A 56,336-nucleotide genomic window follows, 5' to 3' on the forward strand; every position below is an offset into this window, starting at 1 on the left:
CAACGTTTTGTCGCTGCGGGAGTGGCATTCTACTCAACCGCCTTCTCGAGTCAAGCCTTATTTTCAGAGGCTTTATCGAGGCACCGACCGGCTTGTTTGCGTTGCCGCTTGCCCTGTCGATGTGGCGTATTATAGAGACATTGGTCACATTGGCAAGGCTTCGATGCAATAAAATTGCAAAAATCGGCGATTTCTTAGTTATTCATATCCAACCACAGCTTTTGTACAAACTTATCCACAGAACCCCGTCAAAACGGGCCCTGAGCGGGGCTTGATATCCTCTTTATCCCCCCAAGCGGCCATGACCAGAAACCGGATACCTATATAAAGGAGAGCAAGCAGGGATAGATGGCGGCATCAAATCAAACCAATCCAGCCTCGGCCACCCAGATTGCGATCAGCTCGGCCGCAGGCAGGTCGAGGCAACCCGTTACATTCTGGCCCGCCCAGAGCGGTGAGAAGTCATGGCTCCCGCTCTTTTCTGCCGCACCACGCAAAGGAGCCAATGCCGCACTGGCATGGGGGAAGGCGGGCGCCGAGGCAGAGAGCGGGCCCAGCTCCCGCATCAGGCGGTTGACGATGCCTCTGGCGGGGCGGCCGCTGAACAGGTTGGTCAGGGCCGTATGCTGGCCTTGCGCCGAGTGAATGGCCGCACGGTGCATGCGCGAGGTCGTCGCCTCATGACTACAGAGAAAGGCCGTCCCCATCTGCACAGCGCTCGCCCCCAGCGCCAGGGCGGCACGGATCCCCTTGCCATCGACTATGCCCCCCGCCGCTATGACCGGCAGCCCGACCGCCTGCACGATCTGCGGCAGCAGGGTGAAGGTGCCCTGTTGCAGGCTGAGGTCCTCATCGAGGAAGTGGCCGCGATGGCCCCCCGCCTCCAGCCCCTGCGCGATGATGGCGTCGGCGCCATGTTGCGTCAGCCAGACAGCCTCCGCGACCGTGGTCGCGCTGGCCAACACCCGGGCGCCCCAGGCTTTCACGCTGGCAAGCAGCGCGGGCGCGGGCAGACCAAAGTGAAAGCTGACCACGGCGGGCTGGAACTCGGCCAGGATGGCGGCCTGCTCCGCACTGAAGGGGGCTCGGCCAGGCACACTGAGGACGGCATCGGCAGCCAGCCCGAACTCGGCATAATAAGGCGCGAGCGCCTGTCGCCAACGGCGTGCCTCTACCGGGTCTGGCTCGGCCTGACGGTGACAGAAGAAGTTGATGTTGAACGGTTGGCCACGCTCCTTGAGTACCCTCAATGCCTGGCGCAGCTCGGTCGGGCTGAGCATGGCGGCTGGCAGGGAGCCGAGCCCCCCGGCGGCGGCAACCGCCAGTGGCAGGGCACAGTCCTGTACCCCCGCCATGGGGGCCTGAATGATGGGATAGCGGATCCCGAGTTGGGAGAGCAGCGTCATGCCTCTGTCTCCTGTCGTCCTGCCTGGTCCGGTTCGGCTTGCAGCTGAGCTCGGGCCAGGGCGATGGCTCCCTCGATGGCGCCGCGCGCCTGCGGGCTGTTCTGCCAGCAGGTCGAGCCCAGCAGGCTGGCCACCAGCTTGACGATATGGGTCGCGTCAGCCCCTGCCAATTCGTGCAGGCTATGGTAGCCCAGCTGCTCGAGCCGCCCGATGACGGTGGGGCCCACCCCTTTCACCCCGAGCAGCAAGCTTCGCTCCGGCGTAGAGAACTGTTTCATGGTGGTCATGGCTCAAACTCCTTTCCGATGGCGGTATTTGAACATCAGGCCCGCAAGGGGCCTGATGAAGATAAAGAGGGATCAACGCACGCTGCGTAGCAAGAAATCCGGCTGACCACAGGAGCGCAGCTCACGCTTTTGCATCTCGTCCGAGCAGGGGACGGCATCAGTCCCTTCCTTATTGACGCAAACGTAGACCTCCCTCAGGAACCGGCCGCCATCGGCGCAGGCGATGGTGATGCTGTCCGGCGCCAGCCACTCATTGGCATCGGCCAGATCGGCCTTGAGCTGGAAACGGCTCTTGCGCAGCGGCTCCTCAGGGGCCTGATAGGCGGCAGGCAGCTTCACCTTCTGGCGCAGCTCGCTGGCCAGCTGATGGAATTGCGGCTGGCTGAGGCCGGAGCAGGTGCCATGCTTCTGCCACTCATGGCGATAGAGGAAGCGACTGGGATAGAGCCCGGCAAACTCGCGCTCCATCTCGGGATCCAGCGGTTCAGCGCTGCAATCGCTCGGATAGCCACGCTGATACTGGGGCCAGAGGCCGTGCAGCACGAAGCCCAGCTGGCGGCTGCACTGCTCCCGATCGCCCGGCTTGACGGCGCAGTGCTCCGGCGACCAGGAGAGTGCCAGGGCGTAATAGTCGAAGTCGCCCGCCCTCCCCTTGCCTTGTACGGCCGAGGCACAGAGCAAGACTCCCACCAGCAACAGCATCATCTTCTTCATTTCTCAGCCTCCATCATCGCAACCCGGCCCATTTTTGCGAGGAACACAACCCGCCTGCCGAGCCACATGCTCCCATACCAGGGAGTCAAAGAACAACCATCTGAAATGTCCCTACTAAAGGAGGGTCAGACCAGTAAAGGGTTTCCCCCTCCAAAACAGAGGCGTAAGCTGACTCTCCGGCGAGCCTCTGCGTCCCGCCATTTTCCCCGATTTCATCAGCAACAGGACATGACATGATCCGCAAGAATCCCTCCGGTCACCTGCCCGTTATCGACGAATCCGCCTATATCGACAAGACCGCCATCATCTGCGGCAAGGTGATCATCAAGGAGAACGTGTTTGTCGGCCCCTACGCCGTGATCCGCGCCGACGAAGTGGATGCCAGCGGTGACATGGAGCCCATCGTCATCGGTGCCAACTCCAACATTCAGGACGGGGTGGTGATCCATTCCAAGTCCGGTGCGGCCGTCACCATCGGCGAGTACAGCTCCATCGCCCACCGCAGCATAGTGCACGGGCCCTGCGAAGTCGGTAACCGGGTGTTCATCGGCTTCAACAGCGTACTGTTCAACTGCCACATCGGCGAAGGCTCCGTGGTGCGCCACAACTCGGTGATCGATGGCTGCGATCTGCCCCCCGGCTTCTACGTGCCTTCCACCACCCGCATCAACCAGCAGAGCGATCTGGCTCAGATCCCGCGCGTCACCGTGGATGCCACCGAGTTCTCCGAAGACGTGGCCCACACCAATATCGATCTGGTCAAGGGATACAAGGCACTCTCCAACGAGTTCTGATCCCATTGTCCTTTTCTGAAAACACAACGGGCGCCTCGGCGCCCGTTGTCATCTCACGCAACCATCACTAGCACTTCTTCAGGCTGATATGCCAGTTGGCGCCTGACTGTACCTGATGCCTGGCGGCGAAGCTGTCCATGTTGAGCGCTACCGACACCTGCAACAGGCTGTTGAGGTAGACCAGCGGCTGCCCCTCAGGCACATCGCCGAAGCTGCTGACGTAGGGGGCCTTGCCCTCATATTTCAGCGCTTCTCCCTCGCTTATCCGGAAGCAGGCCTGATCCCCCTTGCCGATCCCCGCCTTGGTGAGCAGGGTCTCGTCGATGTTGGTCCAGACGTTGCCGTACTGCACATCCAGGATCGGAATGGTGCCCTTGAGGGAACCATCGGCCGCGGCCACCGCCGGCTGATAGGGGATCCGCACCACCTCGGCGGGCAACAGCGGCCCCACCTGCTCGTAGCTGATGGCGCCGGAGGCGAGTCGCGCGCCGGTGTAGGCGTAGACGTCGCGACCGTGGAAGGTGTAGGACTTCTCGGAGCCCTTGAGGCGATTGCGTTTCTCGTCGATCTGGCGCACCGCCTCGATACCGAAGTGCTCGGCCACCAGGGTCAGGGTGCCGTTGTCCGGCGAGACGATGTAGTGGCCGCTCTTGGTCTTGAGCACCACCGAGTGGCGCGCCGTGCCCACCCCCGGATCCACCACACTCACGAATACCGTGCCCTTGGGCCAGTAGTTGATGGTCTGATAGAGGCGGTAGGAGGCCTCCCAGATGTTGTAGGCCGGGATCTCGTGGGTCAGATCATAGAGCGGCAGGGTGCGGTCCACCCCGAAGGCGACCCCCTTCATGGCCGACACTGCGCCGTCTTTCAGGCCAAAATCGGTCTGGATCACCAGCGCCTCATTGGCGAAGGCGCAGCTTCCCGCCAGCAGAAGGGAGAGCGCAATGATGCGGGGAGCGGTACGAATATCCATATCAGAACTCCTGAAGCCTAGGGATTTAATAGCCATTTAGACATCCAGAATGCCATGGTGAATCCACTTTGCAAGCCGGCCACACCAGATGGGGGGAGAAAGCGCTCGCCCAGGCGCACGAGCGGGTGTATGAATCGTCTTATCCAAGGGATCGCAGAGGGATCGACATGAGGGAGACAGGGAGCCCCAGGCTGTCACTGAGCCTGGGTGAGCAGAGCAGCGGGGTGCAGATCACCCGGGCCGACGGCACCACCATCACGCACCGGCTGGCCTTCGGTCTCGAGGCCATGACGCCGGGGCCCTTTCGCCAGGATCCGCCGACGGCCCTCGAGCTGGAGCAGGCCATCATGGTGGTGGAGGATGCACTGATGCCGCTGGCAGCCGGGATCCCACCTCACCCCGTGCTGATCCTGCACAGCCCGCTCCCGCTCGCCAGCATGCTCGGCAACCAGGAGCTGAGCCGGGAGAGCATCGAGCAGCTGTTCGGCCAGTTTGTCGCCATGGTTGAGGGAGATCCGCTGGCGGCGGCGCAACTGCCCAAGGATCGTCGCTTTGCCGCCGCGCTGCTGATCCTGCGGGAGTGGATGCACCACCTGGATGCAGGGCGGGTGCTGCTGGCCGATTAGGCCGCCGCGTGCGAAACGGGGGCGCGACACAGTCCAGCCCTCGTGAAGGAGAATGGCCTGCATGACGCCGCTGAGCAGGGGCCAAACTCCATCGACGAAATGCGGCCATGATAGCGCCTGGCGTCAGCCTCCTTCGCAAGACGCCGGGCAGACAGGTGCGCCTCGTTCGCCATACCAATAGCCTGACTCGCTATCTCCTTGATATTTATCGTCGCGTCAGTTAACAAAGGCATCATTGGCGGATGCTCTGCGCTACAACTTGTTTATACTGGGGCGAATCAGTTGATGAGCGGCTCCATATAGCCCCCTAGGAAACCCATAGGCATGTCTGTATCGAGAATGCGCGACATACCCCGCAAATGGCTGCTTCGGCTGACCCTGCTGTGCCTGGTCCTGTCGGGTCTGGCGCTGGTGCTCTACTACACCTACCTCAGCATCCGGCATGACATGCAGCTCATCACCGCCAAGCAGCAGAATGTGTTCGAGGTCTACTATCAACGGGCCCGCATTCTGGAGCCGGAACATCTGGCCCAGTTCGTCGACGGCAGCAGCATCAAAGCCCCCATCTTCAGCGAGAACCAGGATGCGACCGTCTATGTCTATGGCTATGACGTCAAGTTCCGCGATCGCATCGCTGTCATCCCCATACTGCCGCCCACCAGCGAGATGCTCATCGCCTACCAATATGCCCTCTCCTATCCCGATGTCATCAATCTCTATGCCTTCTACGATGACTATCGCCTGCTTGGCATGGTGGCCGACAAGCAGATCCTGCCGAGGCGACTGCTGCCCAGCAACACCAGGCTGGATGACCTCAAGCCCTGGCGTCACTACTTCGGCTGCGCCGCCTTCGCCTCCACCCACGTTCCCTGCAGTGCGGACGAGGCCCAGGTATCCGAGATCTATACCGACGCCTTCACCCAGTTGCAGACCATCACCATGTACTTCCCCTTCGTCTTCTACGACCAGGCGAAAAGGGACTATCGCTATGGCCTGTCGGGGATAGACATCGACATCCATGAGGCCTTCAAGGCCGTATTTCGCCCCTTCGAGACCCTCAACCCGAGCCGTACCGTCATCTCCTTCGATGCCGCCGAACCCTGCCGTTCCTGGCACCTCTGCCTGAGCACCCGCCTCATGCAGACCAAGGCCGGCGCGGATCTCTATCTGAAGTGGTCCTACGGCTACGGCGATTTCGTGCGGGTGGCGCTCTATGGCCCCGCCTTCAAGCTCTACCTGATCGCCCTGCTGCTACTGATGCTGACCGGGCGGCGGGCCTATGCCCGGTTGCGGACCCTGGCCTACACCGATCATCTGACCCGGCTGCCAAGACGGGACATCCTGGACAATGCCCTGCTGCAGGAGCATGACTACCTGATGATCCTGGACATCGACAATTTCAAGTCGGTCAACGACATCCATGGCCACGCGGTGGGGGACATCGCCCTCGCCGCCTTCGCCCGCCATCTGCAGGAGAACATCCGCAAGGGGGACTGCGCCATCCGCTGGGGGGGCGAGGAGTTTATCGCGCTCTACAAGGGGCTGGAGGATGAGGCGGCGATGCGGCACGCGGTCGCCCGCCTGCTGGAGCAGGAGCTCCGGCTCCCCCAGTTGCCCGGCCCCATCACCTTCTCGGCGGGCATCATCCGCATCCGCGATTATCTGACGGTGTCCGACGCCATCACCCTGGCCGACGAGTTGCTCTACCACGTCAAGCAGCACGGCAAACACAACATCGCCCACTACCAAGGGCAGCACATCGAGCTCATCAGGACTCCCGAGCTCCCGATCGGCTGATCCCACGATTCAGACGCTCCTTGCCGGCTCCCTGCGCGTCGGCAGGGGCAATCGCCTTCTGCTGTGGGGGGCGCTTCTGCTACCATCGCGGTCACTATCCTGTTTCCGTCACGGTCCCGGCCGCGACGACCCCATACTGGTGCCCCTATGTCCCTTGCCTCCTTCACCGAATTGTCCCTCTCCCCTCGCCTGCTGCAGACCCTGACCGAGCTGGGGTATGAGACGCCGACCCCCATTCAGGCCAGCGCCATCCCGGTCATTCTGGCCGGGCGCGATCTGATGGCCGGCGCCCAGACCGGCACTGGCAAGACCGCCGCCTTCGTGCTGCCCATCCTGCAGCAGTTGCTGACCATGCCGAGGGAGGCCGATGAGGGCAGACCGATCCGCGCCCTGGTGCTGGTGCCGACCCGCGAGCTGGCGGTGCAGGTGCAGGGCAGCGTGGAGCGCTATGGAAAGGACACAGGTCTCACCAGCGCCCTGGTCTACGGCGGCGTCAGCATTGCGGCCCAGGTGGAGGCGCTAAAGAACGGGGTCGATCTGCTGATCGCCACCCCGGGCAGGCTGCTCGATCATCTGCGCCAGGGGGCTCTGAGCCTGTCCCGGCTCGGCCATCTGGTGTTCGACGAGGCGGACAGGATGCTCGACATGGGCTTTATGGACGAGATAAAGGCTCTGCTGCGCCAGATCCCCGCCGATCGCCAGACCCTGCTGTTCTCCGCCACCTGCGATGACAACCTGTTTGCCCTGAGCCGTGTGCTGCTGCGCGACCCCGAGTTGATCGAGGTGGCAACCCGCAACACCACGGCGGCGGAGGTGGAGCAGCGGATCTATGCGGTGGACGGCGATCGCAAGCTGGCACTGGTGGAGCACCTGCTCAAGGTGAAGGGCTGGGCGCCGGCGCTGATCTTCAGCCGCACCCGCCAGGGGGCGGACCAGCTGGCCCAGCGGCTCGGCAAGGCTGGCATCAACGCCCTCGCCTTCCATGGGGATCTCTCCCAGGGGGCGCGGGAGAAGGTGTTGCAGGAGTTCAAGGCCGGCAGCCTGCAGGCGCTGGTCGCCACCGACGTGGCCGCCCGCGGGCTGGATATCCAGGAGCTGAACTATGTGATCAACCTGGAATTCCCACATCAGCCGGAGGATTACGTGCACCGCATCGGCCGCACCGGTCGCGCAGGCAACAAGGGGCTCGCCATCACCTTGTTCAGCTCTGAGGATGCGCCACTCTTGGAGAAGGTTGAGGCCGTGCTCGACACCCGATTGCCCCAGCAGTGGTTCCCCGGCTTCGAGCCGGATCTCACCCGCTCAGAGCCCGAGCCGCGCCGCAACAGCAAGGCGGCCCAGAAGCAGCGCGCCAGAAAACAGGCCCTGGGCACCAAGAGTGGCAAGGGCAAGCGTTAAGCCCCACATCTGGTTTCAAGCCCACCCATCCCGGCCAAAGACGGCCTCCCCCCCCATAGAACCGCCCCTCTGCTCCCACACGGGAGCAGAGGGGCGCCCATCACCGCAGAAGCGTAACGCCCTCAGCCCTCAGCCCAATCCTTTCCCGTTGCTGAATGGCGGGTAAGGTTGTCGCGATCTTACTGATCTTTTTGTCAAAAACCACTGGTGAGTTCCCGGATTGCACTGGTCACACCTCCTATAGTGGGCTGGCAGAACGGCTCCAGCCGTCTCCCATTGATATTCAGAACGAGGGCTTCCCCATGAAAAGACCCACACTACCCCAGCTGGCGGCATTCTGTATCGTGCTGCTGGCGACGCTCTGCTGGTCACTGCCTACCCCGGCAGGACTCGCACCGGCGGCCTACCACACCGCCATCCTGTTTATCGCCACCATCCTTGTCATCGTCACCAACATCGCCCCCACCGGTTATATCGCTATCGTCTCCCTCGCCCTCTATGCCGTGCTCCATGCGGGTGGAGAAGTCACACCCAAGGCGGCCATCGAGGGCGCGCTGGTCGATTTCAATCACCCGCTGATCTGGCTCATCGTCATCGCCTTCATGATTGCCAGCGCCTTTGCCAAGACCGGGCTCGGCAAGCGGATCGCGCTGTTGCTGCTGAGCCGCTTCGGGCAATCCACCCTGCGCTCGGCCTACTGCCTGGCCGTCGCTGACTTTATCCTGGCCCCCGCCACGCCGAGCAACACGGCGCGGGCCGCCATAGTGGCGCCCATTGCCGACTCCCTGGCCAAAACCATCAACCAACAGGATCGCAAGCTGGGTCAGTTCCTGCTCTCCAGCGTCAGCGCCATGAACGATGCCTCCGCCGTCGCCTTCAGCACCGGCTTTGCGGGCAACCTGGCGCTGGTCGGCATCGCCGCCAGCGTGGCGGGTCTTGCCGTCGGCTTTCGCGAATGGGCACTCTATCTGCTGCCACCGGCCATAGGTCTGCTGCTGATCATTCCGCTGGTGCTCTATCTGGTGATCCGGCCAGAGACCAGAAAGACCCCAGACGTTCCCCGCTTCGCCCGAACCGAGCTGGCCAAGATGGGCCCCCTGTCACGGCATGAGAAGAGCCTGCTGGGGGTGTTTGTCGGTCTGGTGGTGCTCTGGATCGGCGGTAACAACCTGGGGCTGGATGCCACCACGGTCGCCTTTCTCGGCCTAGCCGCCCTGCTGCTGCTCGGCGTGCTGACCTGGAACGACGTCAAGGGCAACGGCGCAGCCTTTGATACCCTGATCTGGTTCAGCGTGTTGATGGGGATGGCCGACAACCTCAAGCAGGTCGGCTTCACAGACTGGCTGGGGAACGCACTCTCCCAGTTCATGCACAGCACCCTCGGCGGCTTTGGCACCATGTCCATGCTACTGGTGGTGATGGGGCTCTACCTCTTCACCTCCTACGCCTTCGCCTCCGGCACCGCCAAGGTGGTGGCGCTGGCTCCGGTCATCACCGGCGCCCTGCTGGCGGTCGGCGTGCCCAAGGAGATGGCCATCTTCAGCATCGCTGCCATCACCAACGTGGGCTGCAACCTGGCCACCTACTCCCATGCCCGCATCCCCCTGCTGCTCGGCATGGGCTATCACACCAGCGGCGAGTGGATGCGTATCGGCCTGGTGATCGCCCTGGCAGGCTTCGCCGTGGTGATGGCCATCGGCCTGCTCTGGTGGCCGCTCCTGATCTGAATGCATGAGGGCCCGATACGGGCCCTCTGCTATTAGCAAACAGGATAAGGGCCCGTCAGGAACGGGGCGCCTCGGCCAGCAAGGCCTGATAGTGATCGATAAGCTCGGGCCCGTGCAGCGGCGAGTCGTGACCACCCACTATCGTCTTGAGCGGCAGCTTCATCGCCTTGAGCCGCGCCAGGGTCTGCGGATAGGCCTGCAGATCGGCGAAGGCGAGGTTGCCCAGTTTCTCCTTCAGGATGCAGTTGCCATAGAGCACCTGCTCGTCGGGGAAGTAGACGAAGATGCCGTCCGGGGTATGGGCCGGGCCCAGGTAGAAGGCGCGCACCTTGTCAGCTTGCAGGCTGAAGTCACCGTCGTGCACCTCGTTCGGCAGCACCAGCGGCAGGTCCGGGTAGTCCGGCAACCCCTTGCGGGTGAAGTCGACTATGGTCTGCCAGTCGCTCTGCATCAGATCCCGGGTCTGGCGGGTCGAGACCACTTTCGCGCCGATGGACTTCCAGTAGGCGTTACCGCCGGCCCTATCGGTGTGGTAGTTGGTGTTGATCACCTCCAGCACCGGCTGGCGACTGACCTTCTTGATCAGCTTGTGCAACTCGCGGGCGGTATCCGGCGTCCAGGTCGCCCCCACTACCGTCACCCCCTTGGCCCCGAAATAGACCATGGAGTTCTCTTTGAGGTAGTAGTTGTCCTCCACCACATACACAGGGCCGCTCACCTGCTTGAGGGCCATCTCCCCCGCCCGCACGCTACCGCCCCAGACACTCGCCGCCAGCACTAGGGCACCGGCCAGTCCGCATTTCATCCAACCTTTCATCATCTTGCTCCCTCGATACAACCAGCCCCTCGCCACCCCTGTGGCAAGCCGGGCCTTTTAAGCAGTGAGCAGAAGATACGGGAGATTTGTGAGGGGAAAATGAGCTTCTGTGAAGACAAAGTGAAGTCTGGGGGAAGTCCCGGAAGAAACCACGACAGAAAGTGCGGTTGGCAGTGTGGGGAATGGAGAGAGGTTAATGGTCAAAGCATGCAATCACCGCCTTGATGTAGGAACGATAAGCGCAGCGTAATCGTCCGTTTACCGCCACGCACCAAGTCATGGCAAGACAGGCTGGAAACTCTGGATATCAGCTGCCTCTCAGCCACTACCAACTCGCGATCGTCCGAATACGCTTCGCTATTCGAACCTACAGCACAGATAGCAGCCCCTCACCCTAACCCTCTCCCGAGGGAGAGGGGATGGCCCCTGCCAATTCCAAGCCCGGTTGCCAGACCAAATCAGAGGCGCATATTTGCTCCCTTCTCCCCTTGCGGGAGAAGGGCTGGGGATGAGGGGAGGTAACAATAAACCCCATCATGTAGGGTCGATTAGCGCAGCGTAATCGTCCGCATAACGCCGCGCACCGAGTCATGGCAAGACCGGCAAGAAGCTCTGGATACCAGCAGCTTCTCGGCCACGATCTATTCGCGATCGTCCGAATACGCTTCGCTATTCGATATGACAATGATCCTGCGAAGCCCAGCATGCTAAATTACCAATGCTCAGGAATATTATTGAAAGAGAACTTCACGGATGATACCTCATGTAGATCACAAGCAATAACATCTGCTGATGTTAAGTCAAAGAGAGCTATGTTATGACCTGCAGCAAGAGAGCTTTTATAAGCAATTCCATCATATCCTTTGGACTTAATAAACTCAGAGATAATTTGAGTGGGTACGTAATCAGATGTCACATCCGATGCTTTTACCGGTCGAGAGAACGCATTATCTATATCAGCCCAAACAGCCTTGATGATCTCTTCCTGTTGTGGCTCCACTAGATAAAATCGACGGTTACCCTCTCCATATAACTCAGAAAAGTCAATTACCCTGAGTTTTCTATTAACTCTCAACCGCGCAAGTGAAATAATAGAACCTAACCATGGTCTAACTTCAGACATTGCAGTTTCTTTATCTGTAGCAACATATATGTATGGAATTCCCTTGGGATTAGCTCTTCCTTCTGACGCGGAATCTACTAATGGTTTCATTCTCTGATATGGGAATGGAATAGGCATGATATCAACTACCACCGCCTCCCCTGTATCATGGTCTGTTTGCGTTATTTCTCTCTCATTATGCCCCAACTGGGCACGCCATAAAACATAGCCAGGCTCAATTACTTTAATTCTATCTTGACAGGTTTCAATTATAGAATTCATGAAATCTTGGGATTCTGCATCTAAAATATAGCGATTTTTTGAGCGCACTACATTCATAAATCTGTAATAGCTTCTATGAGATTTGAATGTCATTCCACAACCTTATTGAAGATGAATACAGTTGAAGACTTTACCATAAAAAGGTACTGCAGCGTAAAAATAAACACCTCAAATAAATATCAATAAAAACTTAGTCATCCTTATTAACCACCTGATATATCACCACCACCAAGTGTGCTATATAGATAAGCACGACCACAATAATGTGACTGTGGAATACATCAATCTGAATACAACTAGGTTAACCATTAGCTGGCTACAGCGAAGACATAAAAATATTATAATAAACATGCTTAAATAAAAACCACCCGTGTTACGGGTGGTTTTATTTTTATTATAACCAGACTAACCTAGGCTATTTAGCCCCAGCCACCAATCAACCCAGCGGCGGGGTGCGCGGCGGCACCTTGCGCTTGCTGCCGGTGGACTCGAAGGCGGAGGCGACGCGCAGCAGGTTGTTGTCGTCATAGGCGCGACCGGCGAAGGTCAGCCCCACCGGCATGCCGATGTCAGCCATGACGCCCATGGGGACTGTGACGGTCGGCACGCCCAGATGGCGAATGGCGAGGTTGCCGTTGGCGACCCAGATGCCGTTGCTCCAGGCGATGTCGGCGGAGGCCGGATTTATGTCCGCATCGGCCGGGCCGACGTCAGCCACAGTCGGGAACAGCACGGCGTCGAGCTTGAGCCCGTCCATCCAGTCCTCCAGATCCAGCTTGCGGGTCCGCTCCAGGCCGCGCAGGCCGTCCGGCACTGTGGGGATCTCGTCCCAGGATTTGAGGCCGCGCTTGGCCATCTTGACGTACTCGTCCATGCCGGCGGCCAGATCGCCCTCGCGGTTCGGCAAGGTGCCCGGATCGTGGGGGAAGATCTTGGGGCCATCCACGTCGGCCAATTGCTTAAGCTTGGGATCGCCGTTGGCGCGCAGGAAGTCGTCGAAGGCCCAGCCGGAGAGCTCCCACAGCTCGTCGTTGAGGAACTCAGGACTCACGATGCCGCGGTTGAACACGGTCGGCGCGCCGGGTCTGTCCCCTTCACAGTTGGAGACCAGCGGGAAGTCCACTTCAATCACCTCGGCGCCAGCGGCTTCCAGCGCCTGACGGGCCTGTTCCCAGAGCGCGATCACCGACGGGCGGGTATGGATGCGCTGGCCGGTCGGGCCGCCGATGCCGGGGTTCTCGCTGGTGCCAGCCAGTTCATCCTTGTTGATAAACATGCGCGGCACGCCGAGGCGCTTGCCCTTGAGGCTGTCAGCCTGGGATGCGAGCTCAAGGTAGGAGGCCGGGCGAACCTCGGAAGCCTTGGGGATCTTGACCCAGGGCTGCATCCGCCAGAGATCGCCACGGGTGTCGGCATCGTCGGCGACCACCACATCGAGCACTTCCAGCAGATCGGCCATGGTGCGGGCGTAGGGCACCACCACGTCCATGGTCGGGGTCAGCGGCCAGTTGCCACGTACCGAGATCACGCCGCGGGACGGGGTGTAGGCACACAGACCGTTGTTGGAAGCCGGCCCACGACCGCTCGACCAGGTCTCCTCGGCCAGACCGAAGGCGGAGAAGCTGGCCGCGGTGGCGGTACCGGCACCGTTGGAGGAGCCGGAGGCAAAGGGCGCAGTCAGGTAGTCCGCGTTGTAGGGGCTCTGTGCACGGCCATAGACGCCGCGCTGCATGCCGCCATTGGCCATGGGCGGCATGTTGGTCTTGCCCAGGCAGATAGCGCCCGCGGCCCGCAGCCGTTCGACGGTGAAGGCATCGCGCTGGGCAACCAGATCCTTGAACGCCGGGCTGCCGGAGGCGGCGGTCAGCCCCTTGACCAGATAGCTGTCCTTGGCGGTGTAGGGGATGCCGTCCAGCGGGCCCAGGGTTTCGCCACGGGCACGGCGGGCATCAGAATCTTGCGCCTCTTTCAGCGCATCGGGATTGTGCACCACGACCGCATTGAGCTTGGTCGCGGTCTCGGGGCCGTTGTAGGCATGGATACGGGCCAGATAGGCCTTGACCAGTTCGACCGCCGTGGTGCGGCCGGCTTCGAGCGCGTGGCGCAGCTCGGCGATGGAAACCTCGGTCACTTCGATCATGCTGGATCTCCTGTAAAAGGGTGACGCTGTGCGGTATTGGCCAAAGTGGCCATATCACAGGTGATTGCTTGTGATGGTGGTCGCCGCATTCAGCGCCTTCGACCACCACGCCATCAAGAGATAAAACCCCACCAGCGTGGGGTTTTGACGATCTGTTGTCCCTGCGGATTACTTGCCAGAGGGGATCTGTTGGGTAATGCAGTGGATATTGCCACCGCCCAGCAGGATCTCGCGGGCGGGCACGCCGACAACCTGATGCTGCGGGAAGATCTCTTCCAAAATCTGCTGGGCCTGCCCATCGGTGGCGGCATCCAGCAGCGGGTAGACGATGCGATCGTTGGTGATCAGGAAGTTCACGTAGGAACCGGCCAGACGACCCTCGGCCTCGCGCGGCACGCCGCTGCCGCTCTCGACACCGGCGGACTCTTCCTGGGTGCAGAACAGCGGGCCCGGCTGGGGCAGCTTCCAGATCTTCAGCTCACGACCCTTGGCGTCCCGAGTCTCGCTCAGCACCTTGAAGGCGGCCTGGGAGCGGGCATATTGCGGGTCGTTCTCGTCGTCGGTCCAGTGCAGGGCCACTTCGCCCGGGCGCACGAAGCAGCACATGTTGTCGATGTGGCCGTCGGTCTCGTCCATGTAGACACCCTCGTCCAGCCAGATGAAGCTCTGCACGCCGAGATAGTCGCGCAGCAAGGCTTCGATCTGCTCCTTACTGAGGTGCGGGTTGCGGTTCGCGTTGAGCAGGCACTCGGCGGTGGTCATGCAGGTGCCTTCGCCGTCGACGTGGATGGAGCCCCCTTCCAGGATGAGCGGCGCGTCGTAACGCGCCATGCCGTGCTGGCTCAGCATCTTGGCGGCCACTTCTTCGTCCTGGTTCCACGGGTGGTAGAGACCGCCATTGAGGCCGCCCCAGGCGTTGAAGCCCCAATCCACCCCGCGGCACTCGCCTGCGCGGTTGGTGACCACGGTCGGACCGCTGTCACGGGCCCAGCAGTCATCGCTGGCCATTTCGACCAGGGTGACATGGGCGGGCATGATGGCGCGGGCCTGCTCCATAAACTCGGCGGGCACCCCCATAAAGACCGGCGTCGCACCACCTATGGCGTCGGCCACCTTGGCGAAGGTCTGTTGGGCGAAACGACCGGCTACCCGCCAGTTGTCCGGGCGAAACGGCCAGATCATCCAGACGGCCTGCTGGTGCGCCCACTCGGCGGGCATGGTGAAGCCGTCGGCGGCCGGAGTGGTGTTCATGGTCTTGATGCTCATCGCAAGGCTCCTTGCATGGATTGAGGCCCCCCAATTTACCCGGGAACCTTGGAAAAATAAGAGTGGGACGCAGTGTAAGAAGTTGCGCTCCCATCCATCAAATGAATAGGATGGATTGTCCCATAAGCACGGCGAATAATCCCCCCATGAAACTGCACCAGCTCGACCTCAATCTGCTGCTCGCCTTTGACAGCCTGATGACGGAGGGCAGCGTCACCCGCGCCGCCGAATCGCTGTTTATCAGCCAGCCTGCCATGAGCCACGCCCTCGGCCGGCTGCGCACCTTCTTCGGGGATCCGCTGCTGGTGCGCACCCCCCAGGGGATGCTGCCGACCCCCCGCGCCCAGCGGCTGCACCTGGGGGTGCAGCAGGCGTTGCGGCTGCTGGAGCAACATCTCAGCGAGGAAGAGGAATTCGAGCCGCTCCACTCCAGGCGCCGCTTCGTGCTCTGCACCACCGACTACGTGGAGTGCGTGCTGATCCCGCCGCTGATCCAGCGCCTCAAGGATCTGGCTCCCGGGGTCACCATAGAGATCCGCATCCTGCGCGACAGCCTGCCGGAGGCGGAGCTGGCGAGCGGCGAGATCGATCTGGTGCTGGGGTTCGATGAGTACATGCAGGTGCCGGGCTATCTCGGCAAGGAGACCTGGCTGACCGAGCCGCTGGCCGGGCTGGTGCGCGCCAGCATGGCGCTTCCGGAGGAGCGGATCACGCTGCAACAGCTGATAGAGATGCCCCATGTGTTCCACTCGCCACTCGGCACCTCGGAGGCGAGCCTGGATCGCTATCTGAAGACGCTGGGCTTTAGTCGCACCATCTCGGTCAACAGCCAGAGCTATATGTCCGCCGCCGCCATCGTCAGCCAGAGCGACCACCTGCTGGTGCTGCCCAGCATGGTGGCCGAACTGCTCGCCAGCCACTGGCCGCTGAAGAGCCTGCCGCTGCCGGAGGCGGTGCCCGATTACCACCTCAACTGCGTCTGGCATCCGGTCCATGCCCAGCAGCCCGCCTTGGTCTGGTTGAAGGATCTGATGAAGGAGCTGGTGAGCCAGGAGCCGGACTAACGGAACGAGTGATGTCTGGCTTAGGTAGCACTAATCTTGATACCGCCCCCTCATCCCCAGCCCTTCTCCCGCAAGGGGAGAAGGGAGCAAATACAGCCCGACGGCGATCAATCAACCACTGTGCATACCAGCCTGACAGGGCCCTCAACTGCCGCGCCGATACGATTGAAGGATAAAATGGCTCAACCGGTATGCCTCAACGCATCTCGCTGGCCACCGGCAGATCCCCACGGGCGATGGCCGCCAGCAGGGTGGCGTGGTCGTCCCGGGTGCGCTGGCCATAGGCCACGGCGAAGTCGGCGATGGCCTCATCCATCACCTCCGACTTGCCCAGGTAGCCGGCGATCTGCGCCGCATCCCCCGACTTGGCATGGGCCAGCGCCAGCGCCCAGCCGCACAGCTGGCAATACTCGACGAAGTGGCGCGGCTTGACCGCGCCCGGGCTGATGTCTATCCCCCCCTTCATGTCCCGCAACTGGCGCACGTAGAAGTGGCGGCCCTTCAGCTCGCACCAACCGAGGAAGATATCCGGCGAGCCCTGGATCATGCGCTGACCCCGCACCACCCGCCGCCCCTGGCTGCCACTGTCGTCCGCCGAGGTGAAATAGGGCGCCAGCACCGAGGGCTGCGCCTCTTTGACCTGCAGGAACAGCGGATCATCGTCGTCGGCCCCGGTCAGCAGGATCACCCAGCAGCGGGTGCCCACGCTGCCGACCCCCACCACCTTGCGCGCCACGTCCACGACCCGGTAACGCTGCAGCAGGATGCGCCTGTCCTCCGGCAGGGAATCCAAATAGGCCTCCAGCAGCTCACCGAGCACCTCGTAGACGGGCTCCCCATCCTCGGTATGGGTCTCACGGATGACGAAGGGGTGGATCTCGCGGATCCTGTGCTGATCGTCCACCAGATCGGTCATCTTGCCGAGCACCTGCAGATGGTTGCGGCCACGGGCCTTGAGGAAGGTGGCCTCGATGCGCTGATGGGCATCGGTGGAGAAGGCGTCGAGCACGGTGGATTGATCGATGTGATCATACCAAACCCGCATGAAGCCCATTTTCCCGTATTCCCGAAGCCTGATGCGGTAGCTGGCCGCGATCATCCTGGCCGCCTCCCGCTGGCGGGCGGCATCGGCCCCGATATATTCGGCCGCCACCAGGGCGCTGGCGGCCAGCCGCTTGAGATCCCACTCCCAGGGGCCGAGGTGGGTTTCGTCGAAGTCGTTGATGGCCAGCACCAGATTGCGTTCGGCACTCGCATAGAGGCCGATGTTGGCGACATGCATGTCGCCACAGGCCTGCACCATCAGGCCGGAGCGGGGCGTGTCGACGAGATCCGCCGCCATGATGGCGGCCGCGCCGCGCAGGAAGGCGAAGGGGGAGGTCTGCATCCTGGCATGGCGCACCGGTACCAGCTTCTGCAATCGGGTGGCGGCCTGCGCCTTGAGCACGGCGATGGGATCCCGCCCGGGCAGGACCTCCGGCAGCAGTGCATGCGATTCACGGGGAACCTGCTCACGCAGCTGTTTGCCGGCGGCGAAACGCTCCGCGATGGAGAGCCGTGGCGAGGTGAAATGCGCCAGCATAGCCCGGGACCTTGCCTTCCTTACCATATCCTTCTCCCCCGCCATCAGACCTCACATGAAGATGGAAGAGGGAACCGACTGGGGCAAGCACCGGGAGAAAAAATGGCGCTATGGGCACGACAGAGGGGCTAGCGAGGGGTCAGGGCGGCCATCAGGTGGCTGACCACGGCGTCCAGCAGGGGGCGGTCGGGGCGGCACTGGGCGAAGGTGATCAGGCCCTGGATGTTGATCTGCAGGAAGGCGGTCAGGGTCGGGATGTCGCTGTCCGCGACCAGCTCCCTCTGCTCCCTCGCCCGTTGCAGGATCAGCGTCAGATCGGACTCCAGCTCGGCATAGATGGCCTTGAAGCGCAGGTGCAGCTCCTCGTCCTGCTCCGCCAGCTCCATCAGGGCGCGGGTCACCAGGCAGGAGCCCTGCAGCGCATCGTTCACCAGCTGCTGGAAGTAGTGCCGCAGCCCGGCCAGCGGGCTGGGTCGATCGAAGCTGGCATGGCGCAGCGTGCGCTTCTCCTGCACATAGTGATCGACCGCCGCCAGCAGCAGGCCGCGCTTGTTGCCGAAGGCCGCATAGAGGCTGCCCGGGTGCAGTCCGGTCGCGGCCACCAGCTCCTGCATGGTGGTCTTGGCATAGCCCCTGGCGCGAAATGCCTCCATGGCATGTCGCAGGACCTGGTCACGATCAAATTCGGCGATGCGCATGGGGTCTCCGTTGGCAGGCCTCATCGCGCCTTGGCGATGAGGGTAGAAAAGGGCGGCAAGTTTACCCCAGCGGGCAGGCAAGACCAATCCTGGTTAAATATTCGCTCAAAAAATACTTGCGTGCAAAACAAAAAGAGTCTTGAATGCACGTTCAAGAATCATTCTCGAGGACGATGACCATGGATACCCTGTTTCAACCTTACCGTCTCAACGGCACCCTGACCCTGGCCAACCGTTTCATGATGGCCCCGCTGACCCGCTGCATGGCCGGTCCCGGTCTGGTGCCCACCGAGCAGATGGCCGCCTACTATGCGCGCCGGGCCGACATCGGCCTCATCATCTCCGAGGCCACCATCATACGCCCGGACGGACAGGGTTATCCCAACACCCCGGGGCTCTACAGCCCGGAGCAGGTCGAGGGCTGGAAACAGGTCACCGGCGCCGTGCATGCCAAGGGTGGCAAGATCTTCGCCCAGCTGTGGCACGTGGGTCGCCTCTCCCACCCCTTCTTCCACCATGCCGAGGTGCTGGCGCCGTCTGCCGTCGCCCATGAGGGGACTGTGCCGCGCATGCGCGAGCTGGTCTATCAGGTGCCGCGCGCCCTGACGGTGACCGAGATCGAGCAGCTGGTCGAGGACTATGCCACGGCCGCGGCCAACGCCATCGAAGCCGGCTTCGACGGGGTCGAGATCCACGGTGCCAACGGCTATCTCATCGATCAGTTCCTGCACCATTCGAGCAACCTGCGCGACGACCAGTACGGTGGCACGCCGGAAAACATGAGTCGCTTCGCGCTGGCGGTGGTGGATGCGATCAGCGCCCGCATCGGCGCCGAACGCGTGGGGCTGCGCCTCTCCCCCGGTGCCTATGTGCATCTGGCAGGGGACCAGCGCGACCGCGCCGTGTTCGACCATCTGCTGGCCGAGCTCAACCACCGCACCCTGGCCTATGTGCACCTCGGCATCTTCGATGACAGCCTCACCTTCGACTACCTGGATGGTCGCGCCTCAGACTACCTGCGCGCCCACTACGATGGCCACCTGGTCGGGGTCGGCAACTACAGTGCCGAGACCGCTGCCGAAGCCATCAAGGCCGATCGCTTCGATCTCATCGCCATCGGCCGCCCGCTCATCGCCAACCCGGACTACCTCAGCAGGGTGAAACAGGCCGAGCCGCTGGTGCCCTATGCCGATGCCATGCTGGCTGAGCTGGTGTAAGCCGGGAATATAAAGAAAATCGAACCGCGGGTGACACCACGGCCGACGCCATGCTGGCTGAGCTGGTGTAAGCCGGGAATAAAAAGAAAATCGAACCGCTGGTGACACCACGGCCGACGCCATGCTGGCTGAGCTGGTGTAAGCCGGGAATATAAAGAAAATCGAACCGCGGGTGACACCACGGCCGACGCCACGTTGGCCGAACCGGTGTCACCGGCTCTTCTTCTGACCAAGGATGGGATCCGCGCCCCGGCGCGGGTTTCCAATGTTTGGGCCCCCTCCCGGGCCCTTTTTTTATGCCCGGCCGCCAGCGTCCCTGCCCAAGAAAGCGGTTGCCAGTGACAACTTGTTGGTTATATTGGTTGCTGGTTACAACCAAAAGGACAATGACACATGGATCCCCGTCCCCTGCGCGCCCTGTCACGGGAGCTGGTACGCGAACTCGGCATGCTCTCCCAGCAGTGCGGCGCACTGGCCCTGACCCCCCTCGAAGCCCACCTGCTGATCGAGCTGGAGAGTGGCCCCGCCACCAACCAGCAGCTCGCCGAGCGACTGCGCATCGACAAGTCCAACGCCAGCCGGCCGCTGGCTCGCCTCGCCGAGCGGGGCCTCATCGACTGGCACCCCCACCCCTCGGATGGGCGCAGCAAGGAGGCGCGGCTCACCCGGGCCGGCGAGATCCAGCTGCAGGCGCTGCATCAGGAGATGGACGGCGCCACCGAGCAAGCCCTGGCCCAGCTCAGTCAGGCCGAGTGCGAACAGCTGTGGGACGGCCTGCGCCTCTATCGCAGCGCCCTCTCCCGCGCCCGCCGCCAGCAGGGTTATCACATTCGCCCCATCACCCCGGATGACAATGCCGCCATCGCCGCCGTGGTGCGGGCCGTCTCCGCCGAATACGGCCTCACCGCCGACAAGGGCTATGGAGTGGCGGATCCCAGCCTCGACTTTCTCCATGAAACCTATCAGGGTGAGCGCAGCCGTTATTGGGTCATCGAGGGGCCGGACGGCACCATCCTCGGCGGCGGCGGCATAGCCCCGCTGGCGGGGGAAAGCGAGACCTGTGAGCTGCAGAAGATGTACTTCCTGCCCGCCCTGCGCGGACTGGGACTGGGGCGACGGCTGGTGCTGCAGGCCCAGGCTGAGGCGAGAACCCTCGGCTACCGGCGCTGCTACCTGGAGACCACGGCGGTGCTGCGGGAGGCGACCGCGCTCTATGAGTCGCTGGGCTTCGAACACCTGCCCGGCCCGCTCGGCTGTACCGGCCACGACGCCTGCGAGATCTGCATGGTGATGACGCTGGAACAGGGCGCCCGCCATGAATGAACCCATACTGCGCTCCGCCGGGATCCGCGATGTCAGCTTCGGTGAGCGCGTGACGCTGATCGAGCCGGTCAACCTCTACGGCTGCACCCTGGCCGACGATGTGTTCGTCGGCCCCTTCGTGGAGATCCAGGCCAATGTGTCGATTGGCCACGGCTCACGCATCCAGTCACACAGCTTCATCTGCGAACAGGTCACCATAGGCGAGCGCTGCTTCATCGGCCACGGGGTCATGTTTGCCAATGATCTGTTTCGGGGAGGGGCGCCCGATCCGGATCCCGCCAGCTGGGGACGGACTGTCATCGAAGACGGCGTCGCCATAGGATCGAATGCCACCATCCTGCCCGTGCGGATCTGCCGGGGTGCCGTCATCGGCGCCGGGGCTGTCGTGACCCGGGATATCCTGATCCCCGGCACCTATGCCGGTAATCCCGCCCGGTTGTTGCGCGCCTTCTGAGTACCCGGCGCCCCTGACTGGCACCCGAGAACCCCATAAAGCAAAGACCCCGCCGAGGCGGGGTCTTGTTTATCCGTGATCACGGCATCGCTGCGTATCAGTGCTCGCGGGTCTGGCGGAACTGGACGTCAGGGTGACGCTCCTGGGCCAGGCGCAGGTTGACCATGGTCGGGGCTATGTAGGTGAGGTTGTCACCGCCATCCAACGCCAGGTTCAGCTCGTTCTTGCGCTTGAACTCCTCGAACTTCTTGACGTCTGTGCCTTCCACCCAGCGGGCGGTGGAGACGTTGACCGCCTCGTACAGGGCCTCGACGTTGTACTCGCTCTTCAGACGCGAAACGACCACATCGAACTGCAGCACACCGACCGCACCGACGATGAGATCGTTGCTGATGAGCGGGCGGAACACCTGCACCGCGCCCTCTTCGGAGAGCTGGACCAGCCCCTTGAGCAGCTGCTTCTGCTTGAGCGGGTCGCGCAGGCGGATGCGGCGGAACAGCTCGGGGGCGAAGTTCGGGATGCCGGTGAACTTCAGATCCTCACCCTGGGTGAAGGTGTCGCCGATCTGGATGGTGCCGTGGTTGTGCAACCCTATGATGTCACCGGCGCAGGCCTCGACGGCCTGCTCGCGATCGCCGGCCATGAAGGTGACGGCGTCGGAGATGTTCACATCCTTGCCGATGCGCACGTGACGCATCTTCATGCCCTTGCTGTAGGTGCCGGAGACGATGCGCATGAAGGCGATACGGTCACGGTGCTTCGGATCCATGTTCGCCTGGATCTTGAACACGAAGCCGGAGAACTTCTCCTCGGTGGCGGCAACGATACGGCTCTCGGCCTTACGCGGCATGGGGGACGGTGCCCAGTCGGTCAGGCCGTCCAGCATGTGGTCGACACCGAAGTTACCGAGCGCGGTACCGAAGAAGACCGGGGTCATCTCGCCGGCGATGAAGGCCTCGTGATCGAACTCGGGGGAGGCGCCCTGCACCAACTCCAGTTCGCCGCGCAGCTGGGCCGCCAGGTCTTCACCGATGGCGGCATCCAGCTCGGGGTTGTGCAACCCCTTCACCACCCGCTTCTCCTGGATGGTGTGGCCCTGACCGGTCTGGTACAGGTAGGTCTCATCCTTGTAGAGGTGATAGACCCCCTTGAAGGACTTGCCGCAGCTGATGGGCCAGGTGATGGGGGCACACATGATCTTCAGCTCGCGCTCCACCTCGTCCATGACTTCCATGGGATCGCGCACTTCGCGGTCCATCTTGTTCATGAAGGTGAGGATGGGGGTATCGCGCAGCCGGGTGACTTCCATCAGCTTGCGGGTACGGTCTTCGACCCCCTTGGCGGCATCGATGACCATCAGGCAACAATCCACGGCTGTGAGAGTACGGTAGGTATCTTCGGAGAAGTCCTCGTGACCCGGGGTATCGAGCAGGTTGACCAGACACTCGCTGTAGGGGAACTGCATCACCGAGGTGGTGATGGAGATACCGCGCTGCTTCTCCATCTCCATCCAGTCGGACTTGGCATGCTGGCCCGAGCCACGGCCCTTGACGGTACCGGCGCGCTGAATGGCCTGTCCGAACAGCAGGACTTTCTCGGTGATGGTGGTTTTACCCGCATCCGGGTGCGAGATGATCGCAAAGGTGCGTCTCTTGGAGACTTCACTCAGAAATTCAGCTGACATGATTCGACGTTCTTCTATTGAGCGGTGGCCTTGGCCACCGTGGGAATAAATCCGGGCTGCCGCATTCAACTCACGGCACACATACACGCAACAGCGCCACGCTGGCTGGCATCTGGCCAAGCCGGTGGAAAGAAGGAGGAGCGTTGCGTTACATGGGTTTTCTCGCCTGAGCCAAAGCAAAATTGCGCGACATTATACCCGCGCGAGTGAAAAATACCCAGCCCGGCTTAGCCCCCACCTTGATGCCGACGAACTGTGCCGGAGCAGGCCGCTTCTATCCAGGCGATCGCAGCGCCCCGGCCGCCCGCTGGCTGACTCAGGAGGCCATGACGACTCGGTTTCGTCCCTGCCGCTTGGCCTGATACATGGCGAGATCGGCTCGATGCACCAGGGCCGACAGGCTGCTATCTTCCAGATGATATTGGGCAACGCCGATACTGACCCGGATATCCAAGACGTTGGTGACATCTTCGATTTGCAATGCAGCCACCTGGGTACGGATCCGCTCCGCGACCCTGGCTGCTGCTGCCATGTCGGTGTTGGGCAGCAACACCAGAAACTCCTCCCCGCCGTTGCGACCGACCACATCCTCAGCCCGCAGGGTACGACTGATGCACTGGGCGACCTCAATCAACACGACGTCACCCATGTTGTGGCCAAGGGTATCGTTGACCCGTTTGAAGTGATCGATATCCAGCATCAGCAGTGAGAAAGGCGCACGGCTGTGCTGTGAATGTTGCAGCATCATCTGCGCCTGCATCAGGATCTGGCGGCGATTGAGCAGACTGGTCAGCTCATCCGTAATCGACAGGGTGCGCAGGGCGATGATCCGTTTGACCAGGTAGAACAGCAGCCCTCCCAGCAGCAGCGCCAATATCAGCCTCTGCCACTGGCGCCGTTCACGGGAGAGCTCCGACGTCTGTTGCTCCAGCTTGCGCTCGCTCTCAAGTTGCTCGTTTTTCATCGCCTGATGCGTGAGCTCCCGCTCCAGTTGCACCTGCATGATGCGACGATCACGCAACGCATCCTCCACCCGATGATCTATCTCTATAAACTGCTCAAGCGCCTGCAAACTGGCCTGATAGAGGCCCATCTCCTTCAACACCAGTGACTTGACTCGATAGGCGTAGCCCAGTTGCTTCTGGCTATCTCCCTCTTGCAGGACAGTGATAGCCGCATCGAGGTGATTGAGGGCAAGCTGATGATCGCCCCTCTTGTTCAAGACGATCCCCATCAGCATATCCCGTAATGCCAGCAGCATGGGTTCGAGCCGCTCACCCGCTGCGATGCTGTCATTGACCTGTTGCAGCTTGTCCCATGCCTCTTCGATGCGATCCCGCTGGAGCAGGGCGAAGGCCCGATACAGCCGCACCTCGGCAACTTCCATCGGTCGCTGCTTGTCCTCATAGTACTGCTCGGCCTGGCTAAGCAAGGCGATCGCCTTGTCGTTTTCATTTGTCTCTGTATAGAGGATGCCCTGGTAGACACGAATAGTGGTGAGCCACTCCGCCTCGTCACGGGCTTGATAGATATCGGAGAGTTTCTTTAACAGCTGCTCGGCCTGCTCATAGATCCCCAACTGGCGATAGAGGTTGGCCATGCTGACCTGCAGGTGCAGGTCCCGATCCTCCAGCCCGATGGACTTGTAGAGATCGAGGGAGGCCTGCAGATGGCGCATCGCCTCCAGCATGTTGCCCTGAGCCGAAAGCAGGCCGCCCAAATAGCCATGGGCCTTGGCCTGCCGCCTGACATCCCCCAGTGCAGTGGCAAGCTCCAAGGCCTGCTCATAGCCCCGCAGCGCCTCATCATTCTTGCCCTGCCGTTGCTGATACCAACTCAGGCAGATCATCAGGCCCGTCTTGGTCTGCATATCACCCGCATGCTGCGCCAGCTCAAGCTGCTGCCTGGCGAACTCGATCGCCTCATCGTACCGTTCGAGATCCCTGATGGTATAGGCCCAGCACTGCAACTGGGTAATGCGTCCACGCAGAGCAACGGGATAATTTGATTTCTGCAGTGCCAGCAGGTCGACCCTGCGTTTGAACTCGTCGAAGGGGAGCAGAGCATCTTCCAATTGGCGGATCTCATCCTGCCCCCTCTCCAGCAAGTTGTAGGCTGTAGCTTGGCCCCATCCGGGTGATGCGATGAGCAGCAACAGAGATAACAAACGTATCGAGCGCGTCAAAAATTGCGCTCCTTGATGCTGTCGTTGGATGGGGGCCTCCTGGATGCGATCTTAAATAGAGGGTGCACAGCTTACCGCCAAAAATGTGACCCTGGTCACACCGAATGCTAATCTCGCAAACCTGACAGAAACTGGACCGATGAGTAGTTTCCACAGAAGAGTAGACCGGATCCTGACGAAGGATCCATCTGCTCAGGCCCGCTCTGGTGATGACCGTCACCCTGCGGAAACTAGTGATGGAGGGGGATCGCTCGAGCCGGATAGCCTCCCACCACGGCAATGACCGCTCAGGTGGCCATGACCACCCGGTTGCGCCCGCTCTGCTTGGCCTTGTACATGGCCTCGTCGGCGCGGCGGATCAGCTCCCCCAGGTTGTCGTCCTGCGACCGGTACTGGGCACAGCCGATACTGACCCGGATCGGATGATCCTCTGGGACCCCCTCGATGCGCAGCCGGGCGACCTCGAGCCGGATCCGCTCCGCCACCTCGGCCGCCTCGTCGAGCCGGGTCTCCGGCAGCAGCACCAGAAACTCCTCGCCGCCGTTGCGCCCCACCCTGTCCAGGCTGCGCAGCTGATCCTCGATGCTCTGGGCCACGGCGGTCAGCACCAGATCGCCGACGTGGTGGCCCAGCCGATCGTTGACCCGCTTGAAGTGGTCGATGTCCAGCAGCAGCACGCACAGCGGCTTGCCGCTCTCGCGCGTCTGGCTGAACCATTTGCGCCCCTTGGCCTGGATCTGGCGCCGGTTGTGGATGCCGGTGAGCTCATCTGTCATGGCGAGCCGGCGCATCTTGCGGGTGCGCCCGAGCTGATAGAGCACCAGCATGGCCATCACCAGCACCAGCAGCCCGGCCACCAGCGCTTGCCATTGCCGCCGCTCCTGCAGTTGCTTGAGCTTCTCCTCCTGCAGCAGTTGCTTGGTCTTGAGGGTCTGGTTCTCCAGCTCCTTGCGGGCCAGATCGAATTCGAAGCGCATCTGCAAGGAGCGCTGCTCCTGCAGCACCCGCTCGAGATCCTGATTGGCACTCACGAACTGCTTGAGGCTGGTCAGCGCCTCCTTGATGCGCCCCTGCCGCTCCAGCACCCTGGCCCGCACCTCGTGGACCCAGGCGAGGAAGCGCAGGTTCTGCTCCCTGCCGAAGATCGGCTCGGCCTGCGCCAGGTGCGCCAGCGCCTTGGCCGACTGCCCCATGGCATCCTGCACCATGGCCATCACTATGTGCCAGTGGCCCCGGGTCACGGTGTCGGCCCCCTCCCGCTGGTTCAGCAGCGAGGAGGCCTGCTCCAGCTTGCTCATGGCCTCCGCCGTCTTGCCCTGGTTGAGCAAGATGGTCGCCATCTCGATCTGGCTCCAGGCCAGCATCCCGTCCCGATGCTGGGCCTGGTAAAACTGCTCGGCCCGGGACAGCAGGGGCAGGGCCCTGTCATATTCCCCCATCTCGCTGTAGAGCAGCCCCTGCTGGGAGTGGATGTCGATCAGGTGCTCCTGCTCGTTGCGGCTGCGGTAGTCGTGCTCCAGTTCCTGGAAGTAGCCCTCCGCCCGCTCATAGAGCCCCATCCGGCGATAGGCGTTGGCGATCTTGGCCAGCACCTCGCGCCCCTTGTTGTCCAGCCCGAGATCCTCGTAGCGCCGATGGGCATCTATCAGCTCCATCAGCCCCTCGGCCATCTCCCCCTGATAGGAGTACATCTCGCCACGCAGGCTGAGGATATCGGCGCGCTGCCGGTCATCCCCCAGCCGGCGCGCCAGGGTCAGCCCGTCGTCGTAATCCTGGCTGGCCTGGGCCATGTTGCCGAGCAGCTGTTGATGGAGGGCGCGGCAGGCGAGCAGGCCGCTCTCGGTGATCCTGTCCTTGCGGGCGCGGGCGCTGGCCAGCTCCTGGCTGGCGAAGGCCACGATGCGCCGGTATTCGCTGTCCCGCTCGGCGGGCATGGCCCAGCACTGCAGGCGGGCGATCCGCCCCTGCACGTCCGGTGGGTAGCTGTCACTCTGGGCCACCAGGCTGGCGACCCGCTCCCGAAACTCCCTGGCGGGATGAAAATCGTCCTCCAGTTGCTGCAGCTCCCGGGACAGCGCGGGTTCCGCGAGCAGGGCCTGGGCCGCCTGGGCCGGGGTGGCGCACAGCCCGAGCAGCAGGATCAGGTTCATCAGGATCTTCATGCCGGTTCCGTTTCCCCATTCGATAGCGCTGACGCAATGCAGATGCCCATCATATCCCGCCCTGTGGTGGCCGCACAGTCACCACAGGGCGCTGACAACCCGCATCGACTCGCTCTCACTCCCGCTATCTCATTCTTTACAGGAGGAAAATCTGCATCGACTATAGACAAAGCTGGAACGGGTAAGGGCCTATGGATGACATATGAAGAGCTGCGGGAGGCCTATGACAGGCTGCTGCAGGAGAATGAGCGCCTGAAGCGGGTGGCCGAGGATGCCCGTGAGAAGCTGGATGCCGCCATGGACGGCACCGGCCTGTGCATCTGGCAGAACCACATCCCCACCGGCAAGCTCGTCATCTTCAACCGGCGCTGGGGCGCCATGCTGGGCTACCAGCCCAAGGAGCTGTCGGCCCACTTCGATGTGTGGCGTGCCCACCTGCACCCGGAAGACAGGGAGCGGGTGTTGCAGGCCTTCTTCGATCACCTGGAGGGCAAGAGCCCCTTCTATCAGGTGATGCACCGCATGCTCGCCAAGGATGGCAAGGTCACCTGGGTGCTGGACCGGGGCCGGGTGGTGGAGCGGGATGAGCGGGGCAACCCGGTCCGGGTGATGGGGACCCACATCGACATCACCCACGAGAAGGAGTACGAGCAGCAGCTGGCCCAGCTCGCCCACCGGGATCCCCTCACCGGCCTGCTCAATCGCACCGCCCTGCACCGCCAGTTCCCCGGAGAGCACAGGGCCATCTGCTTCATCGATCTGGATGACTTCAAGCAGGTGAACGACAACCTGGGCCACCGCGCCGGCGACGAGCTGCTGGTGGCCATCAGCCAGCGCCTGCGCGCCTGCTGCGGCGACGACATCCGGCTGGGCCGGCTCGGGGGGGACGAGTTCGTGCTGTTGCTGCCCTGGCAGTGCGAGGATCCCCGCACCGGCCAGCTGGCACACCGCTGCATCGAGGCCATCGCCACCCCGTTCGAGCTGCCCAATGGCGAGGCGGTCGTGGGGCTGAGCATGGGGATAGCGGCCATCCGGCCACAGGACGATTTCAGCGGCGCCCTGGCCCGGGCCGATCAGGCCATGTACAGAGTCAAGCGCGGCGGCAAGCGGGGATTTTATATCGCCCAGCCGAGCGGTCAGCCGCTGCTGGATCAGGAGCAGGTGAACGAGCGAGGGCTCAACCACAGCGCCTAAGCTGCGCGGCGGGGCGGCATCTCGCCGCCCCCTCTGTTCCTAACTGCGCTGCCAGCGCCGCAGCAGGCGGCCACGCAGGCCGCAGTCGAGCAGCCAGCTGTTGTCGAACACCCGCAGGATCGCCGCCTTGGCGTGCCTGGACATGGCGACGGCGTGGAAGCGGGTCCCCTGCTTGCGCCGCTGGTTCATGCGATCGAGCAGGGCATGGGGCAGGCTCTGGGCGATGAAGTCCGAGATCACCAGCACGTCGGCCTTGGCAAAGTCCGGTTGTTCGAGCCGGATCAGCGCCTTCTCGAGACAGGGCACCAGATCGGTACCGCCGTGAAAACTCATGGAGAGGAAGCGTTCCGCCTTGTCGAGCCCGGTCTCGGCGGTGATCTCCAGGGTCGCCACCTCGGTGGAGAACAGCATCAGATAGCAGCCTCGCTGCTCGTCCATCGCCACCTTGAGCAGGGCCAGGAACAGCGCCTTGGCGCACTCCTCCGGGTAGCCGCCCATGGAGCCCGAGGTATCGACACAGACGATGAAGGGGCCGCGCGGCTGCGGCTCCTGCCCGCCCTGCTCCGGGCTGCGCAGCATGAGACGCTGGCGTGGCAGGGTGCCCCGCGACTGGTAGCTGAGCAGGCGCCGCTCCAGATAGCGGCGATAGAACTCCAGCTCCAGCTCAGGCAGGGCCAGCATCACCGCCTCGCTCGGCAGCAGCCGCATCAGATCGTTGGCCGGATGCACCCCCACCAGATCGTCCGGCACGTCGTCGGTCTGCACCTCCTCCAGCTCGTGCACCGGCACCGGCGGCAAGACCCGGGCGTCGGTGCGCCGATCCCGTTCGCTGCGCCCCAGCAGGGCCGCGATCTCGGCCAGCAGGGGCTCCTGCTGCAACATGCGGGCATATTGCTTCACCAGCACCAGGCTGCGCTTGTGCCAGCTGCCCTGGGCCAGATCCCAGAGACCGCCGGCGGATATCTGGTGCGGATCCAGGGCGTCGGCCAGGGTGCGGTTCGCCAGCAGCTGATCCTCTATCTCCTGGCGCTGCTTCTCCCGCTCCGCCTCGGCGATCTGCTGCTGCAGCTGCAACAGGCTGCCCACCAGGCTGCCCCGCCACTTCTCGATGAACAGCTGACGCAGGCTCTCGGTCGGCTGCACCATGATCTGGCGCACCAGGCTGCGGGCATCGCCGGCGAAGGGGCTGTGCTGCTCCAGCGCCTCCAGCAGGCTGGGCAGGCGCCCCACCAGCTCGGACAGGGGCAGCAAGCGATGGGCCTGATAGAGCAGGTACTCCCGCTCCAGCGCCACCGGCACCGGCTTGTGGCGCATCTCCTCGCCGAGCTGTTCGCTCCAGCTCTGGATGCGTTTCTTGAGCAGCTTGCCCTGCAGCGGGGAGCGCTTGAGGAATTCGGAGATCTTGGGGGTCGAGGCCAGCAGCAGCGCCATCTCTCCCGCCAGCTCCCCCTCCCCCATGAGGAGCCCGAGATCCATCATGCCGATCTCAAGCATGATGAGCCCTCACGTTATCCCGCGCCATCAGCTGCACAGGCAAGGCCCCGGCTTGCTTATCACAGTCGCATCACCCATGGTCAGCCTCACGCATCCAGCCTGGGCAGGCGATCCCGCCACTGCAGCAGATCGCCGCGCAGCAGGTCCAGATCCCGGTTCAGCACGAAGAAGCTGTCTTCCACCTGCTGCAGCCAGTGATCGCCGATGAACAGGTGCTGCTGATGGCGTTCGAACAGGCTGCGCTGCCCCTTGAGGGCCTGCTGCACCTTGCCCACCTCGGCGGCCAGGACGTCCAGCTCGGCCTGCCAGGGGGTGATCACCAGCTCAGGGATCGCGGTCCGCTCCACCAGCACCAGAGGCACCGGCTGGCGCTGGATATCCAGCACGTGCAGCCGTAGCTGCTCATCCAGCACCAGCTCGTAGTGGCCCTCCTTGGGGTTGCCAAGCTGCCAGCCCACCAGCACCTCGCCGGTGGGGTGCCAGTGGGAGAGCAGGGTGCGATCGAAGGTGAGGGTCTCGGTCAGGCGCTCGGGATCGCCGCCGTCGAGCGGGGCCGGCGTGAGCAGGTGAAAGTGCACCTGCTTGCCGAAGGGCTTGGCGTTGAGCAGCGGCAGTTGCATGCCACGGGCGCGGCGGCCGAACCACTGCTTGCGCTTGACCGCCTTGCAGCCGAGCCGCTGGGCCACGGCCCCCTTCAGCTGCTTGAACTGCTCGCGCAGGGAGAGCAGCTGACGGGTCATGGCCAGCTGCTGGTAGCCGTAGAGGCGGGAGAACTCGCCGATCATCTCCAGCAGGGCGGTGCGGGAGGCCTCATCGTGCCAGAGGCAATCCTTGAACAGCAGCAGATCCAGCGGGGCGACCTCGTCGCGACCGTTGAAGAAGGCGCTCGCCTTGATCAGCCGCACCGCCTTCTTCCAGCGTCGATCCGACACGTAGCAGCTGTGGCCGAGCTGGCTGTCGAGCTGCTGGCGCAGTTGATAGATGAGCTCGAAGCAGGCGGCGGGCAGCCGCACCTGCTCGATCTGCTCCTGCCAGGCCTCATACTCCTCCCCCTGGATCTGGATCGAGGGCGGCAGGTTCTGCCTGGACTGGCCATCGCTCGCCAGCATGGCCTGGAAGTTGGATTTCTCCTGCACCCTGTCCATCCAGATCCGCACCAGCATGCGATCGTAGAGCGCCTCCAGGCCGCTGTCCGGCGCGGGCAGCTCGTTGGAGGCAGTCACCAGCAGCCGCATGGGGATGGGGTGCTGGCTGTCGCCGTTGCGGAACTGGCGTTCGTTGATGGCGGTGAGCAGGGTGTTGAGGATGGCCGGGCCCGCCTTCCAGATCTCGTCGAGGAACACCACCTCGGCCTCCGGCAGGTAGCCGCGGGTCAGCCGCAGGTACTTGCCATCCTCCTTGAGCGCCTGGATGGAGAGGGGGCCGAACACCTCCTCCGGCGTGCTGAAGCGGGTCATCAGGTATTCGAAGTGACGAGCATCGTGGAAGGCCAGCTTGAGACGGCGGGCGATCAGGCTCTTGGCGATGCCGGGCGGGCCCAGCAGGAAGACGCTCTCACCGCTGAGGGCGGCCAGCAGACCGAGCCGCAAGGCGTCCTGCCGCTCGTAGAGTCCCTCGCCGAGGGCCGCCAGCAATCTGGGCAGACGCTCATGAATGGGGACGGCACGAACAGTATTCTGGGCTAAAGGCGGCATAGGCACGGTTCCGAAGCTGGGTGGTCATGAGTGGCTGCGCAGTCCGGCCTCTGGCCCTGCACCACTGCAATGGTCTGTTGATTCTGGTCATCCCCGCCGCAGGGCGCCGGGAAACAGGGTTAACATAGCGAATCAGAGGGATCGCATCTACCCGTAAACGCGGGCTGGCGTGCGCCGCATCCCCATGACGGCTTGAGCCTGGAGGATCAAACGCAAACTCCGGGGTGCAGCAAAACCCGCGAAAGTGTACTCTGCCCGTCACGATTTACCCCAACGCAGATCAAGAGTGAGCCTTCGCCATGCAAGATCCCCTGCTGGACCCTTTGCGTCAGCGCATCCTGGCCCGGATGGGCATACCGAGCTGGCAACTGAGAGTGCCGACCCTGCTGGGTGACGAGCCCGCGCCCGTTCAGGAAGATAGCGCAGCCCGCACGCCGGCGGTAGCGGTGATGCCCGAAGGCAAGCTGTGGCTGCTGGCCCCCGGGCTGCCCGCCCCGACCTTGCTGGCGGACATCTGCCAGTGGCTCGGCATCCGCACCGACGAGGTCGCGGTGCTGGATCGGCTGCCCGAGGGGCTGACTCCGCCCCGGCTCTGGCTGACGGCCGCCGATGCGCGCTGGCCCGACGCCCTGATCTGCCCGCTGACCCCGGATGCGGCCCAGAAGCGGGCGCTGTGGCAGCAGCTGCGCCAGCACGCCCCCGGCTGAGCCAACCGATCAGCGGCCTGCCGGCCCCTATGCCGCCTTACTCATCCCGGCTTGCGAACTGGCGCCAAGACCATGGCATGGCCGCGGCCCCGCTCGCAAGCACGAATCCGATCCGGAGTTCCCATGTCTGACCCCATGCCCAGCTTTCGCCCCCTGCTCGACACCGATTTCGAGCTGATCTACCCCATCGAGCAGGCCGCCCACCAGGAGCCCTGGAGCCAGGCCAACCTGCTCTCCTGTTTCGGGCCGCGCTATCTCAATGGCCTGATGCTGGTAGAGGGGCTCCCCGCCGGTTTCTATATCGCGGATCTGGTGGCGGGCGACAGCTCGCTGATGAACATCTGCGTCCACCCCGATTTTCAGGGCAAGGGGCTGGGTCGCGCACTGCTCAAGGAGTACCTCGCCCGCAGCAAGGCCAAGAGCGCCGAGGCCTGGTTCCTGGAGGTACGCGCCGGCAACAAGCGCGCCATATCCCTCTACGAGAGTGAAGGCTTCGCCGAATATTGCCGCCGCGCCGACTACTACGGCACCGGCCAGGACAGGGAAGACGCCGTGCTGATGTCACGGCTGTTCGACTTCGGCTGAGCCTTTCTCTTAGCTAAGGCAGCGGCGCATTGTCGATGGCCGGGTCTTCCAGGCTGAGGGTCACCCGCAGCACGGCGTCGAAACCGGCCCCCGAGAGCGGCATGAAGAAGCCGCGGCCGTAGGTGACTCCGGGCATCCAGATCTGCTGCAGATCCACCACTATCTTGATGGGCCGAAGCGGCTCTCCCGGCCGCTGGATATAGACGCCTGGCGGCGTCGCCACCGGCGGGAAGCGGCGCAGTATGTGCTCGCTGCCATCCCCCGCATCCGGATTGAGCCGCACCTTGACCAGGCCGGCCAGGGTGGATTGCATCTCGGGGGCGCGCCACAGCAGGGCATCGAGCGTCTTGCAGCGTCGACACTTGGCGTGCTCTATCACATAGAGCAGGGGGTAACCCTCGCTCAGCGCCCGTTGCTGCGCCTGCTCATAGCCCTCGGCCCCGCTGAGCCAGGGATTGTCCTCCCCGGCCGGAGGCCCCAGGACGAACCAGAGCGCACCGGCGCCCGCCAGTACCAGCAAGACCCCCGTGATCAGGCTCTTGATCCCGACACTCATGGCACACCTCCCTGAACGAATCCAGTCTGTCAGCCCCCATCATGCCTGAGCCAAACCGACTTGACGACTTTGTGATCCCAAGCAAACAGCGCACACTTGTAAGCCGGAATGGTAGAGTTTAAACTCCAGTCCGATTTTTAGTGCCCTCACGGGCGTACAACTGTTACTTGAGGATGATTGACCATGTCGCAGCTTCATCTGGTTCGACTGATGCGTGAGCGCATTGCCCGTCTTGGCAACAAGGCCGCCTTGCGCGTCCAGCAGGATGGCCAATGGCGTGCCATCGGCTGGCGCACCCTGGGACAGGCGATGGACTATTGTGCCCAGGCCCTGATCCGGGCCGGCCACCAGCCCACCGAGATGGTCGGCATCTATGCTCGCAACATGCCGGAGTGGACCCAGGCCGACCTCGGCATCCTCGCCGCCCGCGGGGTCAGCGTGCCCATCTACCCCACCAGCACCCTGGACCAGCTGCGCTACATAGTGCGCGATGCCGGCATCAAGCTGCTGTTCGTGGGCGAGCAGCAACAGTTCGATCAGGCCCTCGTCTTGTTGAATGAGGGCGAGATCAGCCAGCTCGTCGCCCTCGATGGCGGCGTCGATCTGCGCGGCTGCGCGCAGGCCAGTCACTTCCAGACCTTCCTGGTCTCCGGCAACCATCAGCCAAGCGAACTGGTGCTGCGCGAGCGCGAATGCCGCTACCGGATGGATGATCTGCTGACCCTGATCTACACCTCGGGCACCACCGGCGAGCCCAAGGGCGTCATGCTCGACTTCGCCAACATCGCCGCCTGCTTCGAGATGCATGACAGCCGCCTGGACCTGAACGAGCAGGATGTGTCGCTCTGCATGTTGCCGCTGAGCCACGTGTTCGAGCGCGCCTGGAGCTACTACGTGCTCTACTGCGGCGCCGAGAATGTCTACATCCGCGATCCCCAGAAGGTGATGGAGGTCATCGACGAGGTGAAGCCGACCGTGATGTGCGCCGTGCCGCGCCTCTACGAGAAGGCCTACGCCATGATCCAGGCCAAGGTCGCCCAGGCACCGCGCCTGCGCCGCGCCCTGTTCGGCTGGGCCACCGGGGTCGGCAAGCAGATGGTGGCGACCCGCCAGGCCGGCAAGTCCGCCTCACCCCTGCTCTACGCCCAGCTCGCACTGGCCGAACGGCTGGTGTTTCGCAAGCTGCGCGCCCGCTTCGGCGGCCGCACCCGCTTCCTGCCGGTGGCCGGTGCCCGCCTCGCCGACGACGTGAACCTGTTCTTCCAGGCCATGGGGCTCAACCTCAAGTACGGCTACGGCATGACCGAGACCACGGCCACCGTCTGCTGCTATGAGGATCAACAGTTCAGGCTGGGCTCCATCGGCACGCCCCTCGGCGGCATCGAGGTAAAGCTGGGGGAAAACAATGAGCTGCTGGTGCGCTCCCCCACCGTGATGCGCGGCTACTACAACAAGCCAGAGGCTACCGCCGAGGTGATGACCGAGGATGGCTTCCTGCGCACCGGCGATGCGGGCGAGCTGGACGCCGAGGGCAACATCTACTTCACCGAGCGCCTGAAGGAGCTGATGAAGACCTCCAACGGCAAGTACGTGGCACCGCAGCTGGTGGAAGGCACCCTCGGCAAGGATCGCTTCATCGAGCAGATCGCCATCGTCGCCGACGCCCGCCACTTCGTGTCGGCGCTGATCGTGCCCTGCTTCGAGTCGCTGGAGGAGTACGCCCGCTCCATCAACCTGCAGTACCAGTGCAAGACCGAGCTGCTGCGTCACTCCCGGGTGGTGGAGTTCTTCGAGTCACGCATTCATGAGCTGCAGCAGGAGCTGGCCAAGTTCGAGCAGGTGAAGAAGTTCACCCTGCTGCCGAGCGCCTTCTCCATGGAGCTGGGGGAGATCACCCCGACCATGAAGCTGCGCCGCAAGATCATCGAGGCCAAGTACCAGAACGAGATCGAGGCCATGTATAGCCATGTCTGAGCACAGCCACGCCTGATCCGGCCTGGCTACACACCAATAAAAAGAGAGGCGCCGCGGCGCCTCTCTTGTTTGCTCTTTTTTGGGTAGCCCCTTCAGCCGAGCGCCCACGCCACGGCGGCGTCGGCGTGAATGGCGGTGGTGTCGTAGAGCGGCACGGCGGCCTGCGCCTCCCCCATCAGCAGGGCTATCTCGGTGCAGCCCAGGATCACCGCCTGGGCTCCCGCCTCGGCCAGCGCCGCTATGATGGCCAGGTATTCGGCCCGCGATGACGCCAGGATCTGCCCCAGACAGAGCTCGTCATAGATGATACGGTGCACCCGCTCCCGCTCGGCCGCCGGCGGCACCAGCACCTCCAGCCCGAACTGATCTTCCAGCCTCCCCTTGTAGAAATCCTGCTCCATGGTGAAGCGGGTGCCGAGCAGCCCGACCCGCTGCACGCCATCGGCCAGCAAGCGCTGGGCGGTGGCGTCGGCGATATGCAGCAGCGGAATGTCGATGGCGGCGGCTATCTCGGGCGCCACCTTGTGCATGGTGTTGGTGCCGATCAGCAGGAAATCGGCGCCCCCCGCCTGCAGCGCATGGGCCTCGGCCGCCAGCAGCCGCGCGGTGGCGGGCCAGTCACCGGCGTGCTGCAGCCGCTCTATCTCGGCGAAGTCGACGCTGTTGAGCAGCACCCTGGCCGAGTGCAGACCACCGAGCCGCGCCCGCACGCCCCGATTGAGCGCCTGGTAATAGCTGACGCTGGACTCCCAGCTCATGCCACCCAGCAGACCGATACATTTCATAACCGCTCCTTTTCACATCGGGTGACGGCCACCCACAGACAAAAAAGGCCCCGAAGGGCCAACAAGACAGAAGGTCAGGCCAAGGGCCTAAATCCAGATCATCAGCACGCAGGCCGCCGTGGCGAGCCCCATGGTTCGGTTGAAACGACGCCAGCCCCTGGCGGTGCGGATGAGTCGGCGCACCTGGGCACCGAACAGCACCCAGAAGGCACCGGTGTAGAGGCCGGTGACGAAGAAGATGCCGAGCACCCAGCCGGCGGACGGCCAGTAGGACTCCCCCGCCAGGGTGAAGCCGCTGATGGCGGAGAGCGCCATCATCCAGGCCTTGGGGTTGAGCAGTTGCAGCATGGCCCCCTGGTGGGCCGGAATGAGAGGCCGGCTCCCTTCGGCCGGGCCGCTGGCGGTCGCCACCTTCCAGGCCAGCCAGAACAGGTATGCCGAGCCGATGAGCTTGAGGCCCTCGTGCAGCAGCGGCAGCTTCTCGAACATCACCCCGAGTCCCAGCGCCGTGGCCAGGATCATCAGGTTGATGCCGCCGACCACCCCCACCAGCAGCGGTACCGAGCGGCGAAACCCCTGGGCGGCCCCGGCGCTGGTGAGCAGCATGTTGTTGGGGCCCGGCGTGCCACAGGTGATCAGGGCAAATCCCGCCAGGGGCAGCAACCAGTTCAGATCCATCTCAACCTCATCGATATAGAGCAAGCGTCCTAATATGCAGAGTCAGCGTCCTGACGACAAGCTCACCAATGCATTTTCTTTGCATGAATAATCAGACAGCCATTAATACCAGAGCATCACCACGCAGAGGGCGGTCAGCACTCCCAGGCTGCCGTTGAGTCGACGCCAGCCGCGATCCGAGCTGATCCAGTTGCCGAGCTGATGACCGAACAGGACCCAGACAAAGCAGATGGGGAAGCCGACCAGGGGGAAGATCAGCATGATGCCCCACAGGCTCGGCCAGTAGGCAGTGCCCGCCAGGCTGAACAGGCTGATGGCGGAGATGCCCATCATCCAGGCCTTGGGATTGAGGAACTGGAAGCCCAGCCCCTCCAGCAGGGTCAGCGGACGTGCCCGTCTGGCCGGATCGCCGGGGGCACCGGCCACCGCGATGCGCCAGGCCAGCCACAGCAGATAGAGGCTGCCGAAGATCTGCAGCCCCAGCCGCAGCAAGGGCCAGCGCTCGAACAGAGGATAGAGCCCCAGCGCCAGCACCAGCTGCAGCACGGGTTGACCCACGGCCACCCCGATCAGGTGTGGCAGGGTGCGGCGCACCCCGAAGTTGGCGCCGGAGGCGGTCAGCATCAGGTTGTTCGGGCCCGGGGTGCCGCAGGTGAGCAGGGCGAAGCCCACCAGGGTGACATACCATTCGAGGGTCATAGGGTCATCTCCATATGGCTGCACATTGTATCGGTACAATATGCAGTTCCAGATTGTTTAGGGGCTGACATTCACGCTATATTGAGACAATTATGCGATCAATGGATTTATTGTCACCATGACAATCTGGACTCCGGACCTCGCCCCCTTCGAGGGGCCCCTCTACCTGAAACTGGTCAAGGCCATCGAGCAGGCCATCGCCGATGGCACCCTGCCCCCCCAGACCCGGCTGCCGACCCACAGGGCGCTGGCGGACCGGCTGGGGGTGACGGTCGGCACCATCACCCGCGCCTATTCGGAGGCCGAGCGGCGCGGCCTGCTGGCCGCCAGGGTGGGCCACGGCACCTGGGTCAAGGAGGCGGGCACCGATCCGGCCAACGAGTGGGTGATCCGCAACGAGGACAACCACCGCATCGAGCTGTGGCAGAACCTGCCAGTCCAGCTGGATCGAGCCGCCATCATCAGGCCCATGCTGACCGAACTCGCGGACGGCGATCTCAACGGCCTGCTCGGCTATGACAAGGAGGCGGGACGGCTCCCGCAGCGGCAGCTGTTTGTCGACTGGCTGGCCGAGCAGGGGATCAACGGCAACGAGGAGCGGCTGCTGTTCAGCCACGGCGCCCAGCACGGCATCATGCTGGCGCTGCTGGCCACCGGTTGCGTGGGGGAGACCATTTTGTGCGAGGGGCTCAGCTACCCCGGCATGCTGGGCAATGCGCGCCAGCTGAAGAACCAGGTGGTGGGCCTGCCCATGGACGAGGAGGGGCTGATCCCCGCAGCCCTGGATGCCGCCTGCCGCCAGCGGCGGGCCAAGTTGCTCTATCTGACCCCCACCCTGCAGAACCCCACCACCGCCATCATGAGCCGGGCGCGGCGCGAGGCCATAGTCGCCATCGCCCGCCGCCACGATCTGCTGATCATCGAGGACGACGTCAACGGCCTGCTGCCCGAGGTCCCGCTCCCGCCCCTGGTCAACCTGGCGCCGGAGCGGGTCATCTACCTCGGCAGCCTGGCCAAGATCGCCTGTGGCGGGCTGCGGGTCGGCTTCGTGCTGACCCCGCCGGCCCTGCGCAACGGCTTCGCCCAGGCGATGCGGCTGTCGAGCTGGATGGTGAGCCCGCTGCTGATCGAGCTGGCCTGCAAGCTGGTGAGTCAGCGCCAGATCATGCCGCTCATCGAGCAGCAGAGACGCATCCTGGCGCGCCGTGGCGAGCTGCTGCGTCACCTGCTGCCTGGCGCCCGCTGGCAGGCGGGCTCCATGCACGCCTGGCTGCCGCTGCCCGAGCCCTGGCGCAGCCAGGAGTTCGCCGAGGCGGCCAACGCCCTTGACGTCGGGGTGGCCAGCGGGGAACACTTTGCTGCCGGCCAGTTTGCCGCCCCCCAGGGGGTACGCCTCAGCCTCAGCCAGCCCGCCACCGACGCCCGGGTCGCCGAGGGGCTGGAGCGGCTCGCCGGCCTGCTGCGCGCCGCGCCGCCGACCAATCCCTTGCTATAAAGGAGTCTTCATGTTCCCACCCCGCGCCACCCTGTTGTTGCTGACCCTGCTGCTGGGGGGCTGCGCCTCGCCCGCCCATCAGCAACTGGGCCAGACCCTGAGCGGGCTGGAGGGTGAGCTGGAGCGGCTGGAGGAGGAGCTGGCCGCCATGAACGGGCTCCATTACCAGCAAGCCATCGATGCCCCCGCCGCCCTGCGCCGCTACCTGAGCGCCCCCGCCCCGACCGCGGAAGGCCTGGTGCCAGAGCAGAGCCAACTGCTGGACGGCCCCCTGCTGCGCTATCGTTATCGCCTGCCGACCGGCATGGCCCGGCTGCCCCTGGATAACCCCTGCCTGCGCTACGAGTTCGAGCTGCGCCACCTCGGCCGCCTCGGTCAACTCGATCTGGTCTGGCAGGCGGATGACCACCAGGGTCGCCGCCGCCTCTATCAGTCTGACTGCCGCTTCTCGGCCATGGGGCCCGGTCTGCAATAACCGCACCGCGGGCAGATGTGACAAGGGGTTGGCCAGTGGCCAACCCCTTGTGTTTAGTGCATCGCCTTATCCAAAGTGCCTTAGAACAGGCCCCGCACCAGGATCCCGGCGATCGGCAATGACATCACCAGTCACCCGCGCCTTCTGGCTATCCGCAACCCGATCGACTCGGGGTCAGAACAGACCCCGCACCAGGATCCCGCCGATCAATAGCGGTGCCACCAGCCGCCAGCACCAGAGCAGGCAGAACCGCAGCACGGGTGACAGGCCGGCGGGCAAGATGCTGTCCCCCAGCCGCCAGCCCAGCAGCAGGGTCAGCACCAGGCCGAACAGCGGCATCATCAGGTTGGAGGTGAGGTAGTCGAGCAGGTCGAAGATGGTCTTGCCAAACAGGGTCAGCTCGCTCCAGGGACCGAACGACAGGCTGACCGGAATGCCGGAGGCCATGATCAGCAGGGTCAGCACCCGGCAGGCGCCACGGCGGGACCAGCCCCACTCCTCGGTAGTGAAGCGCACCAGGTGCTCCAGCATGGAGATGGAGGAGGAGAGCGCCGCCACCAGCAGCAACAGGAAGAACACCACCCCCAGCCCCTGGCCGAACGGCAGGTGGCTGAACACCGCGGGCATGGTCATAAAGGTGAGCCCTGGCCCGGCAGTCGGGTCAATGCCCGTGGAAGCCAGCGCCGGGAAGATCATCAGCCCCGCCAGCACCGAGATGAGGCTAGCCAGCGTCACCACCCAGACCCCGGAGCGCAGCACCCCCTCGCTGCTCGGCAGGTAGGCGCCATAGGTGGTGTGCACCCCGAGGCCAATGGAGAGGGAGAAGAAGGCCAGCCCCAGCGCATCCAGCACACTCTGACCGGTCAGCATGGAGAAGTCCGGCAGCAGCAGCTGGCGCACCCCGGCCATGGAGCCCGGCATGGAGAGCCCCACCGCCACCAGCAGCAACATCATGATGAAGAGGGCCGGCATCATCCAGCGCAGCGCCCGCTCCACCCCCTTTTGGATGCCCCCCTGCACAAACCACCAGGTGAGCCCGGCGAACACCAGATGGGTCAGCACCGGCCACCAGGGATCACTGACATAGCCGTTGAACAGGGCGGTCAGCGCCGAACCCTCGCCGAGGTTGAGCTTGCCCATCACCGCCAGCGCCGCATAGCCCACGGTCCAGCCGCCGACCACGCTGTAGAAGCTGTAGATGAAGAAGCCGCACAGTATCCCCATGTAGCCCATCCAGCGCCAGTTCGGCCCCACCAGCCGGTTGAAGGCGCCGAGCACCCCGCGCTGGCTACGGCTGCCGAGCAGGGTCTCCCCCACCAGCACCGCCACCCCCAGGGTGAAGCTGAACAGCAGGAACACCAGCAGGAAGGCGCCACCGCCGTTGGTGGCGGTCACATAGGGAAACTTCCAGATGGCGCCGAGGCCGATCGCCGTGCCGGCCGCCGCCAGCACATGACCGAGACGGGAAGACCACTGAACCTGGCTCATACAACCTCCGGGGAAGACAACATCGAATCGATACTCCATGGGTGAGTGCAACCTGGGTCGCAACAAAAAAGGCCGCCTGGCGGCGACCTTTGCAATGAACATTCAGACAGACTGCGCGTGCAAGGTCACCTCTCTTGCGAGCTAAAAAATCGGCCAGATCGGGCGATGAGGGGTGACATAGGGCGGGTGACTCGAGCGCAAAAATGGAGCCACAGCCTAAACCACGGCAAGAGAAGTTGACAGCCAATCCTCCCTGTCTCTCCATAAAACAGAATATTGATCAAAAATATATGCATTTTATAAATTTAAATTTCAATATCAGCCGTTTTATGGATTTTTCGATGCAGTCAATACCGTCAGCTGGGATGGCCTGCCCCCTGGCGGCGACCCTGGCCACCAGAGGGCAAACGGGCCTATAGACCAGCCTGCCCCAAGCCGGGTTACAGCAGCCCCCGCACCAGGATGCCGCCGATCAGCAGCGGCGCCAGCCAGCGCCAGCAGCCCATCACCAGGCCACGCCAGTGCGGCGCCAACCCCTGGGGCAGGGCCTTGCGACCCAGCCGCCAGCCCAGCAACAGGGTGAGGGCCAGCCCGAACAGCGGCATCAGCAGGTTAGAGGTGACAAAATCCAGCAGCTCGAAGATGTTCTTGCCAAACAGGGTCACCTCGGCCCAGGGGCCGAACGACAGGCTGACCGGGATGCCGCCTGCCATCACCAGCGCGGTGATCAGGCTGCAGGCCGCCCGCCGCGACCAGCCAAGGCTCTCGCAAACGAAGCACTGCAAATGCTCCAGCAGCGAGATGGCCGAGGAGAGCGCCGCCACCACCAGCAGGGCGAAGAACACCACCGCCAGCCCCTGGCCGAACGGCAACTGCTGGAACACCGCCGGCATGGTCATAAAGGTGAGGCCGGGGCCGGCGGCGGGATCGATGCCGGTCGCCGCCAGCACCGGGAAGATCATCAGTCCCGCCAGCACGGCGATCAGGCTGGCCAGCAGCACCACCCAGAGGCTGGAGCGGCCCACGCCGTCGCTGCTCGGCAGATAGGCGCCATAGGTGGTGTGGATGCCGAGCCCGATGGAGAGGGAGAAGAAGGCCAGCCCCATGGCATCGAGCACCCCGGACATGCCGAGCTTGCTGAAGTCCGGCATCAGGAAGTGGCGCACCCCGGCCATGGCATTGGGCAGGGTGAGGCCGAACACCACCAGCAACAGCATCATGATGAACAGGGCCGGCATCATCCAGCGCAGGGTGCGCTCCACCCCCTGCTGTACCCCGCCCCGCACGAACCACCAGGTGAGGGCGGCAAACAGCAGATGGGTCAGCACAGGCCAGAGCGGATCGCCGACGTAGTCGTTGAAACGGGCGGTCAGCGCCGCGCCATCCCCGTGCTGCAGGCTACCCGCCAGCGCCATGCCGGTGTAGCCAAGTGTCCAGCCGCCCACCACGCTGTAGAAGCTGAAGATGAGCAGGCTGCACAGCAGCCCCATGGCGCCGACCCAGCGCCAGCGTTTGCCCAGCAGCACCTCGAAGGCCCCCACCACCCCGCGCCGGCTCAGGCTGCCGAGCAGGGTCTCCCCCATCAGCACCGCTACCCCCAGGGTGAAGCTGAACAGCAGGAACACCAGCAGGAAGGCGCCGCCACCGTTGGCGGCGGTCACATAGGGGAACTTCCAGATGGCGCCGAGACCGACCGCCGAGCCTGCGGCGGCCAGGATATAACCGAGCCGGGATGACCATTGGGACTGCTTCATAAGAACTCCAATCGATGGGCCCGCCACAGGGGCCCGGAATGGCGCTCAGAGTACGGTCGAGACCGCGCAATCACAACGACGCTTATCTGGCTTAGAAACGATTTATTGGCATCAATAACTAATAATATTCGGTTATACGCGCAATCCTGCCAACCAATAAAAACCGGAGCGTTTTTGCTCCGGTTTTTATGCTGGTCGCTACTGCGCGGGCGACTAGATGACTCCCAGCTCCCGCAGCCGCTCCATCAGGTAGCTGTGGGCTGTGTGACGCTCGGAGAGCACCACGTCCGGGCACGGATGGAGGAACAGCGGCAATGAGATGCGGGACTTGCTGGCACTGCCGCCGGTCGGGTTGATGACGCGGTGGGTGGTGGAGGGATAGTAGCCGTGGGAGGCCTCCTGCAGCATGTCACCTATGTTGATGATCAGGGTGCCAAAGTCGCAGGGCACATCCATCCACTCGCCGTCGGAGCCCTTCACCTGCAGGCCCGGCTCGTTGGCGGCGGGCAGTATGGTCAGCAGGTTGATGTCCTCGTGGGCGGCGGCGCGGATGGCGCCCGGCGCCTCGGTGCCGTCGAACGGCGGATAGTGCAGCACCCGCAGCAGGGTCTTCTGACTCTCTTCGATCATGGAGGAGAGCGGGCAGCTGTAGTGGGCGGCGATGTCGCTCGGGGTGTATTGCTCCACCCAGGAGAGCAGCTCGGCGGCCAGATCGTTGGCGAGGCGGTAGTACTCCATCGCCTGGGCCCTGAGCTCTTCCGGCATCTGACCCCAGGGGTAGAGGTGGAAGTACTCCTTGAGATCCTTCTGGGTGTTGCCCTTGGCCACCTCGGACACCGACGGTGGGAAGTAGCCATCCTGGGTCTCGCGGTTGAACAGGAAATCCTGCTTCTGCTCGCTCATGAAGAAGCGATACCAGTTGTCATAGATGGACTGCACCAGCTCTTTCGGGATGGGGTGGTGGGTCAAGACCCCGAAGCCGGTGGTGCGCAGGGATTCGGTGAAGCGTTGGGCCGCATCGGGCGAGCGATAATCGACGGTCAGGACTTTCATTGTTTTTGTTACGTGCCAGTTAAAAGTAGGCGCAGTTTACCCTGCCTCCCCCGGCAAGAAAAGGTTGCCGGCGCCACGGCTGCAACAGATTGAAAATACTGATAAAAACATCATGATGGCGAGACTGGCACGGCGCACTGCCAGCCCTTGTCCTGCTCCCGCTTCCTCTCTAGAATGCCGGTATCATCCCGTCCGGAGCCCATCCCATGTCCCCCAAGATCCTGTTGCTGACCCTGCCTTTCCTGCTCGCCGGCTGCAGTTCGCTGTCGGAGGAGGAGTGCCGCGCCATGAGCTGGTACAACCTGGGCTATCAGGATGGCGAGCAGGGCAAGACCCGGGCTGCCACCCGCGACTACACGAAAAGCTGCGGCGAATATGGTCTCAAGGTGGACGAGGCCGAGTGGAAGCGAGGCTACGCCAAGGGGCTGGAGCTCTACTGCATCCCCGAGCTGGCCTACAGCAAGGGGCGGGAGGGGAACGAATACCTGGGGGTCTGCCCCAATGACACGACTTTTCTCACCCGGTTCGAGCGCGGCCGCAAGGAGTTCCTGCTGGAGCAGCGGCTCGGCGAGCTCCAGCGCGATCTGGAGCAGACCGAACGGACCATCAACCAGCTGGATCAGCAGATCCGCAATGAGAGTGACAGCAAGCAGCGGGACTACTACCGAGCCCAGCGCGATCGCGCCATCCGCCATTACGAGGGGGTGCGTCGCGACTACAACCGGATCCGCTTCCCGGATCGGGTGATCCAGTTCTCCTTCGGGAGCTGAGCCTCGGGGGAGGCGTCCCCTCCCCTCAACCCGTGGCGCCTTAGGACGGCAGCACCCAGCGCTGCAGCGCCAGCGCTATGCCATCCTCGTTGTGATCCGCGGTCACCCGGTCCGCATAGGCCTGGATCTGGGGGGCGGCATTGCCCATGGCCACCGCCAGCCCGACCTGCTCGAACATGCTGATGTCGTTGTTGTTGTCGCCAAAGGCCACCACGTTCTCCATCGCTATCCCCTCGCTCGCGGCCCACTGGGCCAGCCGGTTGCCCTTGCTGCAACCGGGCTGCACCAGCTCGACCGCGTAAGGGGCCGCCCAATCCTGGGTAAAGGGCAGTCCCTGCACCACCTCGCTCACGAAGCGGTGCAGGCGGCTCGGATCCTGACTGAACAGCTCCAGCTTCCAGATGGGCCTTTGCAGCCAGGCGGCCAGATCCAGAGCCGGCAGCAGGGAGATCTTGAGGTGTGCCGGCAGGTCATCCGACCGGCGCTGTATCCGGGCAACATACTCGTCGCAGCCGATGTAACCTATGCCGTCGTCGAGGTGGAACTGCGCCTCCATCTGCTGCGCCTCGACCTCGGCCAGCAGCGCCGTGAGCGGGGCCACCGCCAGCGGATCGCCGGCCAGGATCCTGTCTTGCGCCGGATCGTAGAGGTAGGCACCGTTGCTGCAGATGATGGGGGTATCGAGCGCCAGCTCATGGTGAACAGGGCGCGCCGTCATGAAGTGGCGACCCGTCACCAGCAGCACCTTGATGCCGTGGGCTCGCGCCTGGGCCAGGGCGGCCCGGGTCGCGGACGAGATCTTGTGATCCCGGGTCAGCAGGGTGCCATCCATATCCAGTGCGATGGCCTGGTAATGACTCATATCTCCTCCAACGTGCGCTGGCACAAAGCAGCGCCATTTCGTTCTATGTCCTGATACCGGCTCGGCTCAGCGCGAGGCAGGGCGGAGCAAAGAGTCATACCGTCCCAGAGTCGGGGGCGCGATGCAAGTCCCGCCTGCCGCCCCGCCGCCAATCTGTGATCCAGCCGCCGCCCGGGCTCAACCCGGCTCGGCACAGGCGGCCACCCGTTCACGCCGATCCGCCGCTCGGCGCAGCCCATAGAAGCCGAGGGCACAGAGCAGCCCGAAGAGCGTTGCCAGATAGAAGGGCCACTCGGTGCCTGCCAGCAGCACCAGGCTGCCCACCAGCACCGCCAGGATCTCGCTGCCCACCGCCAGCCCGCGGTAGAGCCCCATCGCCTGCCCCTGCTGCTGGGGATGGCTGCGGTTGGAGACGGCAACCGAGGTGGCCAGCTCCCCCAGGCTCATGCCGATGCCGGCCGGGATGAAGGTGAGCGCCAGCCCCCACCACTGGCCCGGCAGCACGAACATCAGCATGCCCGCCGCCATCACCAGGTGGCCGACTATCCCCAGGCTGCTGCCACGCCAGTGGCGGGCGAGCAGCGCCCCCAGCCAGGAACCCAGCATCATGGGCACACTCACCAGCACCGCCCCCTGGGCCAGTTGCACCGGATCCCAGGCCAGCCGCTCCACCAACCAGACGTTGAAGTAGCTGAAATAGAGCTGCACAGCCCCGTAGCTGAGCAGGGTCAGCACGAAGTAGGGCAGCAGGCGAGGTTGCACCAGCAGCTGGCGGGTCGAAAGGGGCACCAGCTCCTGCGCTGGCGACACCGGTGGCCGATTGGGGATCAGCCAGAGCACCAGCAGCAGGTTGACCAGGGTCATGGCCACCGCCAGCCAGGCCGCCAGGCTGTAATCCCCCGACATTACGGCGGCATAGCCCCCTATCATGGGGCCCAACACCCAGCCCAGGTTCATGCCGATGTTGATCCTGGCGAAGTTGCGCGCCTTGGTCCTGGTAGTGCTCATGTCGGCCGCCATCGCCTGCACTATGGCGATGTCGCCGTTGAAGAAGCCCTCCAGCACCCGGCTCAGCAACAGCAGCGGCAGGGAACGCCAGGCGATCCCCAGCGCCATCAGGGCATAACCGGCCAGCACGCCGACCAGGCAGACGAGCAGTATGGGCTTGCGGCCATAGCGATCGGACAGTCTCCCGAGCCAGGGGGCCCCCAGCAGCTGGAACAGCGGATAGAGCCCCATGATGACACCCAGCCACACCTTGCGACTCCAGTCCGACGCCTCCGCCGTCAGCATGCCCTGGGCCGGATCCAGCATCAGTGGCGCCAGTACCGGCGACGGCAGACTGAAGCCCGCCACCGCCAGGGTCACCGTCATCACCAGCACCCAGAGGGTGGCCTGCGCCTTGATTCCTTCCATGTTGATTCCATTAAATAAAGTTATTTGTTTATTTATACTGCGAAGGCGCCGCCATTAAGTAAAGCGAATTATTGATTTAAATGATGCCGCTGCCCATAATGACCCCATAAGCACCGGCACCGACAAGATCCTGTTCCTGCTCGAGATGCCATAGATCCCCCAGAGCGCGCCTGTGATAACGAGAGCCACCGAATGAACGCCAGTACCGACAAGATCCTGTTACTGCTCGAGATGCCATAGATCCCCCAGAGCACGCCTGTCGATAACGAGAGCCACCGAATGAACGCCAGCACCGACAAGATCCTGTTCCTGCTCGAGATGCCATAGATCCCCCAGAGCACGCCTGTCGATAACGAGAGCCACCGAATGAACGCCAGCACCGATAAAATCCTGTTCCTGCTCAAGACCCATGGCCCCCAGAGCGCGGCCGCGCTCGGCGAGCAGCTGCAGATGACCTCCATGGGCGCCCGCCAGCACCTGATCGCGCTGGAGGCCGAAGGCTGGATTGGATTCAATGACGAGGCCCGTGGTCGTGGTCGCCCGGTGCGGCTCTGGCACCTGACCGAGCAGGCCTGGCAGCGCTTCCCCGACAGCCACAGCGAGCTGACCCTGCAGCTCATCGACAACATCCAGCAGCTGTTTGGCGAGGTCGGCATGGAGCGCCTGATCCAGCAGCGGGAGCAGCAACAGCTGGGCCGCTATCAGGCACAGCTGATCCAGCCGGCGCTGGCCGATCGGCTGGCGGGCTTGAAGGAGCTGCGCACCCGGGAAGGCTATATGGCGGACATGCGCCAGGAGGAGGATGGCAGCTGGTTATGGTGGGAGAGTCATTGCCCCATCTGCGCCGCGGCGCAGGCCTGCCGGGGATTCTGCCGCAGCGAGCTGGCGCTGTTTCGCCAGTTGCTGGCGCCGGCCAGGGTGGAGCGGGAACAGTATCTGCTGGACGGCGATCGGCGCTGTCTCTATCGCATCACCCCGGGATCCTGAGGGGCCGAACGCCGACAACAGCATCGCATCACTCCATCGTCCTGAGGGGCCGAACGCCAGAAACAACAAAGCAGGCGCCGGGATGCCTGCTTTGTTGCCTTCGGGGAGGGGGTGCTCTCATTCCAGCCCGTCGCTTCCCGATAAGGTCAGACGGCTGATGGGGCGGGTGACCCGGTAAGGTCCTTCACCACAGAGACCTGGTTGGGTATCTGTCTTGCCACCGGAAGATGCAACCATCATATCCCTCACGTCCCGGTGAGTGGTTGCGAAGTAGCAGGTATTTTCAGTTGTTTTTGCAATAGTTCACCCTTAATCTAGGAAAAGTGAATTATTAATTGCAACGAGGAACGGAGAATGCTGAAACTTGATCGTATAGACAGGCACATTCTGGAGTTGATGCAGGAGAATGGCCGCATCAGCAACCTGGAGCTGGCCGAGCTGGTCGGCCTCTCCCCCTCCCCCTGCTCGCGCCGGGTCAAAGCGCTGGAGGATGCCGGTCTCATCGATACCCATGTCACCCTGCTCAACGCCCGCCAGCTGGGGCTCACGCTCACCGCCTACATCCACATCTCCATGGACAGGCACACCCCGGAGCGGTTCGAGAACTTCGATACCGCCATCAGGGAGCTGCCCGAGGTGCTGGAGTGCGACCTCATCACCGGCAATGACGCCGACTACCAGCTCAAGGTGGTGGTGCGGGACATGGAGCACTACCAGCACTTCCTGCTGGACAAGCTGACCCACATCCCGGGTGTGACCGGCGTGCGCTCCAGCTTCGTGCTGCGCCGTATCAAGCACAAGACGGCGCTGCCGCTCAATCATCTGGGTTAACCGCCAGCCGCTGCGCTCAGGCACGGCAGCGTCAGCATGCAAAGAGGAGGCCTGGGCCTCCTCTTTTCTATTCATCGACTGTCATGCTCTGACTGGGATCAGACGGCAACCTGGCTGATATCCTGCACTTGCAGCAGCCAGCCGGCCTGCTCCTGCTGGGGCTCGCCGCTCAATCGCAACCGCTCACCGGCAGGGACCCATTGCCCCTCAGGCAGGGAGACCAGCAGGCTCTCGCTGCCGTTGTCGAACAACCAGCGATCCTCTCCCAACGACTCTATCAGATAACCTTCCATCTCCACTCTGGACTCGGCTTGCCAGGACGGCGCAACGGAATCACGGCTCTCGATGAAATCCCCCTGAACACCAAAACTGGCCAGCCCCCACAGAATGGAGAGCCCGACGATGGATGACTGCATCTTGCTTCTCCTCTCTTTGAAACTGTGGGGCCAGTATGGGAAGAGAACAATGAGCGCACCATGAACAAGGTGGCAAAGTGCAGGCGAGATCGCGAAAAAAACCGGCCAAGGGGCCGGTTCTGTCATTTTATGGTGCCTGGGTCACACTATTTGGCGGCTTTCTCTGCCATTCGCTCGGCTCTTGGCTTATTCATCCACATGGCCACGCCGCGATGATCCGCACAGATCCCCTCATCTGTGATCGCCCGAACCCGGACGCCGTCCTTGCAGATGGCCTGCCAGGCGTCGGCATCATCGATCTCCAGGGAGGAAGGCGGGTGAGCACCGTTGGTACAGGCGCTCAGCAACAACACGAGCAGAGGAAGCAAGGGTTTCATCATAGGGCTCCTGGGCATGGGGGATTCAGCGTCCCAGCTGCGCCGCGAGACGATCGCAGAGCTGCTTGAGCTGGGCCAGCTCAGCATCGTCCAGATCCAGTTGGTTACGCAAGTTGTCTGCCAGGCAGCAGGCACTGACCTCCTGTTGTAGCTGACGCCCCGCCTCGGTCAGGCAGATGCATTTTTGCCGCTCATCCTCGAGGGAGACGGCCCGGGTCAGCCAGCCCTTGCTCTCCAGGCGCTTGACGATGGGGGTCAGGGTGCCCGCATCCAGCCCGGTCTCCTGGCCTATTTCCTTGAGGCTGACATCGTCCCGTCGCCAGAGCGACAGCATCACCAGATACTGGGTGTAGGTGAGATCCAGTCTGTCCAGCAGCGGCCGGTAGGCACGCATCACCGCATTGGAGGCGCTGTAGAGGGCAAAACAGACCTGCTTTTTCAATTCACTCATGAGGCACCTCGTTGGCAAGTGGGCCCAGTATACCCCAGGACCCTGGGGGGCCGAATAATTTGCACGCAAAACAGTTGTCAACACGCGCATTCGGGACTAGTCTGGTTTTAATTTGCACACAAAGCAAGTCGGCGAGCCCGATCTGCAAACGCCCTGTCGTACCCGGGCCATCGCCCAGGCGGGCAGTGTGACCCACTGTCGCCGAGCGACACCCCACTGGAGGAAATAACCATGAGTCAGCTCAGTCATCAGATCCAACTGCTGCGTCGCCCTAGCGGCCTGCCCACCCCCGCCGACTTCGCCCTGAGAGAGGTCCCGCTGCCCGAGTTGCAGGAGGCTGAGGTGCTGGTCGCCAACCAGTGGCTGTCGGTGGATCCTTACATGCGCGGCCGCATGAGCGAGGCCAAGAGCTATGTGCCCCCCTTCCCGCTCAACGGCCCCCTCGACGGGGGCGCCATCGGCACCGTGCTGGCCTCGCGCCACCCCGACTTCGCCGCAGGGGACAGGGTCAGCAGCATGCAGGGCTGGCGAGATAGCTTCGTCGCCAACGCCGCGCAGCTCACCCGCCTGCCCAAGACCGGCTTGCCGGCCCAGCTCTTCCTCGGCGCCCTCGGCATGCCGGGCATGACCGCCTGGGCGGGCTTGCACAAGGTCGCCCGCCTGCAGGCCGGTGAGACCCTGCTGGTCTCGGCCGCCTCCGGCGCGGTCGGCACCATGGCGGTGCAGCTCGCCAAGCGAGCCGGGGCACGCGTGATAGGTTCCACCGGCTCGGCCGACAAGGTCGCCTACCTAGATACCCTGGGCGCCGATGCCGTGATCAACTACCGGGCGACGCCGGATCTCGATGCCGAGCTGGCCAGGCTCGCTCCGGAAGGCATTCAGGTCTATTTCGAGAACGTGGGTGGCGCCATGCTGGAGGCGGCCCTCAACCACATGGCCCTGCACGGTCGCATCGTGCTGTGCGGCCTCATCGATCAGTACAACAGCGAGGGGGGCGCGAGCGGGCCGCGCAATCTCTCCCAAATAATCCGCAAGCGCATCCTGATGCAGGGGCTGCTGGTCTCCGATCACTGGCAGCACTATGGTGACTTCCTGGCCGAGGCCATCCCCGCCTTCGAGGCGGGCGCCCTGCAGGCCGAGGAGACCGTCAGCGAGGGGCTGGCCAGCATGCCCCAGGCCTTCATCGGGCTGTTCGAGGGACGCAACACCGGCAAGATGCTGGTCAGGCTCTAAGCCCGCCACCGGCCGCGGGAGCCGCACGGTCGCGGCCAGCATCCCTTGCCCCCTGCCGCGGGCGTCACTGTGACAAGCGGTTGAGCAGACTGGATTAATTCCCCCGCTCCGACTCGCGGACGACTTGCACAACGGGCCCATCCGACCTAAGGTGGGCCCGTTTTGATGGTGAAATCTCGTCTCAGCAAGGAGCCTCTCGCATGTCTTCCACCCCCTATCCCCGCGTCGGTGTCGGCGTTATCTTGACCAATGCCAAGGGCCAGGTGCTGCTCGGCAAGCGCAAGGGCAGCCATGCCCCCTACTGGTCCATCGCCGGCGGTCATCTGGAGCTGGGGGAGAGCTTCGAGTCGGCCGCGATCCGGGAGGTGGCCGAAGAAACGGGCTTCGTCATCACCAGCCCCAGCGTCATCGCCGTCACCAACAACCTGGAGACTTGGCGGGAGAGCGGGCTGCACTACGTCTCGGTCACCCTGCTGGCCGAGGTGGAGGGCGAGCCGCAACTGCTGGAACCGGAAAAATGCGAGGGTTGGCGCTGGTGCGATCCCCGCGAGCTGCCCGAGCCCCACTTCGATGCCAGCCGCCAATCGATAGCCTGCTGGCTGGCCGGGCGCTGCTATCTGCCACAACCAGGCCAGCCGGCAGAGTGACCATCGCCCGCTGGCTGGCGGGGCGCTGCTATCTGCCACAACCAGGCCAGCCGGCAGAGTGACCATAGCCTGCGGGCTGGCCGGACACTGCTACCTGCCTGCAGCACACCCCGATTTGTCATAAAAAAGTCACCGCTTTGTCATATCATCCCCCGGTGTCGATGATGACGAACAGGGAGTGACGAGGTGGGGCAGGTATTCATTCAATTTCTGTGGTTGGGCTGTATCAGCTTCGGCGGGCCCGCCGCCCACATCGGCTATTTCCAGCGCACCTTAGTCACGCGGCTTGGCTGGCTCAGCCAGGCCGAGTTTGCCCAACTGCTGGCGCTGTGCCAGCTGTTGCCGGGCCCAGCCTCCAGCCAGCTAGGCTTCGCCATCGGTCGCCAGCGGGCGGGACTGGGCGGCGCCCTGGCGGCCTTCGTCGGCTTTACCCTGCCCTCCTTCCTGCTGTTGCTGGCGGCGGCCATCGGCCTCGGCCAGCTGAGCAACAACCTCTGGCTGGATGCCGCCCTGCACGGCCTCAAGCTGCTGGCGCTGGTGGTGGTGGCCGATGCGGTGCTCACCATGAGCCGCCAGTTCTGCAAGAGCCCATTGCAGCAGGGCATCATGGTGGCCACCGCCGCCGCGCTCTGGTGGCAGCCCGGCCTGCTGACCCAATCAGCCATGCTGATCGGGGCCGCCCTGCTCTGCGCCCGGCAGGCAGCACCGGCAGGCTCCCACCCCGTATCCGCCCATCCGCCCCACTGGCCGACCCTGATCCTGTTCGGCCTGCTGTTTGTCGGCCTGCCCTGGCTGGCTCAGAGCCCGGCCAGCCAGCTGTTGGCCGACTTCTATCGGGCGGGCAGCCTGGTGTTCGGCGGCGGCCACGTGGTGTTGCCGCTGTTGCAGGAGAGCGTTGGCCACAGCCTCAGCCAGCCGCAGTTCCTGACCGGCTACAGCCTGGCCCAGCTGGTGCCGGGCCCCATGTTCAGCCTGGCCAGCTACCTCGGCGCCTTGCTGCTGCCGGCCACGCCACTCCTGGGCGCCCTGCTGGCGACCCTGGCACTGTTCCTGCCAGGCTTTCTGCTGCTGTGGGCCATGGGGCCCTGCTGGCAAAGCTGGCTGGCCCGACCCCGCCTGGCAGGGGCGGTGACGGGGATCAACGCCGCCGTGGTGGGGCTGCTGCTGGCCGCTCTCTATCAGCCAGTGTGGCAGAGCGCCGTGCTGGCCCCGACCGATCTGGCGCTGGCCGCCATCGGCTTCTATCTGCTGCGCGTCATCAGGCTGCCCATACTGGCGCTCGCCGCCCTGCTGGTCGGCGCCAGCCTGCTGCTGATCTGAGGGCCAACCAAGACCCCATAAAAAAATGGCGCCTCCGCAAGCGGAGGCGCCATTTTTCATTTCCGAAGTTTTCAGACGTCTGTATCGGGCTCGAAATCCAGACTCAGGCTGTTGATGCAGTAGCGCTGGCCGGTCTCGGTCGGTCCGTCGGGGAAGACGTGGCCGAGGTGGGAGCCGCACTGGCTGCAGGTGATCTCCACCCGTTTCATGCCGTGGCTGCCATCCTCGGTGTAGGTCACTGTGCCCTCGATGGCCTTGTCGAACGAGGGCCAGCCACAGCCCGAGTCAAACTTCGCATCCGAGTGGAACAGCACGCTCTTGCAGCAGACGCAGAGGTAGTCACCGCTCTTGCGGTTATGGAGCAGGGCGCCGCTGTAGGGGCGCTCTGTGCCCTTCTCCCAGCAGACATGAAACTGCTCGGCGCTCAGTCGATTGCGCCATTGCTCGGGATTGTTGCCGCTCATACTGACTCCTTGCCATTTATCACGGCGCCCAGCATACCCACTCGGACGCCCCGACTCTACCCCGCCAGCGGGAACTGTGATCCCGCTGGCAACAAGACGGCAACATCCGGCACGGCCACCACCCCTTCCTTGGCCAGGGTCGCCGCCGACAGGGCGACCCGCTCCAGCAACTTGAGGGAATGGGCGCGCCCCACCGTCACCTGCCGCTTGATGTCATCGGGCAGGAAGGGCAGGCCATCGTTGGTGGCGGTGTCTATGGTCTGGATCCACTCCAGCCCCTCCCCGGGCGGCGGCAGCCGGAACTGGATGTCGTAGTCGCTGGCGTTGAACAGCACATACCAGCGCTCCCCCTCGCAGTCGATCATGCCGATGTCCATGGCGAATGCCTGGCCCATGGGGGAGTGCCAGTCCTGATCCGTCAGTTGATGGCCATCGGGATGGTACCAGTTGACCCTATGGCAGCTGGTGGCAGTGCCATTCCAGCTGTCGTCGCTCAGTTGCAGGTTGGAGAAGACCCCGGACTCTGCCCGCAGCGCCATCATCTGCTGGGTGAAGGCGAGCAGCCGCTCATCCTCCGGCCGCCACTGCCAGTTGACCCAGCTTATCTGGTTGTCCTGGCAGTAGGCGTTGTTGTTGCCAAGCTGGCTGCGACCCATCTCGTCCCCCGCCAGGAAGTGCGGGGTGCCCTGGGAGAGCAACAGGGTGGCGATGAGGTTGCGCTTCTGCTGCTGGCGCAGGTTGTTGATCCTGGGATCCAGCGTCGGCCCCTCGACGCCGTGGTTGGAGGAGAGGTTGTTGCCGTGGCCGTCTCTGTTGTCCTCGCCATTGGCCTGATTGTGGCGCTGGTTGTAGGAGACCAGATCCTCCAGGGTGAAGCCGTCGTGATAGCAGAGGTAGTTGACGCTGGTATGGGGGGCGCGCCAGTTCTTCGGGAACAGATCCCGCGACCCCACCAGCCGGGTGGCCAGATCCCCCATCTTGCCCGCGTCCCCGCGCCAGAAGGCGCGCACCGTGTCGCGATAACGGTCGTTGATCTCCAGCCACTGACTCGGGAACTGGCCAAGCCGGTAGCCGAAGGGGCCTATGTCCCAGGGCTCGGCAATCAGCTTGACCCGTGCCAGCACGGGATCCGCCATCATGGCCTTGAAGAAGGCGCTCATGGGATCGAACTCCCCCGCCTCCCGCGCCAGGGTGACCGCCAGATCGAAGCGGAAACCATCGACCTGCATCTCGGTGACCCAGTAGCGCAGGGCATCCAGCACCAGCCGCAGGCTGTTGGGGTGATCCAGGTTGACGCTGTTGCCACAGCCGGTCACGTTGGCGTGACGGTGGTAGTCGGGGCCATGGGCGCCCGCCTCGAAGGCGTAATAGCCCGCGTTGTCGAAGCCCTTGAGCGACAGCACCGGGCCATCGAAGCCGGATTCGGCGGTGTGGTTGTAGACCACGTCCAGTATCACCTCGAGCCCGGCCCGGTGCAGCTCGCGCACCATGGTCTTGAACTCGGTCACCGCCTCCCCCGTTCCATAGCGCGGCTCGGGGGCGAAGAAGGCGATGGGGTTGTAGCCCCAGTAGTTGGTGAGCCCCAGCTGCTCGAGCCTCGGCTCGGACATGAAGGCGGCCACCGGCATCAGCTGCACCGAGGTGATGCCGAGGGAGCTGAGGTGCTCGATCATCAGCGGATGGCTGATGCCGAGGTAGCTGCCGCGCAGCGCCGCCGGCACGCCGGGGTGCTGGCGGGTGAAGCCCTTGACGTGGGTCTCGTAGATGACGACGCGCTCCGGCGGGATGCCGGGCTTGCCGACCCCCTGCCAGTCGAAGTCGTCAGCCACCACCACCGACTTGGCCACCATGGCCGCGCTGTCCCCCTGATAGAGCTTGTCATCCCAGTGGGTCGCCCGGCTGAGCGCCTTGGCGTAGGGGTCGATCAGCAGCTTCTCGGGATCGAACAGCATGCCCTCCTGGGGCGCGCCATGAACCCGGTAGCCGTAGCGCTGGCCGGCCTTGACGCCGCGCACATAGCCGAATCGGTATTGGCCGCGCCGGCCGGGCAGGGCCAGCCGGGCGAGCTCCTGCTCCTGCTCGTCGAACAGGCAGAGCTCCACCTTGTCCGATTGGGGCGCCCAGACGCAGAAGTGACAACCGGTCTCGTCGAGCAGGGCCCCCAATGGGTGGTCCTGCCCCTTTTCCATTGCAAACATCAGGACTCCTGTTTGATGAACAAGGTCGCAAGCGG

Annotated in this window: 52 protein-coding genes (1 of these 52 running past the window's edge); 22 read left to right on the forward strand and 30 right to left on the reverse strand. The window is 63.6% G+C overall.

What is annotated here, in order from left to right; genetic code table 11:
- A partial coding sequence (locus tag KW825_RS18715) for a hypothetical protein (RefSeq protein ID WP_218292468.1) occupies positions 1 to 275 on the forward strand: 275 nt, incomplete at its 5' end.
- Between the two features lie 87 nt (positions 276 to 362).
- Here KW825_RS18715 and KW825_RS18720 read toward each other — a convergent pair.
- From KW825_RS18720 to KW825_RS18730, 3 genes are all read right to left on the reverse strand, one after another.
- On the reverse strand, positions 363 to 1,406 hold the full coding sequence (locus KW825_RS18720; protein ID WP_218330054.1) for a nitronate monooxygenase family protein: 1,044 nt from the start codon (positions 1,404 to 1,406) through the stop codon (positions 363 to 365).
- Positions 1,403 to 1,693 (reverse strand): Pathogenicity locus, encoded by a 291-nt coding sequence (locus KW825_RS18725; RefSeq protein WP_042652854.1) that lies wholly within the window; start codon positions 1,691 to 1,693, stop codon positions 1,403 to 1,405. The genes KW825_RS18720 and KW825_RS18725 overlap by 4 nt, the downstream gene beginning before the upstream one ends.
- Positions 1,694 to 1,765: 72 nt before the next feature.
- Positions 1,766 to 2,407 (reverse strand): ribonuclease, encoded by a 642-nt coding sequence (locus KW825_RS18730; protein ID WP_218330055.1) that lies wholly within the window; start codon positions 2,405 to 2,407, stop codon positions 1,766 to 1,768.
- Between the two features lie 233 nt (positions 2,408 to 2,640).
- Here KW825_RS18730 and KW825_RS18735 point away from each other — a divergent pair, with 233 nt between their 5' ends.
- The gene (locus KW825_RS18735; protein WP_218292464.1) at positions 2,641 to 3,201 is read left to right on the forward strand and encodes a carbonate dehydratase; all 561 of its coding nucleotides are present in this window, start codon (positions 2,641 to 2,643) and stop codon (positions 3,199 to 3,201) included.
- Between the two features lie 67 nt (positions 3,202 to 3,268).
- On the opposite strand, the gene KW825_RS18740 is transcribed toward KW825_RS18735, so the two are convergent.
- Positions 3,269 to 4,174 carry an S-adenosyl-l-methionine hydroxide adenosyltransferase family protein gene (locus tag KW825_RS18740; protein ID WP_218330056.1) on the reverse strand — a complete coding sequence of 302 codons (906 nt, stop codon included), beginning with the start codon at positions 4,172 to 4,174 and terminating at the stop codon, positions 3,269 to 3,271.
- Between the two features lie 167 nt (positions 4,175 to 4,341).
- On the opposite strand from KW825_RS18740, the gene KW825_RS18745 reads away from it, so the two are divergent.
- The 4 genes from KW825_RS18745 to KW825_RS18760 all read left to right on the forward strand — a co-directional run bounded on the left by KW825_RS18745 (position 4,342) and on the right by KW825_RS18760 (position 9,722).
- On the forward strand, positions 4,342 to 4,800 hold the full coding sequence (locus tag KW825_RS18745; protein WP_218330057.1) for a hypothetical protein: 459 nt from the start codon (positions 4,342 to 4,344) through the stop codon (positions 4,798 to 4,800).
- 324 nt (positions 4,801 to 5,124) lie between these two features.
- Positions 5,125 to 6,597: a GGDEF domain-containing protein gene (locus KW825_RS18750; RefSeq protein ID WP_218330058.1), complete on the forward strand. Its 1,473-nt coding sequence runs from the start codon at positions 5,125 to 5,127 to the stop codon at positions 6,595 to 6,597.
- A gap of 147 nt (positions 6,598 to 6,744) precedes the next feature.
- Positions 6,745 to 7,995 (forward strand): DEAD/DEAH box helicase, encoded by a 1,251-nt coding sequence (locus KW825_RS18755; protein WP_218330059.1) that lies wholly within the window; start codon positions 6,745 to 6,747, stop codon positions 7,993 to 7,995.
- A gap of 302 nt (positions 7,996 to 8,297) precedes the next feature.
- On the forward strand, positions 8,298 to 9,722 hold the full coding sequence (locus KW825_RS18760) for a DASS family sodium-coupled anion symporter (RefSeq protein ID WP_218330060.1): 1,425 nt from the start codon (positions 8,298 to 8,300) through the stop codon (positions 9,720 to 9,722).
- Between the two features lie 55 nt (positions 9,723 to 9,777).
- On the opposite strand, the gene KW825_RS18765 is transcribed toward KW825_RS18760, so the two are convergent.
- From KW825_RS18765 to aguA, 4 genes are all read right to left on the reverse strand, one after another.
- The gene (locus tag KW825_RS18765; protein WP_256353992.1) at positions 9,778 to 10,539 is read right to left on the reverse strand and encodes a CphA family subclass B2 metallo-beta-lactamase; all 762 of its coding nucleotides are present in this window, start codon (positions 10,537 to 10,539) and stop codon (positions 9,778 to 9,780) included.
- A 712-nt stretch (positions 10,540 to 11,251) separates the two neighbouring features.
- Complete coding sequence (locus tag KW825_RS18770; protein ID WP_218330062.1) at positions 11,252 to 12,016, reverse strand: RES family NAD+ phosphorylase; 765 nt, start codon at positions 12,014 to 12,016, stop codon at positions 11,252 to 11,254.
- 343 nt (positions 12,017 to 12,359) lie between these two features.
- Positions 12,360 to 14,063 (reverse strand): amidase, encoded by a 1,704-nt coding sequence (locus KW825_RS18775; RefSeq protein WP_218330063.1) that lies wholly within the window; start codon positions 14,061 to 14,063, stop codon positions 12,360 to 12,362.
- A 168-nt stretch (positions 14,064 to 14,231) separates the two neighbouring features.
- A complete protein-coding gene (aguA, locus tag KW825_RS18780) occupies positions 14,232 to 15,329 on the reverse strand; it encodes an agmatine deiminase (protein ID WP_218330064.1) in 1,098 nt (365 codons plus the stop codon).
- A 146-nt stretch (positions 15,330 to 15,475) separates the two neighbouring features.
- On the opposite strand from aguA, the gene KW825_RS18785 reads away from it, so the two are divergent.
- Positions 15,476 to 16,393 (forward strand): LysR family transcriptional regulator, encoded by a 918-nt coding sequence (locus KW825_RS18785; RefSeq protein WP_218330065.1) that lies wholly within the window; start codon positions 15,476 to 15,478, stop codon positions 16,391 to 16,393.
- Positions 16,394 to 16,589: 196 nt separating this feature from the next.
- Here KW825_RS18785 and KW825_RS18790 read toward each other — a convergent pair whose 3' ends face one another.
- Both KW825_RS18790 and KW825_RS18795 read right to left on the reverse strand, forming a co-directional pair.
- Complete coding sequence (locus KW825_RS18790) at positions 16,590 to 17,975, reverse strand: DUF2252 domain-containing protein (RefSeq protein ID WP_042651822.1); 1,386 nt, start codon at positions 17,973 to 17,975, stop codon at positions 16,590 to 16,592.
- Between the two features lie 128 nt (positions 17,976 to 18,103).
- Positions 18,104 to 18,673 (reverse strand): TetR/AcrR family transcriptional regulator, encoded by a 570-nt coding sequence (locus KW825_RS18795; protein ID WP_218330067.1) that lies wholly within the window; start codon positions 18,671 to 18,673, stop codon positions 18,104 to 18,106.
- Positions 18,674 to 18,852: 179 nt separating this feature from the next.
- On the opposite strand from KW825_RS18795, the gene KW825_RS18800 reads away from it, so the two are divergent.
- The 3 genes from KW825_RS18800 to KW825_RS18810 all read left to right on the forward strand — a co-directional run bounded on the left by KW825_RS18800 (position 18,853) and on the right by KW825_RS18810 (position 21,667).
- Positions 18,853 to 19,890, forward strand: coding sequence for an alkene reductase (locus KW825_RS18800; protein WP_218330068.1), 1,038 nt, complete (start codon positions 18,853 to 18,855; stop codon positions 19,888 to 19,890).
- Between the two features lie 393 nt (positions 19,891 to 20,283).
- A complete protein-coding gene (locus KW825_RS18805; RefSeq protein ID WP_218330069.1) occupies positions 20,284 to 21,213 on the forward strand; it encodes a bifunctional helix-turn-helix transcriptional regulator/GNAT family N-acetyltransferase in 930 nt (309 codons plus the stop codon).
- Positions 21,206 to 21,667 (forward strand): acyltransferase, encoded by a 462-nt coding sequence (locus tag KW825_RS18810; RefSeq protein WP_218330070.1) that lies wholly within the window; start codon positions 21,206 to 21,208, stop codon positions 21,665 to 21,667. Before KW825_RS18805 ends, KW825_RS18810 begins: the two co-directional genes overlap by 8 nt.
- A 97-nt stretch (positions 21,668 to 21,764) precedes the next feature.
- On the opposite strand, the gene prfC is transcribed toward KW825_RS18810, so the two are convergent.
- The 3 genes from prfC to KW825_RS18825 form a co-directional block, all read right to left on the reverse strand.
- Positions 21,765 to 23,354, reverse strand: a complete 1,590-nt coding sequence (prfC, locus tag KW825_RS18815) for a peptide chain release factor 3 (protein ID WP_126623457.1) — start codon at positions 23,352 to 23,354, stop codon at positions 21,765 to 21,767.
- Between the two features lie 313 nt (positions 23,355 to 23,667).
- A complete protein-coding gene (locus KW825_RS18820; RefSeq protein WP_218330071.1) occupies positions 23,668 to 25,425 on the reverse strand; it encodes a tetratricopeptide repeat-containing diguanylate cyclase in 1,758 nt (585 codons plus the stop codon).
- 398 nt (positions 25,426 to 25,823) lie between these two features.
- Positions 25,824 to 27,698, reverse strand: a complete 1,875-nt coding sequence (locus KW825_RS18825) for a diguanylate cyclase (RefSeq protein WP_256353996.1) — start codon at positions 27,696 to 27,698, stop codon at positions 25,824 to 25,826.
- A gap of 195 nt (positions 27,699 to 27,893) precedes the next feature.
- Here KW825_RS18825 and KW825_RS18830 point away from each other — a divergent pair, with 195 nt between their 5' ends.
- On the forward strand, positions 27,894 to 28,892 hold the full coding sequence (locus tag KW825_RS18830) for a sensor domain-containing diguanylate cyclase (RefSeq protein WP_218330072.1): 999 nt from the start codon (positions 27,894 to 27,896) through the stop codon (positions 28,890 to 28,892).
- Between the two features lie 39 nt (positions 28,893 to 28,931).
- On the opposite strand, the gene viaA is transcribed toward KW825_RS18830, so the two are convergent.
- A complete protein-coding gene (viaA, locus tag KW825_RS18835) occupies positions 28,932 to 30,386 on the reverse strand; it encodes an ATPase RavA stimulator ViaA (protein ID WP_218292444.1) in 1,455 nt (484 codons plus the stop codon).
- 86 nt (positions 30,387 to 30,472) lie between these two features.
- Complete coding sequence (locus tag KW825_RS18840; RefSeq protein WP_218330073.1) at positions 30,473 to 32,080, reverse strand: ATPase RavA domain-containing protein; 1,608 nt, start codon at positions 32,078 to 32,080, stop codon at positions 30,473 to 30,475.
- A gap of 299 nt (positions 32,081 to 32,379) precedes the next feature.
- Between KW825_RS18840 and KW825_RS18845 the strand changes: the two genes are divergently transcribed.
- Both KW825_RS18845 and rimI read left to right on the forward strand, forming a co-directional pair.
- Positions 32,380 to 32,787, forward strand: coding sequence for a DNA polymerase III subunit psi (locus tag KW825_RS18845; RefSeq protein ID WP_218292442.1), 408 nt, complete (start codon positions 32,380 to 32,382; stop codon positions 32,785 to 32,787).
- A 135-nt stretch (positions 32,788 to 32,922) separates the two neighbouring features.
- Positions 32,923 to 33,372, forward strand: coding sequence for a ribosomal protein S18-alanine N-acetyltransferase (gene rimI / locus KW825_RS18850; protein ID WP_218330094.1), 450 nt, complete (start codon positions 32,923 to 32,925; stop codon positions 33,370 to 33,372).
- A gap of 13 nt (positions 33,373 to 33,385) precedes the next feature.
- On the opposite strand, the gene KW825_RS18855 is transcribed toward rimI, so the two are convergent.
- Positions 33,386 to 33,928, reverse strand: a complete 543-nt coding sequence (locus tag KW825_RS18855; protein ID WP_218330074.1) for a thioredoxin family protein — start codon at positions 33,926 to 33,928, stop codon at positions 33,386 to 33,388.
- A 183-nt stretch (positions 33,929 to 34,111) separates the two neighbouring features.
- Between KW825_RS18855 and KW825_RS18860 the strand changes: the two genes are divergently transcribed.
- The gene (locus tag KW825_RS18860) at positions 34,112 to 35,902 is read left to right on the forward strand and encodes a long-chain fatty acid--CoA ligase (RefSeq protein WP_218292440.1); all 1,791 of its coding nucleotides are present in this window, start codon (positions 34,112 to 34,114) and stop codon (positions 35,900 to 35,902) included.
- Between the two features lie 92 nt (positions 35,903 to 35,994).
- Here KW825_RS18860 and KW825_RS18865 read toward each other — a convergent pair whose 3' ends face one another.
- From KW825_RS18865 to KW825_RS18875, 3 genes are all read right to left on the reverse strand, one after another.
- Positions 35,995 to 36,687, reverse strand: coding sequence for an aspartate/glutamate racemase family protein (locus KW825_RS18865; RefSeq protein WP_218292439.1), 693 nt, complete (start codon positions 36,685 to 36,687; stop codon positions 35,995 to 35,997).
- A gap of 87 nt (positions 36,688 to 36,774) precedes the next feature.
- Positions 36,775 to 37,365, reverse strand: a complete 591-nt coding sequence (locus KW825_RS18870) for a LysE family translocator (protein ID WP_218330075.1) — start codon at positions 37,363 to 37,365, stop codon at positions 36,775 to 36,777.
- Positions 37,366 to 37,467: 102 nt separating this feature from the next.
- Positions 37,468 to 38,064 (reverse strand): LysE family translocator, encoded by a 597-nt coding sequence (locus KW825_RS18875; RefSeq protein ID WP_218330076.1) that lies wholly within the window; start codon positions 38,062 to 38,064, stop codon positions 37,468 to 37,470.
- Between the two features lie 118 nt (positions 38,065 to 38,182).
- Here KW825_RS18875 and KW825_RS18880 point away from each other — a divergent pair, with 118 nt between their 5' ends.
- On the forward strand, positions 38,183 to 39,559 hold the full coding sequence (locus tag KW825_RS18880) for a PLP-dependent aminotransferase family protein (RefSeq protein ID WP_218330077.1): 1,377 nt from the start codon (positions 38,183 to 38,185) through the stop codon (positions 39,557 to 39,559).
- 10 nt (positions 39,560 to 39,569) lie between these two features.
- Positions 39,570 to 40,034: a hypothetical protein gene (locus tag KW825_RS18885; protein ID WP_126623261.1), complete on the forward strand. Its 465-nt coding sequence runs from the start codon at positions 39,570 to 39,572 to the stop codon at positions 40,032 to 40,034.
- Positions 40,035 to 40,208: 174 nt separating this feature from the next.
- On the opposite strand, the gene KW825_RS18890 is transcribed toward KW825_RS18885, so the two are convergent.
- The 3 genes from KW825_RS18890 to KW825_RS18900 form a co-directional block, all read right to left on the reverse strand.
- On the reverse strand, positions 40,209 to 41,522 hold the full coding sequence (locus KW825_RS18890) for a sodium-dependent transporter (RefSeq protein WP_218330078.1): 1,314 nt from the start codon (positions 41,520 to 41,522) through the stop codon (positions 40,209 to 40,211).
- A 440-nt stretch (positions 41,523 to 41,962) separates the two neighbouring features.
- On the reverse strand, positions 41,963 to 43,276 hold the full coding sequence (locus tag KW825_RS18895) for a sodium-dependent transporter (protein WP_218330079.1): 1,314 nt from the start codon (positions 43,274 to 43,276) through the stop codon (positions 41,963 to 41,965).
- Positions 43,277 to 43,489: 213 nt separating this feature from the next.
- Positions 43,490 to 44,329 (reverse strand): isopenicillin N synthase family oxygenase, encoded by an 840-nt coding sequence (locus KW825_RS18900; protein ID WP_218330080.1) that lies wholly within the window; start codon positions 44,327 to 44,329, stop codon positions 43,490 to 43,492.
- A 206-nt stretch (positions 44,330 to 44,535) separates the two neighbouring features.
- On the opposite strand from KW825_RS18900, the gene KW825_RS18905 reads away from it, so the two are divergent.
- Positions 44,536 to 45,099 (forward strand): DUF2799 domain-containing protein, encoded by a 564-nt coding sequence (locus tag KW825_RS18905; RefSeq protein ID WP_218330081.1) that lies wholly within the window; start codon positions 44,536 to 44,538, stop codon positions 45,097 to 45,099.
- Between the two features lie 40 nt (positions 45,100 to 45,139).
- Here the strand turns inward: KW825_RS18905 and KW825_RS18910 are convergent, their stop codons facing one another.
- A complete protein-coding gene (locus tag KW825_RS18910) occupies positions 45,140 to 45,961 on the reverse strand; it encodes a Cof-type HAD-IIB family hydrolase (protein ID WP_218330082.1) in 822 nt (273 codons plus the stop codon).
- Positions 45,962 to 46,138: 177 nt separating this feature from the next.
- Complete coding sequence (locus KW825_RS18915) at positions 46,139 to 47,377, reverse strand: MFS transporter (protein WP_218330083.1); 1,239 nt, start codon at positions 47,375 to 47,377, stop codon at positions 46,139 to 46,141.
- 366 nt (positions 47,378 to 47,743) lie between these two features.
- Between KW825_RS18915 and KW825_RS18920 the strand changes: the two genes are divergently transcribed.
- Both KW825_RS18920 and KW825_RS18925 read left to right on the forward strand, forming a co-directional pair.
- Positions 47,744 to 48,364, forward strand: coding sequence for a metalloregulator ArsR/SmtB family transcription factor (locus KW825_RS18920; protein ID WP_042651287.1), 621 nt, complete (start codon positions 47,744 to 47,746; stop codon positions 48,362 to 48,364).
- Positions 48,365 to 48,718: 354 nt separating this feature from the next.
- Positions 48,719 to 49,195 carry an Lrp/AsnC family transcriptional regulator gene (locus KW825_RS18925; RefSeq protein WP_042651288.1) on the forward strand — a complete coding sequence of 159 codons (477 nt, stop codon included), beginning with the start codon at positions 48,719 to 48,721 and terminating at the stop codon, positions 49,193 to 49,195.
- A 98-nt stretch (positions 49,196 to 49,293) separates the two neighbouring features.
- Here KW825_RS18925 and KW825_RS18930 read toward each other — a convergent pair whose 3' ends face one another.
- The 3 genes from KW825_RS18930 to KW825_RS18940 all read right to left on the reverse strand — a co-directional run bounded on the left by KW825_RS18930 (position 49,294) and on the right by KW825_RS18940 (position 50,439).
- Positions 49,294 to 49,611, reverse strand: a complete 318-nt coding sequence (locus tag KW825_RS18930) for a hypothetical protein (protein WP_042651289.1) — start codon at positions 49,609 to 49,611, stop codon at positions 49,294 to 49,296.
- A 146-nt stretch (positions 49,612 to 49,757) separates the two neighbouring features.
- Positions 49,758 to 49,988 (reverse strand): hypothetical protein, encoded by a 231-nt coding sequence (locus KW825_RS18935; RefSeq protein ID WP_042651301.1) that lies wholly within the window; start codon positions 49,986 to 49,988, stop codon positions 49,758 to 49,760.
- Positions 49,989 to 50,013: 25 nt separating this feature from the next.
- On the reverse strand, positions 50,014 to 50,439 hold the full coding sequence (locus tag KW825_RS18940) for a MarR family winged helix-turn-helix transcriptional regulator (RefSeq protein WP_042651290.1): 426 nt from the start codon (positions 50,437 to 50,439) through the stop codon (positions 50,014 to 50,016).
- A gap of 231 nt (positions 50,440 to 50,670) precedes the next feature.
- On the opposite strand from KW825_RS18940, the gene KW825_RS18945 reads away from it, so the two are divergent.
- The 3 genes from KW825_RS18945 to chrA all read left to right on the forward strand — a co-directional run bounded on the left by KW825_RS18945 (position 50,671) and on the right by chrA (position 53,639).
- Positions 50,671 to 51,672 (forward strand): NADP-dependent oxidoreductase, encoded by a 1,002-nt coding sequence (locus KW825_RS18945; RefSeq protein ID WP_218330084.1) that lies wholly within the window; start codon positions 50,671 to 50,673, stop codon positions 51,670 to 51,672.
- A gap of 200 nt (positions 51,673 to 51,872) precedes the next feature.
- Complete coding sequence (locus KW825_RS18950) at positions 51,873 to 52,319, forward strand: NUDIX hydrolase (RefSeq protein WP_218330085.1); 447 nt, start codon at positions 51,873 to 51,875, stop codon at positions 52,317 to 52,319.
- Positions 52,320 to 52,505: 186 nt separating this feature from the next.
- The gene (gene chrA / locus KW825_RS18955; RefSeq protein ID WP_218330086.1) at positions 52,506 to 53,639 is read left to right on the forward strand and encodes a chromate efflux transporter; all 1,134 of its coding nucleotides are present in this window, start codon (positions 52,506 to 52,508) and stop codon (positions 53,637 to 53,639) included.
- 71 nt (positions 53,640 to 53,710) lie between these two features.
- Here the strand turns inward: chrA and msrB are convergent, their stop codons facing one another.
- The 3 genes in view from msrB to glgB are tightly spaced (at most 56 nt apart) and all read right to left on the reverse strand, a layout consistent with a single transcriptional unit that may run on beyond the window.
- Positions 53,711 to 54,103 carry a peptide-methionine (R)-S-oxide reductase MsrB gene (msrB, locus tag KW825_RS18960; protein WP_218330087.1) on the reverse strand — a complete coding sequence of 131 codons (393 nt, stop codon included), beginning with the start codon at positions 54,101 to 54,103 and terminating at the stop codon, positions 53,711 to 53,713.
- Positions 54,104 to 54,159: 56 nt separating this feature from the next.
- Positions 54,160 to 56,301, reverse strand: a complete 2,142-nt coding sequence (gene glgX / locus KW825_RS18965) for a glycogen debranching protein GlgX (protein WP_218330088.1) — start codon at positions 56,299 to 56,301, stop codon at positions 54,160 to 54,162.
- A protein-coding gene (glgB, locus tag KW825_RS18970; RefSeq protein ID WP_218330089.1) for a 1,4-alpha-glucan branching protein GlgB crosses the window boundary here: on the reverse strand, positions 56,301 to 56,336 show its 3' end. It continues 2,142 nt past the right edge of the window; the window shows 36 of its 2,178 coding nt (coding positions 2,143–2,178); the start codon falls outside the window, past its right edge — the gene reads right to left on this strand; the stop codon is at positions 56,301 to 56,303. The genes glgX and glgB overlap by 1 nt, the downstream gene beginning before the upstream one ends.

Origin of the sequence: Aeromonas sp. sif2433 (assembly GCF_019218705.1) — a bacterium.
GTDB lineage: Bacteria > Pseudomonadota > Gammaproteobacteria > Enterobacterales > Aeromonadaceae > Aeromonas > Aeromonas encheleia.

Coding starts and splice junctions, on each gene's coding strand:
- KW825_RS18940 (WP_042651290.1), bottom strand. CDS start 50,439: ATGAGTGAATTGAAAAAGCAGGTCTGTTTTGCCCTCTACAGCGCCTCC.
- KW825_RS18860 (WP_218292440.1), top strand. CDS start 34,112: ATGTCGCAGCTTCATCTGGTTCGACTGATGCGTGAGCGCATTGCCCGT.
- rimI (WP_218330094.1), top strand. CDS start 32,923: ATGCCCAGCTTTCGCCCCCTGCTCGACACCGATTTCGAGCTGATCTAC.
- KW825_RS18765 (WP_256353992.1), bottom strand. CDS start 10,539: ATGAAAGGTTGGATGAAATGCGGACTGGCCGGTGCCCTAGTGCTGGCG.
- KW825_RS18855 (WP_218330074.1), bottom strand. CDS start 33,928: ATGAGTGTCGGGATCAAGAGCCTGATCACGGGGGTCTTGCTGGTACTG.
- KW825_RS18880 (WP_218330077.1), top strand. CDS start 38,183: ATGACAATCTGGACTCCGGACCTCGCCCCCTTCGAGGGGCCCCTCTAC.
- KW825_RS18840 (WP_218330073.1), bottom strand. CDS start 32,080: ATGCCGCCTTTAGCCCAGAATACTGTTCGTGCCGTCCCCATTCATGAG.
- KW825_RS18925 (WP_042651288.1), top strand. CDS start 48,719: ATGCTGAAACTTGATCGTATAGACAGGCACATTCTGGAGTTGATGCAG.
- KW825_RS18775 (WP_218330063.1), bottom strand. CDS start 14,063: ATGATCGAAGTGACCGAGGTTTCCATCGCCGAGCTGCGCCACGCGCTC.
- KW825_RS18915 (WP_218330083.1), bottom strand. CDS start 47,377: ATGGAAGGAATCAAGGCGCAGGCCACCCTCTGGGTGCTGGTGATGACG.
- KW825_RS18845 (WP_218292442.1), top strand. CDS start 32,380: ATGCAAGATCCCCTGCTGGACCCTTTGCGTCAGCGCATCCTGGCCCGG.
- KW825_RS18930 (WP_042651289.1), bottom strand. CDS start 49,611: ATGCAGTCATCCATCGTCGGGCTCTCCATTCTGTGGGGGCTGGCCAGT.
- KW825_RS18810 (WP_218330070.1), top strand. CDS start 21,206: ATGAATGAACCCATACTGCGCTCCGCCGGGATCCGCGATGTCAGCTTC.
- KW825_RS18785 (WP_218330065.1), top strand. CDS start 15,476: ATGAAACTGCACCAGCTCGACCTCAATCTGCTGCTCGCCTTTGACAGC.
- KW825_RS18800 (WP_218330068.1), top strand. CDS start 18,853: ATGGATACCCTGTTTCAACCTTACCGTCTCAACGGCACCCTGACCCTG.
- KW825_RS18770 (WP_218330062.1), bottom strand. CDS start 12,016: ATGACATTCAAATCTCATAGAAGCTATTACAGATTTATGAATGTAGTG.
- KW825_RS18750 (WP_218330058.1), top strand. CDS start 5,125: ATGTCTGTATCGAGAATGCGCGACATACCCCGCAAATGGCTGCTTCGG.
- KW825_RS18890 (WP_218330078.1), bottom strand. CDS start 41,522: ATGAGCCAGGTTCAGTGGTCTTCCCGTCTCGGTCATGTGCTGGCGGCG.
- KW825_RS18790 (WP_042651822.1), bottom strand. CDS start 17,975: ATGCTGGCGCATTTCACCTCGCCACGGCTCTCCATCGCGGAGCGTTTC.
- KW825_RS18720 (WP_218330054.1), bottom strand. CDS start 1,406: ATGACGCTGCTCTCCCAACTCGGGATCCGCTATCCCATCATTCAGGCC.
- KW825_RS18755 (WP_218330059.1), top strand. CDS start 6,745: ATGTCCCTTGCCTCCTTCACCGAATTGTCCCTCTCCCCTCGCCTGCTG.
- KW825_RS18760 (WP_218330060.1), top strand. CDS start 8,298: ATGAAAAGACCCACACTACCCCAGCTGGCGGCATTCTGTATCGTGCTG.
- KW825_RS18905 (WP_218330081.1), top strand. CDS start 44,536: ATGTCCCCCAAGATCCTGTTGCTGACCCTGCCTTTCCTGCTCGCCGGC.
- glgX (WP_218330088.1), bottom strand. CDS start 56,301: ATGTTTGCAATGGAAAAGGGGCAGGACCACCCATTGGGGGCCCTGCTC.
- KW825_RS18885 (WP_126623261.1), top strand. CDS start 39,570: ATGTTCCCACCCCGCGCCACCCTGTTGTTGCTGACCCTGCTGCTGGGG.
- msrB (WP_218330087.1), bottom strand. CDS start 54,103: ATGAGCGGCAACAATCCCGAGCAATGGCGCAATCGACTGAGCGCCGAG.
- KW825_RS18950 (WP_218330085.1), top strand. CDS start 51,873: ATGTCTTCCACCCCCTATCCCCGCGTCGGTGTCGGCGTTATCTTGACC.
- KW825_RS18740 (WP_218330056.1), bottom strand. CDS start 4,174: ATGGATATTCGTACCGCTCCCCGCATCATTGCGCTCTCCCTTCTGCTG.
- KW825_RS18725 (WP_042652854.1), bottom strand. CDS start 1,693: ATGACCACCATGAAACAGTTCTCTACGCCGGAGCGAAGCTTGCTGCTC.
- viaA (WP_218292444.1), bottom strand. CDS start 30,386: ATGCTTGAGATCGGCATGATGGATCTCGGGCTCCTCATGGGGGAGGGG.
- KW825_RS18900 (WP_218330080.1), bottom strand. CDS start 44,329: ATGAAAGTCCTGACCGTCGATTATCGCTCGCCCGATGCGGCCCAACGC.
- aguA (WP_218330064.1), bottom strand. CDS start 15,329: ATGAGCATCAAGACCATGAACACCACTCCGGCCGCCGACGGCTTCACC.
- KW825_RS18875 (WP_218330076.1), bottom strand. CDS start 38,064: ATGACCCTCGAATGGTATGTCACCCTGGTGGGCTTCGCCCTGCTCACC.
- KW825_RS18735 (WP_218292464.1), top strand. CDS start 2,641: ATGATCCGCAAGAATCCCTCCGGTCACCTGCCCGTTATCGACGAATCC.
- KW825_RS18730 (WP_218330055.1), bottom strand. CDS start 2,407: ATGAAGAAGATGATGCTGTTGCTGGTGGGAGTCTTGCTCTGTGCCTCG.
- KW825_RS18935 (WP_042651301.1), bottom strand. CDS start 49,988: ATGAAACCCTTGCTTCCTCTGCTCGTGTTGTTGCTGAGCGCCTGTACC.
- KW825_RS18745 (WP_218330057.1), top strand. CDS start 4,342: ATGAGGGAGACAGGGAGCCCCAGGCTGTCACTGAGCCTGGGTGAGCAG.
- KW825_RS18825 (WP_256353996.1), bottom strand. CDS start 27,698: ATGAAGATCCTGATGAACCTGATCCTGCTGCTCGGGCTGTGCGCCACC.
- KW825_RS18830 (WP_218330072.1), top strand. CDS start 27,894: ATGACATATGAAGAGCTGCGGGAGGCCTATGACAGGCTGCTGCAGGAG.
- KW825_RS18945 (WP_218330084.1), top strand. CDS start 50,671: ATGAGTCAGCTCAGTCATCAGATCCAACTGCTGCGTCGCCCTAGCGGC.
- KW825_RS18870 (WP_218330075.1), bottom strand. CDS start 37,365: ATGGATCTGAACTGGTTGCTGCCCCTGGCGGGATTTGCCCTGATCACC.
- KW825_RS18910 (WP_218330082.1), bottom strand. CDS start 45,961: ATGAGTCATTACCAGGCCATCGCACTGGATATGGATGGCACCCTGCTG.
- KW825_RS18895 (WP_218330079.1), bottom strand. CDS start 43,276: ATGAAGCAGTCCCAATGGTCATCCCGGCTCGGTTATATCCTGGCCGCC.
- KW825_RS18865 (WP_218292439.1), bottom strand. CDS start 36,687: ATGAAATGTATCGGTCTGCTGGGTGGCATGAGCTGGGAGTCCAGCGTC.
- KW825_RS18920 (WP_042651287.1), top strand. CDS start 47,744: ATGAACGCCAGCACCGATAAAATCCTGTTCCTGCTCAAGACCCATGGC.
- KW825_RS18805 (WP_218330069.1), top strand. CDS start 20,284: ATGGATCCCCGTCCCCTGCGCGCCCTGTCACGGGAGCTGGTACGCGAA.
- KW825_RS18795 (WP_218330067.1), bottom strand. CDS start 18,673: ATGCGCATCGCCGAATTTGATCGTGACCAGGTCCTGCGACATGCCATG.